General features: G+C 41.2%; 48 protein-coding genes and 1 tRNA gene (1 of these 49 cut by a window edge). 25 read left to right on the forward strand and 24 right to left on the reverse strand.

Annotated features, from left to right (window positions below):
• Both K1X66_08970 and K1X66_08975 read right to left on the reverse strand, forming a co-directional pair.
• Nucleotides 1-156: the beginning of a 4-hydroxythreonine-4-phosphate dehydrogenase PdxA gene (locus tag K1X66_08970; protein ID MBX7158501.1), read on the reverse strand. It extends 717 nt beyond the left edge of the window; only the first 156 of its 873 coding nucleotides appear in the window; its start codon is at nt 154-156; its stop codon lies off the left edge, out of view.
• Complete coding sequence (locus K1X66_08975; protein MBX7158502.1) at nt 153-1,148, reverse strand: peptidyl-prolyl cis-trans isomerase; 996 nt, start codon at nt 1,146-1,148, stop codon at nt 153-155. The genes K1X66_08970 and K1X66_08975 overlap by 4 nt, the downstream gene beginning before the upstream one ends.
• Before the next feature lie 164 nt (nt 1,149-1,312).
• On the opposite strand from K1X66_08975, the gene K1X66_08980 reads away from it, so the two are divergent.
• From K1X66_08980 to K1X66_09005, 6 genes are all read left to right on the forward strand, one after another.
• The gene (locus K1X66_08980) at nt 1,313-1,564 is read left to right on the forward strand and encodes a DNA-directed RNA polymerase subunit omega (protein MBX7158503.1); all 252 of its coding nucleotides are present in this window, start codon (nt 1,313-1,315) and stop codon (nt 1,562-1,564) included.
• Between the two features lie 27 nt (nt 1,565-1,591).
• Nucleotides 1,592-2,062 (forward strand): SsrA-binding protein SmpB, encoded by a 471-nt coding sequence (smpB, locus tag K1X66_08985; protein ID MBX7158504.1) that lies wholly within the window; start codon nt 1,592-1,594, stop codon nt 2,060-2,062.
• A 76-nt stretch (nt 2,063-2,138) separates the two neighbouring features.
• The gene (locus tag K1X66_08990) at nt 2,139-3,035 is read left to right on the forward strand and encodes an AraC family transcriptional regulator (protein ID MBX7158505.1); all 897 of its coding nucleotides are present in this window, start codon (nt 2,139-2,141) and stop codon (nt 3,033-3,035) included.
• 21 nt (nt 3,036-3,056) lie between these two features.
• On the forward strand, nt 3,057-3,665 hold the full coding sequence (locus tag K1X66_08995) for a GyrI-like domain-containing protein (protein ID MBX7158506.1): 609 nt from the start codon (nt 3,057-3,059) through the stop codon (nt 3,663-3,665).
• 75 nt (nt 3,666-3,740) lie between these two features.
• Nucleotides 3,741-4,652 (forward strand): cupin domain-containing protein, encoded by a 912-nt coding sequence (locus K1X66_09000; protein MBX7158507.1) that lies wholly within the window; start codon nt 3,741-3,743, stop codon nt 4,650-4,652.
• A 12-nt stretch (nt 4,653-4,664) separates the two neighbouring features.
• Nucleotides 4,665-5,696, forward strand: a complete 1,032-nt coding sequence (locus tag K1X66_09005; protein ID MBX7158508.1) for a hypothetical protein — start codon at nt 4,665-4,667, stop codon at nt 5,694-5,696.
• On the opposite strand, the gene K1X66_09010 is transcribed toward K1X66_09005, so the two are convergent.
• The 6 genes from K1X66_09010 to mpl all read right to left on the reverse strand — a co-directional run bounded on the left by K1X66_09010 (nt 5,697) and on the right by mpl (nt 13,519).
• Nucleotides 5,697-7,298, reverse strand: coding sequence for a hypothetical protein (locus K1X66_09010; GenBank protein MBX7158509.1), 1,602 nt, complete (start codon nt 7,296-7,298; stop codon nt 5,697-5,699).
• A gap of 9 nt (nt 7,299-7,307) precedes the next feature.
• A complete protein-coding gene (locus K1X66_09015; protein MBX7158510.1) occupies nt 7,308-8,891 on the reverse strand; it encodes a hypothetical protein in 1,584 nt (527 codons plus the stop codon).
• 1 nt (nt 8,892) lies between these two features.
• Complete coding sequence (locus K1X66_09020) at nt 8,893-9,765, reverse strand: glycosyltransferase family 2 protein (protein ID MBX7158511.1); 873 nt, start codon at nt 9,763-9,765, stop codon at nt 8,893-8,895.
• 18 nt (nt 9,766-9,783) lie between these two features.
• On the reverse strand, nt 9,784-10,791 hold the full coding sequence (gene recF / locus K1X66_09025) for a DNA replication and repair protein RecF (GenBank protein MBX7158512.1): 1,008 nt from the start codon (nt 10,789-10,791) through the stop codon (nt 9,784-9,786).
• 3 nt (nt 10,792-10,794) lie between these two features.
• The gene (gene dnaN / locus K1X66_09030) at nt 10,795-11,892 is read right to left on the reverse strand and encodes a DNA polymerase III subunit beta (protein MBX7158513.1); all 1,098 of its coding nucleotides are present in this window, start codon (nt 11,890-11,892) and stop codon (nt 10,795-10,797) included.
• Nucleotides 11,893-12,118: 226 nt separating this feature from the next.
• The gene (mpl, locus tag K1X66_09035; protein ID MBX7158514.1) at nt 12,119-13,519 is read right to left on the reverse strand and encodes a UDP-N-acetylmuramate:L-alanyl-gamma-D-glutamyl-meso-diaminopimelate ligase; all 1,401 of its coding nucleotides are present in this window, start codon (nt 13,517-13,519) and stop codon (nt 12,119-12,121) included.
• A 132-nt stretch (nt 13,520-13,651) separates the two neighbouring features.
• On the opposite strand from mpl, the gene K1X66_09040 reads away from it, so the two are divergent.
• Complete coding sequence (locus tag K1X66_09040; GenBank protein MBX7158515.1) at nt 13,652-14,287, forward strand: L,D-transpeptidase; 636 nt, start codon at nt 13,652-13,654, stop codon at nt 14,285-14,287.
• Here K1X66_09040 and K1X66_09045 read toward each other — a convergent pair.
• Both K1X66_09045 and dnaK read right to left on the reverse strand, forming a co-directional pair.
• Nucleotides 14,284-16,158 carry an ABC transporter ATP-binding protein/permease gene (locus K1X66_09045; protein ID MBX7158516.1) on the reverse strand — a complete coding sequence of 625 codons (1,875 nt, stop codon included), beginning with the start codon at nt 16,156-16,158 and terminating at the stop codon, nt 14,284-14,286. The two genes, K1X66_09040 and K1X66_09045, sit on opposite strands and share 4 nt — an antisense overlap.
• Nucleotides 16,159-16,196: 38 nt before the next feature.
• Nucleotides 16,197-18,002 carry a molecular chaperone DnaK gene (gene dnaK, locus K1X66_09050; protein MBX7158517.1) on the reverse strand — a complete coding sequence of 602 codons (1,806 nt, stop codon included), beginning with the start codon at nt 18,000-18,002 and terminating at the stop codon, nt 16,197-16,199.
• 145 nt (nt 18,003-18,147) lie between these two features.
• On the opposite strand from dnaK, the gene K1X66_09055 reads away from it, so the two are divergent.
• A complete protein-coding gene (locus K1X66_09055; protein ID MBX7158518.1) occupies nt 18,148-20,427 on the forward strand; it encodes a S8 family serine peptidase in 2,280 nt (759 codons plus the stop codon).
• 28 nt (nt 20,428-20,455) lie between these two features.
• On the opposite strand, the gene K1X66_09060 is transcribed toward K1X66_09055, so the two are convergent.
• Together K1X66_09060 and K1X66_09065 are read right to left on the reverse strand one after the other, a co-directional pair.
• Nucleotides 20,456-21,058 (reverse strand): DnaJ domain-containing protein, encoded by a 603-nt coding sequence (locus K1X66_09060; protein MBX7158519.1) that lies wholly within the window; start codon nt 21,056-21,058, stop codon nt 20,456-20,458.
• Between the two features lie 3 nt (nt 21,059-21,061).
• On the reverse strand, nt 21,062-21,853 hold the full coding sequence (locus K1X66_09065) for a BtpA/SgcQ family protein (GenBank protein MBX7158520.1): 792 nt from the start codon (nt 21,851-21,853) through the stop codon (nt 21,062-21,064).
• Between the two features lie 56 nt (nt 21,854-21,909).
• On the opposite strand from K1X66_09065, the gene K1X66_09070 reads away from it, so the two are divergent.
• The 3 genes from K1X66_09070 to K1X66_09080 are packed head-to-tail and all read left to right on the forward strand — an operon-like array spanning nt 21,910 to nt 24,678.
• Nucleotides 21,910-22,770, forward strand: a complete 861-nt coding sequence (locus tag K1X66_09070) for a sulfurtransferase (GenBank protein ID MBX7158521.1) — start codon at nt 21,910-21,912, stop codon at nt 22,768-22,770.
• Between the two features lie 19 nt (nt 22,771-22,789).
• Nucleotides 22,790-23,287 carry a SufE family protein gene (locus tag K1X66_09075; GenBank protein MBX7158522.1) on the forward strand — a complete coding sequence of 166 codons (498 nt, stop codon included), beginning with the start codon at nt 22,790-22,792 and terminating at the stop codon, nt 23,285-23,287.
• A 56-nt stretch (nt 23,288-23,343) separates the two neighbouring features.
• Nucleotides 23,344-24,678 (forward strand): aminotransferase class III-fold pyridoxal phosphate-dependent enzyme, encoded by a 1,335-nt coding sequence (locus K1X66_09080; GenBank protein ID MBX7158523.1) that lies wholly within the window; start codon nt 23,344-23,346, stop codon nt 24,676-24,678.
• A 4-nt stretch (nt 24,679-24,682) separates the two neighbouring features.
• Here K1X66_09080 and K1X66_09085 read toward each other — a convergent pair whose 3' ends face one another.
• On the reverse strand, nt 24,683-25,960 hold the full coding sequence (locus tag K1X66_09085; GenBank protein MBX7158524.1) for a glycosyltransferase: 1,278 nt from the start codon (nt 25,958-25,960) through the stop codon (nt 24,683-24,685).
• A gap of 56 nt (nt 25,961-26,016) precedes the next feature.
• On the opposite strand from K1X66_09085, the gene K1X66_09090 reads away from it, so the two are divergent.
• The gene (locus K1X66_09090; protein ID MBX7158525.1) at nt 26,017-26,874 is read left to right on the forward strand and encodes a DUF72 domain-containing protein; all 858 of its coding nucleotides are present in this window, start codon (nt 26,017-26,019) and stop codon (nt 26,872-26,874) included.
• A 10-nt stretch (nt 26,875-26,884) separates the two neighbouring features.
• On the opposite strand, the gene K1X66_09095 is transcribed toward K1X66_09090, so the two are convergent.
• Nucleotides 26,885-27,847, reverse strand: a complete 963-nt coding sequence (locus K1X66_09095; GenBank protein MBX7158526.1) for a type II secretion system F family protein — start codon at nt 27,845-27,847, stop codon at nt 26,885-26,887.
• Between the two features lie 63 nt (nt 27,848-27,910).
• On the opposite strand from K1X66_09095, the gene K1X66_09100 reads away from it, so the two are divergent.
• Both K1X66_09100 and K1X66_09105 read left to right on the forward strand, forming a co-directional pair.
• Nucleotides 27,911-28,351, forward strand: a complete 441-nt coding sequence (locus K1X66_09100) for a DoxX family protein (protein ID MBX7158527.1) — start codon at nt 27,911-27,913, stop codon at nt 28,349-28,351.
• A 5-nt stretch (nt 28,352-28,356) separates the two neighbouring features.
• Nucleotides 28,357-30,099 (forward strand): DHH family phosphoesterase, encoded by a 1,743-nt coding sequence (locus K1X66_09105; GenBank protein ID MBX7158528.1) that lies wholly within the window; start codon nt 28,357-28,359, stop codon nt 30,097-30,099.
• A 34-nt stretch (nt 30,100-30,133) separates the two neighbouring features.
• Here K1X66_09105 and K1X66_09110 read toward each other — a convergent pair whose 3' ends face one another.
• The 6 genes from K1X66_09110 to K1X66_09135 form a co-directional block, all read right to left on the reverse strand.
• Entirely contained in the window at nt 30,134-30,550 is a 417-nt protein-coding gene (locus K1X66_09110) for a hypothetical protein (protein ID MBX7158529.1), read from the reverse strand.
• The gene (locus tag K1X66_09115) at nt 30,547-30,795 is read right to left on the reverse strand and encodes an AbrB/MazE/SpoVT family DNA-binding domain-containing protein (GenBank protein ID MBX7158530.1); all 249 of its coding nucleotides are present in this window, start codon (nt 30,793-30,795) and stop codon (nt 30,547-30,549) included. Before K1X66_09115 ends, K1X66_09110 begins: the two co-directional genes overlap by 4 nt.
• Before the next feature lie 79 nt (nt 30,796-30,874).
• Nucleotides 30,875-32,035, reverse strand: a complete 1,161-nt coding sequence (gene lpxK / locus K1X66_09120) for a tetraacyldisaccharide 4'-kinase (protein MBX7158531.1) — start codon at nt 32,033-32,035, stop codon at nt 30,875-30,877.
• Nucleotides 32,036-32,039: 4 nt separating this feature from the next.
• Nucleotides 32,040-33,590, reverse strand: a complete 1,551-nt coding sequence (gene murJ / locus K1X66_09125; protein ID MBX7158532.1) for a murein biosynthesis integral membrane protein MurJ — start codon at nt 33,588-33,590, stop codon at nt 32,040-32,042.
• Between the two features lie 3 nt (nt 33,591-33,593).
• The gene (locus K1X66_09130) at nt 33,594-34,364 is read right to left on the reverse strand and encodes a glycosyltransferase family 2 protein (protein ID MBX7158533.1); all 771 of its coding nucleotides are present in this window, start codon (nt 34,362-34,364) and stop codon (nt 33,594-33,596) included.
• Nucleotides 34,365-34,369: 5 nt separating this feature from the next.
• Entirely contained in the window at nt 34,370-35,074 is a 705-nt protein-coding gene (locus tag K1X66_09135) for a fumarylacetoacetate hydrolase family protein (protein ID MBX7158534.1), read from the reverse strand.
• Between the two features lie 151 nt (nt 35,075-35,225).
• On the opposite strand from K1X66_09135, the gene mnmG reads away from it, so the two are divergent.
• Entirely contained in the window at nt 35,226-37,094 is a 1,869-nt protein-coding gene (gene mnmG / locus K1X66_09140; GenBank protein ID MBX7158535.1) for a tRNA uridine-5-carboxymethylaminomethyl(34) synthesis enzyme MnmG, read from the forward strand.
• Between the two features lie 272 nt (nt 37,095-37,366).
• Here the strand turns inward: mnmG and K1X66_09145 are convergent, their stop codons facing one another.
• Both K1X66_09145 and K1X66_09150 read right to left on the reverse strand, forming a co-directional pair.
• Nucleotides 37,367-39,001 (reverse strand): hypothetical protein, encoded by a 1,635-nt coding sequence (locus tag K1X66_09145; GenBank protein ID MBX7158536.1) that lies wholly within the window; start codon nt 38,999-39,001, stop codon nt 37,367-37,369.
• A gap of 65 nt (nt 39,002-39,066) precedes the next feature.
• Nucleotides 39,067-40,137 carry a hypothetical protein gene (locus K1X66_09150; protein MBX7158537.1) on the reverse strand — a complete coding sequence of 357 codons (1,071 nt, stop codon included), beginning with the start codon at nt 40,135-40,137 and terminating at the stop codon, nt 39,067-39,069.
• A gap of 169 nt (nt 40,138-40,306) precedes the next feature.
• Here K1X66_09150 and K1X66_09155 point away from each other — a divergent pair, with 169 nt between their 5' ends.
• From K1X66_09155 to K1X66_09170, 4 genes are read left to right on the forward strand one after another with little or no spacing between them, the layout of a single operon-like run.
• Entirely contained in the window at nt 40,307-41,986 is a 1,680-nt protein-coding gene (locus K1X66_09155) for a 4-alpha-glucanotransferase (protein MBX7158538.1), read from the forward strand.
• Between the two features lie 51 nt (nt 41,987-42,037).
• A complete protein-coding gene (locus tag K1X66_09160) occupies nt 42,038-42,247 on the forward strand; it encodes a type II toxin-antitoxin system VapB family antitoxin (protein ID MBX7158539.1) in 210 nt (69 codons plus the stop codon).
• On the forward strand, nt 42,244-42,600 hold the full coding sequence (locus K1X66_09165) for a PIN domain-containing protein (GenBank protein MBX7158540.1): 357 nt from the start codon (nt 42,244-42,246) through the stop codon (nt 42,598-42,600). The genes K1X66_09160 and K1X66_09165 overlap by 4 nt, the downstream gene beginning before the upstream one ends.
• A gap of 4 nt (nt 42,601-42,604) precedes the next feature.
• On the forward strand, nt 42,605-44,119 hold the full coding sequence (locus K1X66_09170) for a fused MFS/spermidine synthase (GenBank protein ID MBX7158541.1): 1,515 nt from the start codon (nt 42,605-42,607) through the stop codon (nt 44,117-44,119).
• 469 nt (nt 44,120-44,588) lie between these two features.
• Here the strand turns inward: K1X66_09170 and K1X66_09175 are convergent.
• Together K1X66_09175 and uvrA are read right to left on the reverse strand one after the other, a co-directional pair.
• Nucleotides 44,589-44,660: transfer RNA gene (locus K1X66_09175), tRNA-Asn, on the reverse strand.
• Between the two features lie 70 nt (nt 44,661-44,730).
• Nucleotides 44,731-50,247, reverse strand: coding sequence for an excinuclease ABC subunit UvrA (gene uvrA / locus K1X66_09180; GenBank protein ID MBX7158542.1), 5,517 nt, complete (start codon nt 50,245-50,247; stop codon nt 44,731-44,733).
• A gap of 100 nt (nt 50,248-50,347) precedes the next feature.
• On the opposite strand from uvrA, the gene K1X66_09185 reads away from it, so the two are divergent.
• From K1X66_09185 to K1X66_09210, 6 genes are all read left to right on the forward strand, one after another.
• A complete protein-coding gene (locus tag K1X66_09185) occupies nt 50,348-53,203 on the forward strand; it encodes a hypothetical protein (protein ID MBX7158543.1) in 2,856 nt (951 codons plus the stop codon).
• A gap of 42 nt (nt 53,204-53,245) precedes the next feature.
• A complete protein-coding gene (locus K1X66_09190) occupies nt 53,246-53,479 on the forward strand; it encodes a type II toxin-antitoxin system Phd/YefM family antitoxin (protein ID MBX7158544.1) in 234 nt (77 codons plus the stop codon).
• Nucleotides 53,479-53,862, forward strand: a complete 384-nt coding sequence (locus K1X66_09195) for a type II toxin-antitoxin system VapC family toxin (GenBank protein ID MBX7158545.1) — start codon at nt 53,479-53,481, stop codon at nt 53,860-53,862. Before K1X66_09190 ends, K1X66_09195 begins: the two co-directional genes overlap by 1 nt.
• 51 nt (nt 53,863-53,913) lie before the next feature.
• Complete coding sequence (locus K1X66_09200) at nt 53,914-54,714, forward strand: ABC-2 family transporter protein (GenBank protein MBX7158546.1); 801 nt, start codon at nt 53,914-53,916, stop codon at nt 54,712-54,714.
• Between the two features lies 1 nt (nt 54,715).
• Complete coding sequence (locus K1X66_09205; GenBank protein MBX7158547.1) at nt 54,716-55,510, forward strand: ABC-2 family transporter protein; 795 nt, start codon at nt 54,716-54,718, stop codon at nt 55,508-55,510.
• Nucleotides 55,511-55,564: 54 nt separating this feature from the next.
• Nucleotides 55,565-56,297, forward strand: a 733-nt coding sequence (locus tag K1X66_09210) for a hypothetical protein (protein MBX7158548.1), incomplete at its 3' end; no start/stop codon positions are given.

The raw sequence follows: 56,297 nt of genomic DNA on the forward strand, positions 1-56,297 counted from the left end.
TGCTCCACGGCTGGTTTTTACTCCAAGCTTAGAAATTTTTCCAAGAACTTTATAATCACAAAATTGTGGCAATTTTCCGGATTGAAGCGCTTTTGCAACCACTTCAGGCCCCACGCCACCGGGATCTCCCAGGGTAATGGCAATAACCGGCTTCAAAACATTTTAATGTAAGCTTTGCTACGCAGTCGATTTAACCATTGCTCCTGCGTCTTGCGTCGTTCTTCCACCAAAAGTTGATTTTCAATTTCGCTTCGTGCGTCTTCGATCGGTTTAATACCCGCGCGTTTTCGTTCTTCAACTTTTAAAATATAATAGCCATCATCGGTTTCGATAACTTGACTGTTTTGTTCGGGATTAAGTTTAAAGGCAACATCGGCCAATTCCTTGCGCAACGTGTCTCGCGAAACCCAACCCAAGTCTCCTCCATCCGCGCTTGCTGGCCCTTCGGAATAAGTGCTCGCTAAATCGGCAAAGTTTTCGCCCGCTTCTAATTTCAACAATGTTTCCAATGCCAAATCATATTGTGGATCGGAAGGTTTTGAAATATCGCTCGCATTCGTGTCTGAATCTTCAGGCGGAGAAGTTCTTTTGAAAAAAATCATGCTGAGACGAACCTGGTCGGGCGTTGCGAATTTCGAAGCATTTTCAAAGTAATATTCTTCAATTTTAAAAGGCGACACGATTACTTCTTCCGATACAAATTTCTGTCGCATAATACGAACCACAAGACTATCGCGTTGATCCTGTTTGAATTGATCGAGCGTTTTCCCCATCGCTTTTAACGTTTTGATAAAAGCCACACGATCCCCATCAAATTTAGTGCGGACAATATCGTAAACCTGATCTTCAACTACATTATCTGGTAAAAAATATCCCTTGCTATTAAACTCCTGGATAATCAGTTCACGCTCGATTAGCGCTTTCAACGCTTCCAAACGAATTTCCTTCACCCGATCCATCAGATCCCCGCCTTGCAACCCGGAATCGCTTAATGCCTGTTCCGCGTCCTGCACCTGTCGTTTCACTTCAGAAAAAGTGATAACCTTACCATTTACTACTGCTGCAATCCCATCGGTGTTCTGCGCCAAAAGTTGTCCTGCCCAAACAAGGCATACCAACAAAATCCAGCATTTTTTAAACAACATCATGGCGGTATTATTAATGGGTGTCCTATAAGATGACAAGCCGTAACTCAATTTGACTGACTATGGGAGGGCGAAGCTCCTGTTGAGTCACCTAAAACAGCAGCTAAAATAACACTTGCCATGTTGCAAAACTTCTTCAGTATGTAGCGCTTTCGAAAAAAATGATTATGAAAGCTGAATTTCTACAAACGGCCTTGGGTAATGTGCCCAATTCCCAAATTTTGATCAATATGGTTTCACGACGCGTGAAACAGTTAGGCCAAGGATTTCGCCCCCTGGTGGCCGTTGATCCCCGCTGGTCCTTTATGGAAGTGGCTTTAAAAGAGATTGCCGATAGCAAATTGACTTTCGAACAACTTGCTCCACAAGAAGTTGCTACGACTAAAACGAGAAAAAATACCAAGAAAAAACGCAGTTAATCGTGTTTTTTCAAAGCCACCCTTATCATGGCTGAAAGTTCCTCAGCCCAATCCATCGCGACTAATCGTAAAGCACGACACGATTTTCACATTAAAGAAACCATTGAAGCCGGGCTGGTTTTAACTGGCACGGAAATTAAATCCATTCGCGCTGGCAAAGTTAACATTGCTGATTCTTTCGCTCGCATCGAAAAAGGCGAAGCTTACCTTTATCAAATGGATATTGCGCTCTACGACAAAGGAAATATTCACAATCATGATCCGCGACGCGCTCGCAAATTACTCCTTCACAAATCCGAAATTCAACGCCTTTTTCAACTCAGCGCTGTGAAGGGAAACACTTTAGTCGGCCTAGAACTCTATTGGAAACGCGGCCATGTCAAAATATTACTCGGTCTTGCCCAAGGTAAAACGCATGGCGACCGACGACAAACCATCAAGCAAACTGAAGCCAAACGCGAAATGGATCGCGCGATTAAGAATCGGTTAAAACGTTAAACCGCATCGCATTTCAGCAAAAACGATCAAGTATTTTTTAAAAAACGTCCTACTCTGCTTGAAGAAAGACGTTTCAATGAAATCGGCCACCTTAAAATTTTATAAAGAAAGATTGTTGCGAGTATTGATTTATATTCAGCAACAACTTGATGAGCCATTAACCCTTAAAATTTTAGCCGCCCAGGCTCATTTATCGCCTTACCATTTTCATCGTATTTTTACCGGCATGATCGGTGAATCGCTTCATCTTCATATCCGACGCTTACGATTGGAACGCTCTGCGATGCGACTTAAATACAGTCAAAAACCCGTGATTCAGATCGCTTTGGAAGCAGGTTATGAAACGCATGAAGCATTTAGTCGCACCTTTCGAAACGTGTTTCACTCATCTCCTTCACAATTTCGAAAACAAAATAGATCCATTCAAATCTATTCTCGGTCCGGCATCCATTACCATCCCAATCACCTCTTGAAAAATTTTAAAACTCAACCCAAACGAAAAGGAATCCAAATGAAAGTAAATCTGAAAACCATTCAACCTCTACTCGTCGCCTTTATACGCCACACGGGGCCTTACTCCGAGTGCGGCAAAGCCTGGGATCGCCTTCTTACACTACTCGGTAAAGAGGGACTGATTGACAGCAAAACTCAATTTATTGGTCTATGTCATGACGATCCCGAAATCACACCTCCCGATAAAATACGTTACGATGCATGCGTTACAGTGGACAAACATTTCAAACCTGAGGGAGAAATTGGCGTTCAAACTATTTCTGGTGGAAACTATGCTGTCTTAACCCATTTTGGTTCCTATTCAAAACTAAATGAAAGCTATAAAAAATTGATCGGCACATGGATTCCGCGTAGTGGGCGTGAATTACGATCTGCACCTTGCTTCGAAATTTATCTCAATTCTCCTGAAAACACAGAACCTGAAGATTTAATCACCGACATTTACGCTCCTTTGACATAACCATTCAATAACGATCATTTTATGGAAAAAATAGATTTATACAAAATTCACAAATTAGAATACATCACTCCTAAAAAACCCAGATTATTGCAGATCAAGCCTGCTCATTATCTCGCCATCAGCGGCCAAGGGAAACCTGGTGGTGAGAAATTCACAACCAAAATTGGTGCACTATATAGTGTCGCTTTCACGTTAAAAATGACGCGTAAATTTAAAGGACATCAAGATTATACCATAGGCAAATTAGAATGCCAATGGTTCGTTGATAGCAAAAAGGTTGCTGATCAAACATCGCAAGATCAATGGCGCTGGAAATTACTAATTCGAACCCCTGATTTTGTTACTCAATCTGAGTTAGATCATACTATTGCCGCTCTTTTAAAAAAAGGAAAAGAGCCCATAATTCGTGAGGTTAACCTAGAACTTTTAGATGAGAATCAATGTGTGCAAATGCTTCATATCGGCCCTTATGACCAAGAATCAAAAACCGTTGCAATCATGAAATCCTTTGTCGAAGCCAATGGATTAACTTTAAAAGGGCCTCATCACGAAATCTATCTTTCAGATCCTCGCAGAGTCCCCTCTGAACGATTAAAAACTATTCTTCGTGAACCCGTAGCAATTCAATAAATAAGAGCATAGGTTGAATCCCATTTATGGCTCATCGGAATTGACGAAACGTAAAATCTGATGCATGTTATTGGCATGGAGGAGAAAAACGTTAAGAACGTTAGCCGCTGCTTTGATTGCAGGGTTCGATTAACTGGTTTTTTACTAGGCGCTCTTGCTTTGCTCTTTTTAGAAAATTCGGCGCTAGCGATTAATGCTTTAAATCGCGCGCGGTTTACTGAAGTAGTCAATCAAGTAGAAGTAATTCCTGCCAATAATTCGCCTAAAAAACAGGCCCAAGTAGGTTCTCTCTTTCAAGTGCCAGAAATTTTGCAAACGGGCAGCCGATCTCGCGCAGAACTGGTTGCAGAAGATAAAACCGTAACGCGTGTAGGAGCCAACACCATTTTTTCCTTTCAATCTCAGGATCGCACCATTCAATTGAAACGAGGCAGCCTGCTTTTTCATGCTCCGAAAGGGCGTGGTGGCGGAACGATTCAAACCGCTGCCGCCACCGCCGCGGTGTTGGGAACAACGATTATTGTTACGACCACTGATGACGGTGGCTTCAAATGCCTCGTATTGGAAGGCCAAGGAGAAGTGCGTTTGCCCAATGGATTTCATCAAAAGGTCAACGCCGGTGAGTTAGTTTTCATTCGACCTGGCTCCAAAAAAATTTCTAAACCCTTACCTTACGATCTTTCCCAACAGGTAGAAAATTCCTTGCTCGTTCAAGGTTTTTCACGACCACTGCTTTCTTTAAATAAAATCAGTCATGCGATTGATGTGCAACGACAAAATTTTCCTTATCTCGCTTACGATTCTCCAGCTTCATTCGTTGCTAATCTTCAGCATCAAAAAGATTATGCTTTGGTGGACCCCAATTCACGAGTTCATCTGAACCCGACCTTACCACAAACTGAATCTCCAAAACCTGAACCGCCTACAACTTTACCTCCTTCCACGCGCAAAAATCCTCCTCGACTTCCACCCCCTATTCCAGGTTAATATTGGTTTTCTATGCGATTTCCTTTTCGCTGCTGCCTGATAGGAATTTTTGGAAGTTGTTTTATTCTATCAATTCAGGGCCAAACCGCAGCGCAACAAATTGAACAAGTCGAGCAAGTCAATCGACTCCGTGATTTAAGACGCTCGCTCCTTGATGTGCCCGAAACAATGAACAAAGCACCCTTAATTTCCGAAGAAGAACTGGAAGATGTCGGCCCCCAATATTTGCTCCGTTTCAAACCTAAACGAGAATGGTTCGAAGCCTTGTTCGATGTTCAATATTACTACACTTCGAACTTTAATTTAAATGAAGAAAAAAGTGAAAGAAATCCCATAGGTGAAATTGACACGGGCGTGCTCGTGAGCACAGCTCAATTTGCGTTTGCCCCTAGTCCCTTTCGTGTCTGGGATGGTTGGTTAAGTCCGCGAGTGGGTTACCGTCATCAATGGTATAATTACGGTTTGGATAACACCGATAACCAACTCAACAATTTCGATTTTGATGTGCAAACAGTTTTTGGTGAAGTGAGCTATCAATTTTTAGAAAATTGGAATGCTCGCATTGGATTAAGTTGGTCGCGACTTCTCAATCATGAAGATGTCGGCAATCGGGAAGATTACAGCGAATTTTACAAGGAGTTTGTTCCCGAATGGGAAATTCAACGCTATATCAAAATCAATCCCAATTCTCTCTTCGTAATCGGTTATGAAGGCAATTATCACCACACCGAAGTCGATCCTTTCCCCAACGCTTATATTAACGATCGCATGGATCACATTTTAACATTAACCTATCTGCATCAACTCACTTCCCACATCATTCTCCAACCTTATTATCGTTTCACCTATACTGACTTTTGGGAAAATGGAGATCGCAACGATTTTCTTCACTCACTTGGTTTGGTAGCCAGTTATCATTTCAATAAATGGTCCAGCATTCGCCTCTTTTGCAATTATGATAAAAGAGAATCAGACGATCCTTTCATTCCCGATTATGAAAAAATCGATGCAGGTGGCGGCGCAACTTTAGTTTTTCGGTTTTAACTAAAACATTCTTTCAATTAATAAGGACTCTTCCGATTTTAAATTTTTAACTTTGGCCGTCAAATCTTCCCAGGGTTGTAATTGATTTTTTTGAAAAGTTCGACTCATCACCACATAAATCGAGGTTTGGTCTCCACCGATGCCTGCATGAATAACATTTGACCAGGTTTTGGCTCTGATTTGATCAGTCACAGAAAGTTTATCATCTTGCCACTCCAAAATACGCTCAAAAGCAAAGGGAGCCGGCTGCGGGTTAGTAATTAAAATCTTTTGTAAAATGCGACGGATTAAATCAGGAAAAAATCGGCCTCCTGTTAACATAATAACCCTTAGCACGATAAGTCGAAAAGGAGTCATTAATTTTTGTTTGGCCCAACCCAAACTTCCTTCGATCACGACACGATTCGTTTCGATACGAGTTTGATAGCTTCCAACTAAATGCGCTACCGCATTTTTTATTTTCTTACCTTCTCTTACTAAAAAAGAAGGTTGTGTGTCGGAAACTATCAGTTTTTCACCTCGAAAAAATTTGAAAACCCCTCCTTTATTCAAAGCTAAATAAAGTTCGGCATCCTTCCGACGTTCAATCAAGATTTTAGCCCCTGCTAGCCATGTTCGACCCTGTTTGCGATCAGACATTTGAGGACGTTCTTTCACAAAATCTTGCCACGCCAAAAAATAATTCCATGCGTGATGTCCAATAATGTGATCATCAGCATAACAGGGAGCCATTCCACGTTCGGCGCCTTTTAAAAAAGCATCATTTATCGCAAGTGCTTCAGGCATCCATTTTCCGACCAATTCAAAACCATGCGGAAAAAAATTATAAGTATTGCGACTCGTATATTCTCCTCCAAACGAGCCGTCCGGATGCACAAAAAGAGCTGCTAATTTAACTGCTTTTTCCAATGCTTCTTTCAGCGCAGGGGCAGAATTTTTTTCATACAAACGCGCTAAACAAAAAATAGTTAAGGTATGATAACCTGGATCACATCCCTCATATTCCGGAAACCAACCTTCTTCATGTTGCCAAGACAAAATTTTTTCCAATCGTTTTTGCTGCGCGTTTTTCCAAACATTTGTTTTCAGCAACTCGCCGGTCGCTTGCAATCCCAACGCTATCAAAGCCTGATGATTGGTTAACCTCCCGCTTTCCTCATGTTCTGCTAACCAATTAGCCCGTTTGCGAAAAAAATGAAGTGCTTCATCATTTTCCAAATTTAAAAGACGATAGCTTTCTACACAGGCTAAAAGTGAAAAGGCTGCAGCGCCAGCCGCTTTTTCATAAGGAAAATAATCGTCGCATGAACCATCAGCATGAGCGCTTCGTGCAGCATATAAAATCGCCGCTTCCACCCATTGCCTAAGCGCCGCTTGTTGATAAAAAAAATTGTTCGACAAGTTAGCCTGATAAGCCAAAGCAAGCGGCCAACAAAATTCCTGAGCCATACCACTTGGAAAATCGATGATTTTATATTGCCAAAAATTTCGATCAAAACAGCCATAAGTTGGGCTATGAACATTGCGATCGAGCAAGGTCAATAACTTTGGAATTTGCGCCAGCGCTTCTCTACCAAACCATTCGCCATTATTCGTTGTCATACTTTTTTATCACTCGCGCGATAATAGATCCATCTTCTCTAAAAGTTCAGTTTTCGAAAGAAATTTTTTCTTTTTTCCTTCTCCGGTATTTTCTTTTTCTAAAACGCGTTTAAGCAAGGGTTCAGGAGAGCCAATCAAACGTTCATGATAGAGCGTTTGCCAGGGTTCTGATAGCTTAGTTTTGGGCAGCCATGCTTCATGTTCCAATAAAATATGCGTTACGCCATATTTTTCTAAAAATTGTTGAACCACTTCCTTTTTGGTTGTTGTCCATGCTACAAAACTGTCATTCAACCGTTCTTTCGCCTCTCGGTAAAAAGCTTGATGATAAGGCAAAGACAATTCGATCGAAGCGATAATTGGCGCTTGAACTAAAAGTGGTAAAGCGTCGCCTAGTTGACTTGCTGGAAATGTTGCAACAATCGGGTTGGAAGCAGAAATTAGCTTTTCTCGAACTAAATCGGCATCTGACTCCTTGTGATAATTTTGGTTACTCAAATGATAATTCATTAAAAAAAGTAATATCGAAACCAAACCACATCCTAAAAATAAACGTCGATTCCAAACAGAAGCGACCAACAACCCCGAAATAATGGGAACATTATAATAAATATAACGATTGGGATGAAACAAACGAAACCAAAACGTGTGAGCAAGAAAAAATAAAAAGAAGCCGCTTGCTAATAAAATAATTAGCCACATCCATTTCCGCCGTCGAAACTCTTCACTCGAAAAAAATCGTGTTTTGAGGCCATATAAAATTCCCAATCCCAAAAATAGCCAAGCCGCTTGAACATCGCGCGTCATAAAACCACTACGTGTTCCGGTAAACCAAAACACCCAAGGATTCGAAAAAAAATAAGCGGCACGACCGCCTTTGTGAAATTCTGGCAACGTGAGCGCTTGCGATCGAGTGATGGTAGGACCAAACTCAGCTAAGCGATGAGATTGATAATAAGCGACAAAGAGTAAAACTCCAAAACTTATCCCCATCACCAAACTTATTATCCAGAATCGCATTTTTTTTTGAAAGAGATTTTCTATTCCCAAAACCGCAAGTAATACAAATCCTAGAATTGCTAAGGGCGCGTAAAAAAGCGCCGTAAAAATAATGACACAAGCTAGTCGAATGAGATGATTGGCTAAGATGGCCTCCAACATCATTAAAACACACAAACTAGCCCAAGCTCTAGGCGTGCTACTGATTAAATCATCACCACTCCACAAAAAAGCTTGAAGAAACGCGACGAATAAAAATGTTTTAGCAAAAAGAGTGTCTTCTTTTTTAAAAAAATGTTTTCCTAAACGAATTGAAAAAATGGTGGTTAAAATTGCAATTAAAATCGGTTGTCCCCAACGCGCCCATTGTAAGGGAGAACAAAAAAAAGAAGTCAGCGCATTTAAAAAATTGATTCCCAAAGGAACAGTAAGTTCAAAATAATGACCAAAAAAATTGTCAGTAGGCTGTAACCCGAGAACATGTTGCCTCATGTCGTCTTGAAATGTATTTTGAACATCCTTGTTCAAATGCAAAAAAATATGGATCGTATAACCCAGTAAAACCGGAATATAGAATATCCATTTTTTTTTCATCTTACAGCTTCATGCGACGATCGATCAAATCGGCCAGTAATCCGATAAAGATCATTTGAATACCCGTCAATGCCATCGTTATAGAAAGTAATCCTAAATGACCTTGTCCAGTATAATCGATGTAACCTTTGATTAATCCTAAAAAAATAAGCAACAAAGCTGGAGGCATAAAAACATTCAACGGCTTGAAATAAGCACAAATGCGAATAATCAAAATAGTGAAATTAATAAAATCGCGAATCGGATGAATCGAAGAGTTGCCCACTCGCTTATGATAATTGATGGGAACAAATTTTACGGGATAATGATTGGTAAGCAAAGCTAGTGTGATAGTAGTAGTAAAGGAAAAGCCGTCTGGAAAAAGAGTAAAAAATCGCATGGCGATTTCTTTTTGAAAAACGCGAAAGCCGGAGTTTAAATCCGGAATTTTTCGGCCACTCAAATATTCCGCCAGTCGCGTGATCAACCATTTTCCCGGACGGCGCAATAAAGGAACCTGCACCACTTTTCCTGTGCGCGCGCCCACTACCATCGCGTATTTTTCTTTGTCTTCCAAAAGTTTTGGAATGTCTTCCAAAGGATAAGTGCTATCAGCGTCAGCAATCAAAATCCAATCATAACGCGCTTGTAACAATCCCTTTTTTAGCGAAGCGCCATAACCTTGATTGCTTTCATTTTCCAAAACGATAACGGGAAAATTTTTAGCAATTTCTCTTGTTTTATCTTGGGAACCATCATTGATAACAATAATTTCGGTGCGAGAATCCATTTGCGATAAAAGGGATTGAATCGTTTTAGCGATGCTTTGTTCTTCGTTGTAAGCAGGAATGAGAATGCTTAAACCGGGTTCGGTGGGGCTTGAGTTATGATTCATACCAACACTATTTCTCAACTAAAGTTCTAATTTTTGGAAGTTTTTTAATTTAGATTTTAGCCAATCTAGGTTTGTTGAGGTAATAAAAATTTGAAAATCAGGATGTAATAAGTTTAGTAGAGCTGTGCAACGATCATCATCCAATTCACCAAAAATATCGTCAACTAAAATGATGGGATTTTTTTTGAAACGATGGCGTAGCAGATAAATTTCAGCTAATTTCAAGGCAACAGCAGCTGTGCGATGTTGACCTTCGCTACCATAAGCCGCCATAGGTTTTTGATTGAGACGCAAAACAATTTGATCCCGATGAAAACCAATGAGTGTCCGTTTGTATTGTTTTTCCTCTTCAAAAGAAACATTCCATGAAGTAGGAGTATATTGCCAATCCAACGTCTCAGAATTTTTTGAAAGATGTTTATAAAAAATAGTGGCTATTTTTCCTATTCTTCGAGCCAGCTGTTGATGTGCTTGCTGAAGCGGTTTGCCCAATTTTTCCAATTGATGAGTCAATGATTCAAACAAAATTTTATCGAAATTAATTTGTCGAAGCAAAGCATTACGATGTTTTAAAACTTTTTGATAGTTGAGAAAGAAAATAAGATTTTGCTGATCGAGTTGAATTAAAATTGAACTAATAAATTTCCGACGTTCCGATGAACCTCCTCCACATAGTTCCTTATCCTGCGAAGTCAACGCCACACATATAAAATGATGCAAAAAATCTATGGGTTTTACGGGATTATCGTTTAAAAAAATTTTCTTTTCTTCAGGTGACCAGTCGATAGCTAATTTATCCGTTTCAGTAAAAAGTCGGATCGCAAACTGTTTTTTACTGTGTTCAATCAATTCCCGTGTTGTGGCTGTGCGAAAAGAACGAAGTCGACTGACATAATAAATTGCTTCTAATAAAGCTGTTTTTCCTCGGCCATTATTGCCCACGATCAGATTAAGATGGGAAGAAAAACGAGCAGAAAACTGGTGATGACAACGGAATTGACTTAAACGCAGTTCTTGAATGAGCATGCTTTAAGCCACTCGCATCGGCATAATAACGTAAAGGAAAGTGGCTGTGTCGATGCGCATCACGCCTGGACTTAATTCATCAACAAAATCCATGTGAATTTCGTCGGAAGAAAGATTTTTCAAGGCGTCCATAACGTATTCTGGATTGAATGCGATAGTTAACTCTTTGCCGCGATATTTAATCGGCAGAGTCTCACGCGCTTCTCCGATCTCCGGCGTGTTGGAGCTAAGGGTTAAAGTGTCTTTATTAAAATTAAGTTTTACTGAGCTAGACTTCTCACTCGTTAATAAAGAAACGCGTCGCAACGTATTAAAAAAGGTTTCTCTTTCCAACGTAATTCTCTCTTTCGTTTCGTTAGGAATGACTTGGCGATAGTTCGGGTAGTTGCCTTCGATTAATTTAGAAACCAGTACAGTCCCGTTTAATTCCAATCGAATTTTGTTTTCGGTTAAAGCAAGCGTGATATCGCCCTCGTCTTTGAGTAAACGTTGTATTTCATTAAGCGTCTTGGTCGGAATAATAATGTCAATTTCTTGGCTTTTAGCGAATTCCAAATCTGACTCGGTCAACGCCAAGCGTCTACCATCCGTAGCAACCATGGTTAATTTTTTCTCTTTAAAACTCATCAGCACTCCGTTGAGAACATAACGTGTTTCATCATGAGAAATGGCGTAAGAAGTCTTTTTAAACATGTCTTTCAATAGCGCTTGTTCAATAGTAATCTGGCGCGCATTTTCTAGCTTAGGAAAAGGAGGAAATTCCTCTTGGGAAAGACCGTTGATTTTAAAAAACGATTGCCCGGATCTGATGGAGGCTATGTCTTTGCTATCCACTTCTAAATCAATTTCGTGGCTTGGCAATTCTCGAAAAATACTCAAAAGCCGGCGCGCGGGTAAAGTCGTACCTCCTTCTTCAGAAACTTGTGCTTCAATTTGGCAAGTCACACCAACGTCCAAGTCTGTGGTTGAAAGTTCCAATTTACCTTTTTTCGCTTGTAAAAGAACGTTTTGAAGAATAGGTAAAGTGGTACGTGTAGAAATGACACTTTGAACCTGTTGCAAGCCCTCAAGCATTTTATCTTTGGCAACGCGAATTTTCATAATTTTTAAAAGTTATTGGACTCTCTATTTATAAAAGAAAAGATCAAACAAACAACTCTTCTTAGTAATGACGTGAATAAGAGTTCTGAGCGTTCTTGTCAAGTGAACCCCAAAGACTTAGCTAATTTTTTGTTTGGGAATAATTTTGGAATAACTTTGCAGTTTTTCCTAAAGATAATTTTAAAAATAAAAACTTCAAAGAATTCATGATTTTTCGGTGAGTTATTCACAAAGCGCTGTTTTTTAAAGTTTTTTCTATGAGATTGTGAATTCCGCCAAAACCACCATTAGAGAACACAATAATAACATCCTTTTCTTTCAATTGCGGAACGAGTTTTTCGACAATAGCTTGTGCATCGACCTCATAAAAGGCGGGTACCCCTTTAGCTTCGATGGACGCGACAACTTTTTCGGGATTCAATCGCTCATTTTCCGGTAATTGATCCAACCGCGCGACTTGGGAAACAAAAACACCATCTGCTAGGGCCAAAGCTTCGGGTAAGGAATCTTGAAAAACTGCGCGACGCGTGGTGTTACTGCGCGGTTCGAATAAAGCCCATAATCGTCGACCCTCATAACGTTGTCTTAACCCTTTTAACGTTTCTTTCATAGCTGTGGGATGATGTCCAAAATCATCGACAATCGTAATATCACCCACCGTTGCTCGTTCTTCTTGACGACGTTTGACACCTTTAAATTGTTTGAGCGCTTCGGCAATCACGTCGAGATCGATTTGATAAAAATGCGCAGCAGCAATGGCCATCGTTGCATTGCGAACATTAAATTCACCGTGCATAGGTAAATCGAATTTTTTTCCTAAAATTTCAAACTGTACTCCTGAGCTCGAAGATTGAAAATTTTTAATAGCAATCGCCGCATTGTTCGAGAAACCAACTTCTGTCACAGGCGCTAAAGCGTTTTTAACCACAGCCATGGAATTGGGATCATCTGCGTTGACCAGAATCATTCCTTGTGTGGGCACAAGATTAACCAAGCGACGAAACGAAAGCTGAATCGCCGCGAGATTTTCGTAAATGTCCGCGTGATCAAATTCGACATTATTAATAATCACCAACTCAGGAAGGTAATGCAAAAATTTAGAACGTTTATCAAAAAAAGCAGTGTCGTATTCGTCTCCTTCCAAAATCCAAAAATTACTTTTACCTTTTTTGCAACCGCGATCAAAATTACCAGGCAAACCACCAATTAAAAAACTGGGATCTTTCCCGGCAAATTCGAAAATCCATGCCAACAATGAACTCGTTGTTGTTTTGCCATGCGTGCCGGTCACAACTAAGTTATGAGCGCCTTTCAAAAAAAACTCTTTTAAAATTTCGGGTAAAGATAAATAAGCCAACTTTTTGTTCAGAATTGTTTCCATTTCGGGATTGCCACGACTAATTGCATTACCAATCACACATAAATCCGGAGCACTATCTAAATGACTCGCTTCGTAACCCGATTTTAATTCCACGCCACAATTTTCTAAAAATGTCGACATCGGAGGATAAACATTTTGATCCGATCCTGAAATGTGATAACCGCAAGCTTGCATCATCGCCGCCACATTGCCCATCGCTGTACCACAAATGCCAACAAAATGAATTCGCTTTTTATTTTTTGTCATGAGAAAGAAAAGTTATCTGAATTTTAAAAATTAGAAAATTGATTATTTTTGCGTGTAAAATATTAATTTCTTGCTATAATAATCGCTTATTGCATGAATTTTCGATTCTCCTGGTTATTACCGGTTATAGCAATGGGATGGTTGGTGGGTTGCGCAAGTTTAGATGAAGCCGACGATTCCGACGATGCTCCATCTCGAGAAAAATCGAAACCAAAACCGAGACCCACAACGGTGGCTTATATTAGCATCGCACAACAAATGATGGAAGTGGTCAAAGACGGCGTTCGCATCGCGCGTTATCCCGTTTCCACTTCTAAATATGGTTTGGGTGACGATCCAAATAGTTACAAAACGCCACTTGGAATTTTTGAAATCGCCAAGAAAATTGGCGAAGGCGTGCCGCGCGGTGGCAAATTTTACAAACGTAAATTTACCGGAGTCGTTTTTGATTTAGATCATTACGATCCTATTCTTCATCCCGCGGAATACGATAGCATTCTCACCCGCATTCTTTGGCTAAACGGATTGGAGTGGCGAAATCGTCGTGCTTACAATCGCGGCATATATATTCATGGTACCAACCAAGAACATCTCGTGGGTCGACCAGTGAGTTACGGTTGTATTCGTATGAAAAATAATGATGTTCTAAAACTTTTTAATTTATTAGATGAAGGCGCTTATGTTGTCATTCGCCAAGCGCCTTTGCCTAATGGCCCTTCTTATCAAGATTTGATTGCTCTTACCCAACGAGCCAACACTTCAGGCTAAGCAGATTCCGCAATCAACGCATTACCGCCAAACTGCAATTCATTTAATCGTCGATAAAGCGCGGATTCGTTCAATAAAAATTCATGAGTGCCTCGCGCCACGACTTGACCTTTGTCCAACACAATAATTTCATCAGCTCTTTCAATGGTGCTCAAACGATGCGCAATCGCAATCACCGTACGGCCAGCGGAAAATTTATCAATCGCATCTTGCACTTTTGCCGCGCTTTCCGCATCCAAAGCGCTCGTCGCTTCGTCCAACAAAAGAATCGGTGCATTTTTCAAAAAAGCACGAGCTAAACTTAAACGTTGCTGTTGGCCACCTGAAAAACGACACCCTTTATCGCCCACAATGGTGTCATATTTTTTGGGAAGTTGCTCAATAAACTCATCAGCATGGGCCAAAGCAGCGGCTCGCTCTATAGATTCCTGACTAGCTTTAGGTCGTCCATAAAGAATATTTTCTCGAATACTGGCGTGAAAAAGAAAAGTTTCTTGCGAAACCAAACCAATCTGACGACGGAGCGATTCCATCTCAATGTCGCGAATATCTTTTCCATCGATTAACACTCGGCCTTGTTGCGGTTCATAAAAACGCATAATCAAATTAAAAATAGAACTTTTTCCTGCACCACTGGGGCCAACGAGCGCATAAAATTTGCCGGGTTCAAAGACTAGAGAGACGTTCTTTAAAGCTCGGCGTTGTTCCAAAATACGCCCTTCTTGCGGTCCTCCCTCTTCATTAAAACGTCGAACGACATATTTGAATTTAATATTTTCCAACTCCACTCGACCCTGTGATGAATCAATAACCAAAGCATTGGACACATTTTCTACACTCGGTTTTGTATCTAAAATACTAAATAAGCCTTGCAACATCGTAGACACGCGTTGAGCGGTCACATAAATGCGACTTAAACTTTTGAACGGGCCATACATTAAAAAAATTCCCGTAGCGACAATGATCAAATCTTTTGCTGCCATGTGAGTATAAATGCCATAAATGATTGCTGCGCCAAAACCAATCGAAGCCAGCACTTCCACACTTGGGCCTACTAATTCCAATAATTTACGATTTCGCATCGACGCATTATATTCGTCCAAACCCGCTTTTTTGAAACGACGGATTTCATCAGCGCTTTGGGCATAAGATTTCACCACACGCATGCCCAATAGATTTTCTTGCAAAATAGTAACTGTTTCAGCTCCTGAACTTTCTTCCGCGCGTCCTTTTCGACGAACTCGATAACCGATAATCAAGGCAGGAATTAAACTCGCTGGGATAAAAAACAAAACCATAAAGGTAAATTTAGGATTATGATGGATCATATAAGCAATAACTCCGATCAAAGCCATCGGTTGCTTAATAACATCGGACACTAATTGGGTTAATACCATTTGAGTGTTTTTTGTTCGTTGCACGACTTGAAAAATTAATTTTCCTGATTTTTGGTTCGCAAAATAATCCAGAGACAATCGTTGCAAGGCAGAAAAAATTTCTGTTTTCAAATCAAATAAAATACGCAATCCCACCCACATCGTGCAATAAACGCTGAGATAACCCAAAACCGCTCTTACAATAAAATAAAAAGGCACTAAACTACCAGCTAAGACAATTTCCCATAGAGAAAGTTGAACCTTCGATTTTTCTAAAGATTCCAAACTCCACTTTAAAAAAGGCAATAGAGCACCTTCCCAACTTCCTGCAATTCCTCCCAAAGCCAAACCGGCAATCCAACGAAATCGATAAGGTTTTACGTATTTTCCCAACCGTTTAAAATATGGCCAAATTTCCAAAAAATCTTTCGCGGAATGTTGTAAAAACCGTTTTAAACGGTTTTGGGAAATTTCCCGAGTATCATTTTTTTCCATAAATCATCTAATTATATCACATCTTCAAAAAAGAATCCCTATTGCTTTTGTTGTAATAACGATTCTGTAGCAAAATCCAACATTTTCTCAGCTAAGATTTGCGTGCCTTCGTCTAAAGCTTGATTTGCTTTTTTTAACTGTTCCAATTCCTGGCTTTGAAGCGCGTCACTTACTTTTTTGGCGAGTTGTTTGACAGCATCGACTTCTTTTGGCAGTAGACGATTTTGTAATAGTGACAACGCTTTATGTGTCGCTTCTAACATTTCTTTGGCTTTTAACTCAGCTTCCACCCAACGTCTTTGTGAGACATCTTCAAACGCGTGTGATAAAGAATCCGCAAGCATCTCTTCCACTTTTTGATCGGAAACTTCAATTGCTGATTTTAATTCCATTACTTCTTCCTGACTGGTCTTAATATCGCGTGCTAACACTTTCAAAATGCCGTCAGCGTCGATCTCAAACTGCACACCTACCCGTGGCACGCCGCGTGGTGCGGCTTCAAATTCTAATTCCAACTGACCCAAGGGCCAATTATCTTTAGCAAGTTCGCGTTCGCCTTGAAGAACTTGAATTTTCATCGCGCGTTGGTAATCCACAGCCGTTGTAAACATTTCACCTGCTTTAATCGGAATGGTTGAATTACGCGGAATAATCACATTCATTAACCCGCCAAAAGTTTCGATTCCTAAAGAAAGCGGCGTGACATCTAGTAGTACCACATGAGAAACATTTCCTTCCAAAATGCCTGCTTGCAATGTTGCGCCCAAAGCCACTGCTTCATCGGGATTCATCGAAATATTGGGTTCTTTACCAAAAATTTCTTTGACTAGGCTGCGAACCAACGGCATTCGTGTCTGGCCTCCTACCAAAATCACTTCATCCAAAAATTCCGGTTTGATTTTGGCATCCAACATGGCTTGAAGACAGTGTTGACGCGTTTTTTCAATGATAGGTTTGGCCAAGCGATTTAACTCGTCACGGGTTAAAACATAAGAAAAATTAAAATTTTCCTCAAGAAAAGGAAGATGAATTTCGATTGATTCTTCCTTGGATAAAACGATTTTTGCTCTTTCGGCCTCTTCACGCAAGCGTGTGTTAAGCATAACATTGGATTTTCCTGAAAACCCTTTTTCTAACATCTTTCCCCATAAAAATTCGCTGACTTTTTGATCAATATCATCACCTCCCAAACAGGTATTGCCATGCGTCGATCGCACTTCAAAGACACCAAGATTGAGTTCCAAAATAGAAAGATCAAATGTTCCTCCACCCAGATCGTAAACAGCAATCAAACCACGTTGCTTTTTATCTAATCCATAAGCCAAAGCGGCAGCGGTGGGTTCATTAAGAATGCGTTCTACTGTCAAACCTGCTAGCTCGCTGGCGCGTTTGGTGGCGTTGCGCTGGGCATCATTAAAATAAGCTGGCACGGTAATGACCGCGCGACTGATTGGTTCACCGCATTCATGTTCCGCATCTGCTTTTAACTTTTTTAAAATTTCTGATGCAATTTCTTCAGGCAAATAACTTTTTCCTTTTAGCGGAATGCTAACTCTTCCTAAAGAATCAGCCTGGACAGGGTAATTAACTTTTTTTTCCTCATTGCTTAGCTCAGAAAAGCGGCGTCCCATGAATCGTTTGACTGAATAAACCGTTTTTTCAGGGTCCAATGCCTGTTTCCGTTTTGCCGGATGACCTACTAAAATTTTTTCTGAAGAAAAATTGGCCACAGAAGGCGTGATTCGTTGCCGTTCCGTATCAGCAATCAGAATTGGAAATCCTGAATCCATTGTGCCCACTAAGGAATTTGTAGTTCCAAGATCAATCCCAATAATTTTAGACATAGCTTTAATTAGCAGCATCTTTTGTGAGTTGAAGCGTTAAAACGCGATTTTAATTGAGAAGGGAAATTAAATTTTTTAGCTAAAATTTTTATAAAGCATTTGACTTAATATCTTAAATGAACGAAATTTTTCTAAATTAAAAATTATGATTAAAACAACCTATATTAAAAAAGTATTCTATCATATTTTAACCCTTTTTACGTCTACTTTTTTAGCGTTGCCTATTCATGCCAAAAGTGTCGCAGAAAGTTTCGAAGAATTATTTCGTAGTTGTCCAATTATATCTGAAGAAGTTTCGCAGCCTGATGCTCGCGGCACTTATACACGCGTGAGATTAGTAAAAACTGAAGAAATTGGAGCTGAATTGGTTAGATTGGAAGCAACGATTCAAAAAGATTTTCAAACTGGGCGTGAGCATTTCCTTTCTTATCGGGCGGATGTGGCTGACGAAGTGATGGTAGAATTAAAACGGGGTTATGAAAAATCGGCGCTAGAAGCGTTGTTGCAAAATTTAGGCATTGCAAAGTTTCGAATTACGGAAGAAACGCTTTTACCTGGTTACGTTATTAAGATTTTAAATCCTAAACTAAATAGTGTTCCTGAGTTAGTGGAATATTTAAATCGACAACCTCAAGTTGATTTTGCGGAGAGTGATGGGCTTGGATTGTCAGCAGCAGAGGATCCCCCAACGAAAAAGCCTAATGACCCTAAGTATCAAGATAATGAGCAGGACAATTTATATCTCATCGATGCTCCAGAAGCTTGGCATGTTACAACCGGAAGTAAAGACGTTGTCGTTGCTGTGATTGATACGGGAGTGGATTGGAATCATGAAGATTTAAAAGGAAATATATGGGTTAATAGTGGTGAAATTCCTAACAATGGAAAAGATGATGACAAAAACGGATTCGTGGATGACATTCGTGGATGGGATTTTTTTCTAAAGGATAGTAATTCGCCTATGGATAATGATGGTCATGGAACATCGGTTGCAGGGATTATTGGAGCGGTAGGAAATAATAATAAAGGAATAGTTGGCGTTAATTGGAAAGTTAGTATTATGTCATTAAAATCAGGCAACCATACACATTCGAAAAAAAACATCATTAAATCCATTTACTACGCTTGTAAAATGGGAGCTGATGTTATTAATATTAGTATTTATGGACCACACTCCGTAAAAGAACTTAATGCTGTTAAATATGCTCAAAAACAGGGAGTTTTGATTGTAGCTTGTGCAGGAAATGATGGAGAAGAAAACAAAGGTTATGCTAATAGCTACGAGTTTCCTGCCTCATACAACGGATTGGACAATGTCATTAGCGTGGCAGCTGCTCATCATACTTATAATAACAAATTTGAAAGCTATTCCAATTATAGCAAAAAATATGTCGATTTAGCAGCTCCCGTTGCTGAAACGACCCTTAATATTGGTAACAGCTACAGATATTTTAATGGAACATCAGCAGCGACTCCCCATGTAGTTGGTGTCGCGGCATTAATTAAATCTGTCCAACCCACATGGAAAGCTAAGGAAATAAAAAATCTTATTTTAGCAACGGTGGATAAAGTTCCTGAATTTGAAGATAAAGTTAAAACCGGTGGACGTTTGAATGCTTACAAGTCCATTCTCAATGCTAATCCTGGCAAGATTCGTATGCTGACGGAATCACCCATAAAAGTTAAAGAGCAGCCAGGTGGTAAACTGGTTCCCATTGAAATGGAACGGGTCGACGGCAATTACGGAAAAGTGACAGTGAATCTAAGTAAAGTCGATGGGAGCGCAACGCAAGGTTTAGATTACAAGCCAGAAATTATTGATGCTGTATGGGGGCCAGGGGAAATGGGTAAAAAGTATTTAACCTTTCGTATTCTTGATGATAATGAGGATGAGTATAATGAATGGATTTTTGCGCACCTGAAAATTCAAGGAGATGCAGTTTGGGAACATAAAGGGGGTAATAAGAATACTATTAAAGATGTAATTTGGGAACATAACGGAGGTAATAAGGATATTGTTAGCATTCAAATCCTTGATAATGAGCCTAAAGGAATTGTGAGATTTAAGAAGAGCTTATACAAGGTCGAGGAATCGGTCGGTACAGTCCAGGTTGAAGTTGAGCGTGTAGGTGGAGCCAGCGGGTCTGCTACAGTTAATTATAAACTTTATTCTCTAATAGTTAAAAAAGGCAGTCAGGGTCCGGTAGGAGATTTTATTCCTCCATTCGAAGGTAAAGTAAGCTGGGCCAATGGTGAAAGTGGAGTTAAAACTTTTCCCATTCATGTTCGCCAAGATAATGTTAAAGAAGATGAAGAAGACATGTTTCGGCTGAAGTTGACCCCTGTGAATGGAACTGCGGTGCAAAATGGATTAATCCCATTCATTATCAAAGCCAGCGATTACGATAATAAAAAAGCGCCTTAGTTGAAATTAAGAAACAAATTGGCTTTGTCTAATTCGTCATCAAGACAATCAGTCTTACATTCAATTGTTGCGCTGCACGTTCGGTAAAGGCAATAGTGTGATAAACCTCTTTAATTTTTTGTTCATTTGCTTTGTTGGGTGCCCAAGACTCACTGAGTAGCTTACATTGATTTTCCAAATTCTCTAGACTGTTTTCTATCTCCATTTTCAGAGTTTGAAATCGTTGGAGCAAATTATTTTTTTCTGCTGACAAAAGTGCTTTGGATAAAGCATTGGTTAATGTTTTCTCTTTGTTTTTCAAAGTATCAATTTCCTGGCATAACTCTCCTATTTTCCAACTCAATTCCATGGTATTTTTTTTGTCTTTAAAAATCGCTTTCACTTCATTGATTTCGTTTTGTGAAATTCCAAATTCCAGTTCCAATAAATGAGCCAGGCGCAATTTGGGTTGCGACAAAATCCGATAAGCCTCATGCATTTGCGAAAATTTTTCTTCCGCTGCCCGATGTTTGTCAGAATCGCGAAATTTGTCGGGATGACTTTTTTCAGTAAATGCTAAAAATTTTTCTTTTAGTTTTTCACGATCTAAAAAAGGCGATCGCTTTTCTTCAAATAAAGCAAAGGCGTCCATCGACTATAAAGTGCGAAATTTTTTCACAAATTTTTTTAATCGGTTAGGTTCTAATTTTCCTAGAAAATCGCCATTTTCGCGAAAGGTTGAGCCAATGATAAATCCGTCAGCTAAAGGAAAATAAGTTCTGATATTTTCGGGAGTCATTCCAGAACCTAAAAAAATCGGGAGTCGAGTTGTTTTGCGAACACGTTTTAGCTCTTTAACATCGGGCGCCTCACCGGTTCGTGGGCCGGTAATTATTACCCCATCGGCTAAAAAAAATTCGGCTTGCTTGGCTTCATCGGTAATGTCCAAATCGCTTGTTAACGCATGAGAACAATGCTTCTTTTTGATGTCGGCAAAAACTCGAATAGTTTCGCAACCCATTTTTTTGCGTTTTCTTAATAATTTTCCAGCGCAGCCTTCGATAAGACCTGCGCCGCCAACATGCGCATACACATAACTTTCGACACGAATAAAATTCAGTTTTGCTTCGGCGGCAATTTCTAATGCGGTTTCATTAGCAGCTTCGAGAAGTTGTAATCCAATTGGACCAGGGAAACGGCGACGCACCTCGCGCGCGATTTGTGTCATGAGACCAACAGCTTCCTGAGGCAATGGCGGTTTGATATAAGGCAGATCATAGCTGTTCTCTAAAACGATGGCGTCGACTTTGGCTGACTGGTAAATAGCTAAATCACTGAGCACTTGGCTTAGGATAAGTTTGGAATTATCTTGATAAAGAGGCGATCCCGGTAAAGGTGGCACGGCGATCATGGCTGCGAGGCATTTGGGAGGAAGGCTTGATTTCATGACTGTTAGCTTGAATTATATCGGCAATTGCTAAATTATTGAAGTCTATAAAAATTATGAATTATGTTCACCCTGAAGTTTTAGTGGATGCAGCTTGGATTGAAGCGCATCAAAACGATCCCAAAGTTCGAATTATTGAAAGCAATGAAGATATTTTGCTTTATGACACGGGCCATATTCCTGGTGCGGTCCATATTGATTGGCGGCGCGATCTTCAAGATCCGGTGATGCGCGATTATATTTCGCCAGGCGCCTTTGCAGAGTTGTGTCGCAAAAATGGTATTGCTCCGGACACAACGTGCGTTTTTTACGGGGATAAATCGAATTGGTGGGCTTGCTATGCTTTGTGGGCGTTTCGATTGTTTGGTCATGATAAGGTGAAAATTTTAAATGGCGGTCGCGATAAATGGATTGCAGAAAAGCGACCATTAACGCGTGAAAAACCGTCTTATCCTCCAACCCATTATCCGGCGCCTACTGAACGTAAAGATCATGAAATTCGCGCTTTTGCAAATGAGGCATTGGCACAAAGTCAGCAAAGAAAACCGCTCATTGACGTCAGATCGCCGGGAGAATTTATCGGAGAAATCACCCACATGCCGGAATATCCGCAAGAGGGTGTTTTACGTGGGGGACATATCCCGCATGCCTGCAGCGTGCCTTGGAAAACGGCAGTTAATGACGATGGCACGTTTAAATCGGCTGATGCGCTGCAAAAAATTTATACGGAAGGTTGTCAGATCAAACCGGATGAAGATATCATTGTTTATTGTCGAATTGGCGAACGTTCCAGCCACACTTGGTTTGTTCTGACCTATTTATTAGGTTACGAAAATGTTCGCAACTATGATGGTTCCTGGACGGAATGGGGAAATCAGGTGCGAGCGCCGATCGAACGCGGAGCGCGAACACCTTAAAACTGTTGAGCCGACTTTCATGAGATGTTCTGATATCCCTACCAACCCTGTTCCTTCGCATTATCCTTCAAAACTTCAACAGATTGTTGATTTCTTTGAAGGATTATCGGAAGAGGACAAACGCGAAAATCTCATTGTTTACAGCGATAGCGCGCGTCGTTGTGAACCGAAAGCGGATGAAACGTTCGATTTGGAAGACATTCGCAAAGACGAAGAGTGTACTGACACAGTAGGCGTTTTTTTGCGAGTTGATCCTGAAGGCAAAGCTCATTTTCGGCTTACTTTAGGTCCGCAGGTGCAAACGCTTACCAAAGCCATGACCGCTATTTTGTGTAAAGGTTTAGAAGACACCACACCGCAAGAGGTTTTGGCAGTTCCTAGCGATTTTGTGCCTCGTATCGTAGGTGGTGAGCTGGTTCGCGTGCGTAGCCAAACCACTTATTATATTTTGAGTCGAATGAAAGGCATTTGTAAGGTTTGGCTGGATCGACAGCGGCTAAAATCGGTCGATCAATAAAAAAAGATTGAAAGTATCAATCTTTTTCCTATGCATGTCCTGTAACAAAAAAATTTATGAAATCACTACCTCCTTTTTCACACCAACCAAAACCTTATCAAGGCCCTTCTGCTGAAGAAGTGCTGCGACTTCGCAAGGCGAATCTTTCTCCTTCGCTGATTACTTATTACAAAAATCCTCTCATGTTGGTGGAAGGGTCGATGCAATATTTGTTTGATGAAAAAGGAAAACGTTATCTGGATGCTTTGGGCGGAATTGTAACGGTGAGCGTAGGACATTGTCACCCCCATGTGTTGAAAGCGATTAATGAACAAAATGCCATACTTCAACATCTCACCACGATTTATTTGCATCCGAACAATGCGCTTTACGCTAAAGAACTTACGGATCGCATGCCGGGCAGTTTGAAAGTTTGCTATTTTGTGAACTCAGGTTCGGAAGCAAACGACTTGGCTTTGTTAATGGCGCGTATTTACACCGGTAATTATGACGTGATTGCTTTAAGAAATTCTTATCATGGTGGCGTGGCTTCCACTATGGCCATTACTTCTCACAGCACATGGAAATATAATTATCCGCACACGTTCGGTGTTCAATTTGCTCAAACACCCGACACTTATCGTGGTCCTTATGGTAAAGATGATGCAGATGCCGGAAAAAAATATGCGGCGGATGTGCAACAGTTGATTCAATTTGGAACTTCAGGTCGTGTGGCTGCGTTTATTGCAGAATCAATTCAAGGTGTGGGCGGTTTTGTTGTATTTCCTGACGGTTATTTAAAGGAAGCCTATCAACATATTCGCGCTGCGGGTGGGGTTTGTATTGCAGATGAAGTCCAAGCTGGTTTTGGTCGCACAGGCACTAAGTTTTGGGGCTTTGAAAATCAGGGGGTCATTCCTGATATTGTAACGATGGCTAAAGGCATTGGAAACGGTAGCGCTTTAGCAGCGGTGGTAACTACACCTGAAATTGCGCAAAAACTTACTGAACGCGTTCATTTTAATACCTTCGGCGGCAATCCTGTGGTTATGGCTGCAGGTCGCGCTGTACTGGAGGTGATTGATAAGGAGAAATTACAGGCAAACAGTTTGGAAATAGGCAATTATCTCATCAAAGGCTTGCAAGAGTTGCAAAAGAAACAAAATCTCATCGGAGATGTGCGTGGTAAGGGATTGATGTTGGCTTTAGATTTGGTGAAAGATCAAAAAGCTAAAACACCTGCTAAAGAAGAGGCCGCTCATGTCATGGAAAAATGTAAAGAGCTCGGCTTGCTTGTTGGTAAAGGAGGATTGAACGGCAACATTATTCGTATGGCACCACCGATGTGCATTACCAAAGATGACGCTGATTTCCTTATCGATGCGGTTGGAACTGCTATTGCGAGCGCTTAATTTTTTAAAGCTCATCAGGAAACACAGGAATTTTTGCGCGGGATTTTTTACCGCGCTTAATCCAGGAATCTTTTTCCCATGCTGTTTTAACTATATCACGATTTTGTAATGCTTCTTCGTGAGTAAGTTGTTTCCAAACCATTTTAGCGCGTCCAAGCGATCTTCCCCAAGCTAACCAGCGTGAAGCAATAATTTTTTGTAAAAATTTTCGAAAACTTCTTTCCTCATCAAGTTTTTCTCTAAGTTGAAAGAGTTCCGCGCGAGCGCGTTCTGATTTGTAAGCTTGATACACGTCGATTTCTTCACCTTTTTCATCTTGCGATTCGATGAGAAAGCGATTAGGCGGCTCAGAAAATTCTTTAAATTCTTCTGCTTTCATTTCATTGAGAAAATAAACAACATTTTCTGAAGAAACATCACGAAGGACGTGAGCCAGTAGACAGTAATAGAGTTCGGCTCGAAAATCAGAAAAATTGTAGCAAGCCGCTCGGAAATACTGTCCAAAAGCGTGACGCATCTCGGCGTTTCGACTCAAAACTGGGCTTAATTCTCGAAGCAAATCGATATTCATTTGCAACACTTCTTTCATGAGCTGTTCCGAAGAGGATTTAATGGTGTTTGAACTATGGGTGCGATAAGAAAGCAAAGGCTCGAATAAAACACCTAACTTATTTTCCAATACTGCAATAATAGCAAAAAAATAATCATGAACGAAACGGTAAGGGCGGAAAAAATGAGATTTAAAATAGTCCGATCGAGCCACGAGATTGCTAGTAGTTTTGACGAAATTGGCAACTCCAATCCATTCCGCATTTTCTAAATGATCTTCTTTAGGTAATTCCCAAATTTTTTGGATGCGTCGCACTCGGCTATCATTGTCAGAAACAGGATTGCCGCGTTCATCAACCAGTGTTACTTGGGTGCAAACCGCATCGTAAGAACGATTTTGTTCTAAAAAATCGACGCAACGCTCCAAGCGTTGCGGATGATAAAAATCGTCGGAATTCAAAATAGTGATGTAGTCAAAGCCCTTTATCAAAGCGAGGCCGCGATTTAAGGTGTTGTGAGCTCCGGCATTGTGTTGCGTGATCAATTCGATGCGAGGATCGGTTATTTTCTTTACCGCTTGGACGGAGTTATCCGTAGACCCATCATCAATAATGAGAATTTTTTCTGGGAGCAAAGTTTGTTTGAGTAAGGAATCAACGGCTTGTTCAATATAATCCTCATGATTATAAAGTGGAATAATAGCCGCAACGCGTTTCGTTTTAGGAGTTGCCATAAATGTTTATTTTATTAATTGACAAAATCGTAAAGGTAAAGATTTTTAACTATATTATGAGCTTTTCGGGACAGTTTTTAGGCACGAGCGCCTGGACGTATGAGGATTGGAAGGATGTTTTTTATCCCAAAAATTTAGCCCATCCCCACTGGCTTACTTTTTATTCTCGTTATTTTAATGCTGTCGAAATCGACTCTACTTTTTATCATGTGCCAACAGAAAATGTCGTACTCAATTGGCGCCAAAAAACGCCAGAAAATTTTCTTTTTTGCGCGAAAGCGCCGCGTCGTATTACCCATGAATTGCATTTAAAACAGGCGGAAGCAGAAATTGATTTTTTTCTACATGCTTTAGTGCCTTTAGGAAATAAATTAGGCATGATTTTATTTCAATTTCCCAGCTCTTTTAATAGCACTTCGAGCCGAGTATTTTTTGAGTTTATGAAAAATTTGCCCAAAGCATTTTCTTATGCTGTGGAATTTCGACATTTTTCTTGGAATGCACCCCGATTTGATGAGTGGCTGCGCGAACATGCCATCACACGTGTTTGGAATGATGTGGAAAAGCCAGGTGGTGCTGGCGCTTTTTTACATCGCGAACAAACGGCACCTGATATTTATGTTCGGTTGCTAGGCGATATTGCCAATAAATATGATGCTGCGGGTAAAGTAAAATATACTTACAATCATCTACAATGGTCTCGCGACACAGATTTGAATGCGTGGGTGGCTCGCTTACAATCGATAGAAAAAGCCAATCGCATTTTCATTTTTTCTGCTAACCATTATGAAGGTTTTGCTCCGGGAACCGTAAGTCGCTTGGCTGAAAAATTGGGTTATTCTCTTTCCCCGTTACCATCCATTTCACGGTTGGTTGATAAGAATAACACCCTTGTGCAAGAAGAATTTTGGTGAGAATTTAGTTTTATTCTAAGTTGTTAAGGGTATTATAATATCGACCGTAAAAAGCGATGATTTGCATGGCTACGTACATGACTACGATGAAATAAATGAGTCGTGGCAACCATCGGCTTAGACGTTTAACATTTCCTCGCCATTGTTGAGATAAATAATTTTCTACATAGTTTAAAGTTTCTAAAATTTTTCCTGAGGTTTCACCCGTAGCAAAAAAGGATTTTAAATAAGGTGAAAAAGTGAAAAGTGGTTGAAACGCTTCGGTGAGAGATTTTCCTTGCTTCACTTGTTCTATGACTGGTTCTGCCAATGCTTTTAAACTGGGATGATCCCCGGCTTGAAAGGCCAGAGAAATGGCGTCTCGCAATGGAATGGCAGCTTGAAGTTGTAAACGCAAAGTAAAAACAAAACGGTAAAGTGCGCCTGTAAAAGCTAAATTTCGCAAGCCTGGAACTTTAATGAAAAACGTTTGCAAAAGAGTTTTGCAATAACGAAAGAGAAGAAATAACAAAAAAATTAAGGCATAAAAAATGCCTAAACTGCCGATTAACTGATCAAAGAAACCCAAGGCGCCTTGCTCGGAATAACGAAGAGTAGCACTAACCAAAAAAGCAAAATGAATAAGAAAAAGAGGATAGATGTTGGCAACAAAAAAATCGTGCTCAGCTTCGGCGTACGCTAACCAAAAGTCGCTCAGTTGACGGCAAATTTCACTGAGTTGCCCCGCTTTTTCACCAGCTTCAAAGATAGCGATTTCGAAAGGATCAAACCAATTGGCTTGCTGCGCTAGTGCAAGATAAAATGCCTGGCCTTGTTCGAGATGCAACAAACATTCATTAGCAATTTTTCTTAATCGAGCTTTGGGCAAATGTTCTGCGAGCGATTCCAGCGCTATACGTAATCCGACCCCGCCAGCTAATAAATTACCCAGTTGATGATAAAACGAAGCCTTGTCGGATGCTCGTGACTTCATTTTATTACTATACTCTAAGGAAAAAACATTGGCCAACGCTAAAAATTTGCTTCAATGCTATTTATGAAAGAAACCACTTGTGAATGTCATAAAACGGTAGCGTTTATGTTGCTGCGATTATTTTTAGCAATGTTATTTATCGTTGCTTTTCTTGGGAAACTGAAAGGTGAAGGAAATGATTATGCTCTGGCAAATTTAGTTGGTTTTAGCAAGGGGTTAGTCGAGCAATTTGCACAAGCCACTTTTTTACCGCGCATTCTTTTAATTCCTTTTTGTTGGGCTTTGCCATGGTTAGAGGTTATTTTTGGCGTTGCATTGCTTTTAGGCATTAAAACGCGTTGTATGCTAATGTGTTTGGGATTTCTTATGCTTGCGTTGTGTTTTGGAATGATGCTTATGAAGCAACATGACACAGTAGCTAAGAATGCGTTTTATTTGTTTTTAATTGTTACAGCTCTTTACCTTTTGCCACATAATCGTTGTTGTCTTGTAAAAGATAAATAGGAGCCATGAAATTGGTTCACTTAGAGGTTAACGGTTCAAAACCTCGAGATTTATTAGAAGCGGTGTGTCGAGCGCGGGGCTGTGAAACGCTGGAAGAAATTGAGCAGTTTCTTCACGATTTACCTCTATTTTCCAATTCTATCGCTCAACTTTCCGATTATTCAAAAGCAGAAGAGCGACTTTTACGCGCTTTAAAAAATCAAGAACGCACAGTGATATTTGGCGATTATGATGCGGACGGAATAACGGCTTTGGTGCAGATGCATGATTTATTGAGGACTGCAAATCATGAGGCATTCGATTGGTTTATTCCCGATCGTATGGAAGATGATTATGGTTTAACCCAAGGCGCGGTGGAAAAGTGTTTGGCTGCTTTTAAGCCCCAGCTCATTATTACTGTGGATTGCGGCTCATCGTCACAAGCCGCCATTCGTTTTTTGCATGAGCACGGTGTGGATTGTATTGTGATTGATCATCATTTGGTTGAGTTCACTTTGGAAAAGCATCCTGCTTATGCACATCTTAATCCCAAGGCTTACGCATTGGAAAATTCAGCCATCGCTTTAACAGAATTAAGTGCAGCAGGATTGGTCTTTCTTTTTTGTGAAAAATTTGTTCAGAGCACGGGAATTCAAAACTGGAATCGTGATCGGGCTTTAATTTTAGCTGGCTTGGGAACAATTGTTGATGTTATGCCCTTGCGACGCATCAATCGAGCGCTGGCAAAACATTCACTCCAACGCGCTAATCAATCCGAAATTTTAGAAAAAATTCCTGGTTTGCTTGCTTTAAAACAAGTGGCCAATACGGATCGAGTTACCGTCCAAACTTATTCTTTTCAATGGGGACCTCGCTTGAATGCCACAGGCCGTTTAGAGGAGGCAAGTTGTTCGGTGCAACTTTTATTGGCAAAAAATATTAAGGAAGCGATGTCTTTGGCACAAAAATGTGATGATTACAATCGCGAGCGTCAAGCGATGCAAAGGAAAATGGAGTCGAGTGCATTTCAGCAAGCTCAAAGCCTCTTGGAAAAAAATCCCAATGACATTGTTTTATTATTAGCGGATAAAGAATGGCATCCCGGCGTAGTGGGTATTGTAGCATCACGCGTGAAAGAGCGTTGGGGGCGGCCCGCCATTTTATGTGGTTGGCATGAAAGTGCTGGCTATTGGAAAGGATCTGGGAGAAGTTTGGAGCCTTACGATTTGGGCGCAGGAATTAAACAAGCCGTGGAAGCGGGTTTGTTGCTAAAGGGTGGAGGTCATCGTGCCGCGGCTGGACTAACTTTAAAGGCGGAGCAGTTGGAAATTTTTCGTCGTTGGTTAAATGATAATTGCTTGCACGCTTTAAAAGATTTTCAGCTAGAGCATGAGATTTTAGCGAAAGTTGAGGGCTCTCTAACACCTAATGCTTTAGAGTTGGCACGGAAGTGGCACGCCCTTTTATCGCGCTTAGAGCCTTTTGGGATGGGTAACCCCCTTCCCCATCTTTTACTTTCTAGCGCTGAATTGCGATGGGGACCCGAACCCAAGCTTGCTCGCGAAACAAGAAAAGTCTGGGCTTATCGTGCCGGTTTTTCCTGGTCTGGTCAGGGGCTTTTATTTGTCGATTGGCCCGATCCAGAACGTGCCGCCAACGAATGGAAAAAGGGCGACTCTTATAATCTCGTGGTGCACGTTAACACTTATCAGAGCATGAATGAATTAGTTTATGGTTGGCGTGTGAAGGACTGTAGTAAAGCTGGATAAAATTTGTTTACCTGATCAGCTTGCAACTCGCGACTTAGATTTTTTCCTGTTGACGTTGTCGCAAAAGAAATTCTGCGGGTGTTAACAAGTGCATGTGATAGAGAGATTTTCCAAGGAGAGTCTGAAAGTCAGTCCGATCAAGTGTAAGAAAAAAATCTGCTTCAGCTGCTAGGGCAGAAAAAAGTGGGGGCTTGTCTTTACTTATCGGAAAAACAAGCGGTTTATCTAGTGTAAAAACATCATCAACAATCTCAAGGAAAGGTAAAATTTTTTCCTCCCAGGGAGAAATGTTTTTTAGCTTATTTAAGTTGCGTAAAACTTCTGCAAAACAATAATGCGAAGTAAGCAACTTCCATCCTTTTATTATGTGAACCTTAAATAGGAGATGAGAGCCTCCGCGCTCTGAACCCACCGCAGCAATAAGCACGCTTGTGTCCAGAAAAAGTTTCACGAGTCAGAAATAAGATCCGTTAAACCAAACTCTTTGACCTGAGCTTCGTCCTCCTTGATCCATTTTGCTAAAGTGGATTGTGGAAAATTCCTTACTGGAATCGCTGAGCAAGGCTTTAAAAAGAGTCCTCCTTCTTTTTGCTCAACAATAAATAAAGCGTTTGGCAAACGATCCAAACCCAGTTTACGACGAAATTCTGGTGGAATGGTAAGCGTGCCACGTTTAGAAAGAGGTATTACTGTCATACTGTAATGTAACATTGCCGCAGAATGCAATCAAGTTTATAAAGTTCAAAATTTATTGATCGGATGCTAACAAATTGGCCTATCCAATAATCCTATCCACCCACTTTTGAAAATTTTCTTGGCCGCCAATGACTCCGATTTCTACGCGCAAAAAATAAATGGGCACGTCAATCTCTTCTTCCAATAAAACAGGTAAGCGCACGGCATCTTTTTCTGTAGTGATGATGGCTTTGGCACGAAAGGAGCGACTGCGACGCATGACCGCTAGCACTTCCTGATGCGAAAAACGGTGATGATCGGCAAACTGCTTGCTGTAAATCAAATTCGCTCCCAACTGTTTCAAGAAACCTTCAAAACTTTGAGGCGCAGCAATGCCCGACATGGCTGTGATGCGCAGATCCTTAATAAATTCCAATGGTTTTCTTTCGCCCGTATGAATATTTTGATAATAGCGCGGTTCATGACGACACTCCACAATTGCCGCGTGACGATTGAAACGACGGATTTTTTCTTTTAGCTCTATATTTTCAGAAGATTCGCATTTAGTAATCAAAATCAAATCCGCTCGCCGCAAATGATCCGGAGGTTCTCTTAATGTGCCGCGGGGTAAAAGAAATTGATTTCCAAACGGCGCTTGACGATCAACTAGCACCACATCCCAACGCTGATTTTGCAAGGGGAAATATTGAAATCCATCATCTAAAATCAACGTGTCTACACCCCATCGCTTAATCGCATAACAAGCCCCCTTGACGCGATCTCGATCTACCACCACAGGCACTTCTTTTAAATTCGTTCCTAACATAAAAGGTTCATCACCTGCTCGGTTGGAATCCAATAAGAGCGAACGCCCATCGCTCACCACGCGGGGCGGCGCACTTTCTTTGGAAAAAAATTGCAACAATCGTCGTCCCACAGGAATAGGTTTCGATTTATAGCCACGACTTAACACCGCTACACGTCGCCCTTTTTCTTGCAGCATGCGCGCCAATTTTTCCACCACCGGCGTTTTGCCTGTGCCTCCCACCGTCAAATTTCCCACACTAATTACCAAACATCCTACAGGTTGACTTTTTAAAACTCGATCTTGATATAACTGCCAGCGCCAGCGCACCACTTGCTCATAAACCCGCGACAGACCCAATAAAACCCCACGCAAAATGGACGCGCGCTTTCCGTAGCGCCGTTCCAAAATCACATCAATCGCAAACTGCTCTAATCGATCTAAGACTTGTCGCATGAGATTATTTTTTCCAACGCTGTTTTAAGCCTGAGTAGATTTCTTCGATTTCTTCAATATGTAAGAGTTTAGCGAAAAAAATAAAACTAATCACTCCAAAACCGACTCCTCCTGCCACTCTGATAAAACTTCCCCAGTCATAAAAAAACTTTTGCGTTGCCCACACAATTGTGCCCATTCCCAATGAGGCAGCTATCGTCTTTAATAAAGTTGTCGCAAGTAATTTTCCTTCCAACCGTTTTAAGCGAGTGCGCATCGCGTAAGCTAGTTGCAAAAAATTAAGTAGCGCGACACTGGAGGTGGCTAAAGCCAAACCTGCATGACCCCAATGTAAAATTTTTACCGTTAAAAAATTAAGTCCCAAATTTAAAAAAATTCCAAAACCGCTTACTCTCACTGGAACTTTTGCATCGCCCAAAGCGTAAAACGCCGGAACAATGACTTTGATTGCGGCATAGCCCGCCAAACCTATTGTATAAGCTTGCAGCGCTAATGCCGTTTGTTGCGTGTCGTGAAAATGAAATTTTCCTCGTTGATAAAGTAAAGTAATTAACGATTCTGCAACAATTGCTAAGCCGACAGCTGCTGGAATGGTTAAAGCGAAAGTTAATCGCAACGATTTTGCTAGATTTTTTCGAAAACTGCTTTGATCGTTTGAAGCAGCATTTCTAGCCACTTGCGGCAAAGTGACGGTGGCGATCGCAACACCCAATAAGCCGATAGGAAATTGCATCAAGCGAAACGCGTATTCTAACCAGGAAATTGCACCTTCGCCGACTTCTGCTGCAAACCGCGTGTTAACTAGCACATTGATTTGCACCGCTGAAGCTCCAATCACTGCAGGACCTAGCAACCGCATCACCTCTAAAAAACGATTATCACGAAAATCCCATAACCAATGAAAACGAAACCCCATGCGCCATGCGGCTGGTACTTGCACTCCAAATTGTAATGCGCCGCCAATTAAAACTCCAAGCGCCATGCCTAAAATCGAGCGTGGACCAAACATGGGATCAATCGCATAAGCCAAACCCACACCTGCAACAATCGAACCTAAATTAAAAAAAATCGAAGCCGATGCTGGCAACCCGAAACGACCCTTGGCATTAAGTAGACCCATCATAACTGCCGCTGCAGAAACCAACATAATAAAAGGAAACATGATTCGCGTGAGACTGGTGGCGAGATGTTTTGTGTCAGAAGGCAAAGGACCGCCGATGAGCTCCACAATGGCCGGCGCGCAAGCAATTCCGATTAAGACGATCAAAAATAAAAAAACAAATTGTGCTGTGAATACTAAATTTGCTAGACGCCACCCTTTCTTGTCCCCTTCCTGCTCCAAAGTTTTCGTGAACGTTGCCACAAATGCGGTGGAAAGCGCCCCTTCAGCAAATAAATCTCGTAGTAAATTAGGAATTTTAAACGCGGCGCGAAATGCATCACTCGCCATGCCCGCGCCAAAAAAATGAGCAAACACCGATTCTCTTACCAAACCCAGTAAGCGCGATCCGAAAACCGCTACACTAATTTTTCCTGCTTTCAGAGCGGTAGACATGAATTATTTTTCTTTATGACGAAGCTCTTCCAAAAACAAATATTTTAATCGCACCATGCGAGCATTATGCCAAGCAATCACCCACCCCGCCCGACCATCCAAAAAACCGCCACGCAAAAGATAACCTCGCACCCAACGCCAAACGGCTCGCGCCCAACCCATCCCTTGCCCGCCTCGTTTTCCTGAGTGATAAGCTTCTTTTGCCCATGTGCGCGCATAGCTATCACTTTTCTTAAAAAACACACTGACATCCGGGTAAGGAAAATGTTTCAACGTATTTTGGCAATAATAAACCTTAAGTCCTTTGCCGGTTAAATAGGGATGAGGTTCTCGCCCTTGCCATTCTGTTTTACCGCGTGGTGCCAGACGCGCCACCCAGTCTCTTTTCCAATCCCCATGACGGATTTTTCTGCCTAAAAATTCGCTTTGTCTTTGCATGTGATAAAGTCGTTGCTCAGCTTGAGGCCGTTGTAATAAATCTGAAATTTCGCCATGAAGTGCTTCGCTTACTCGTTCATCTGCATCCAAAAAAAAGACAAACGGTTTGCTTGCTAGCAACTCAGCCTCCCTTCTTTGCTGTGCGAATCCTTTCCAAGGTTTAACTGTCCACTTCGCTCCAAAACTTTCCGCAATGGCCTGTGTGCCATCTGTGCTGCCTGAATCGACAACTATCATTTCTCCACATCCTTTGACACTTGCTAAACAGTCTGAAAGATTTTTTTCTTCGTTCAAAGTAATCACGCACAGGCTAATTTGTGACCAGGAATCCTGCATAAGTTTTAAGCTGATCCTCTCATGCCGACATTGGTAGCTAAATTGCGCAGCGAATGGATGATGACTTCCACATGATCGCCAGGTTTTAGTGTCGGTGCATTTTCAGACAAAGTTAAGGCCAAGATATCACCAGGCCACAAAGTCATAGCATCGGAAACTTCTGCCAGCCAATCGGGCACAATTTTTAAAAGTGCGGCAAGTTCTGTTTGTTGTTTGAGTTCGCCATTGTGCCATAATTCCATTTTTCCCTCTTGAGCGATTTCGGTTTTAATCGTAGGGCCGATTGGCATGAATGTGTCGTAGGAGTGTGCTTGAGTTGGTGGAAAATGATTATCACTGACACTTTGTAATGCTGTGTAACCCAAGATGTAATTTGAACTGTCTGTTGCTTTTATTCGTCGCGCCATTTTTCCTATTACGATTCCCAGGCCGGCTTCACAATGATTAGGATGATCAGGAAAAGGAATAGAAATCATATTGCGATGAGGCAGTAAAGCGCTGGGCGCTCGCAAAAAACCTTCTTTATTTTTTCTGACAAGAATTTTGCTCGGTTCGCAGGGTGACAGAATAACAAGTTCGTTCCAGGATTCGGTCAATGATGTTGTCTTAAAATTTTCCCAAGGTGAATTTTGCAACTCACTAACCTGTTCTTTTTCTACTAGGCCATAAAACTTTTTTTGACCTAATTTGAATCGACCCAATTCTTGCATGATTCCAATTTGCTTTTTCTAAAAAAATTGAGAAGCTTTATTTGTTACCGCGGAGGACGCGGAGATCGCAGAGTTAAAAGTAAGATGGATTATAAAAGATCCTCATTTTCCCTCCGCGCCCTCGGCGACCTCTGTGGTTTAATAGAAGATTATGTTTACTTATCCAAAAGAGTTTGATGTGGCTGTAGTGGGCGCGGGTCATGCGGGTATTGAAGCCGCATTGGCTTCGGCACGCATGGGGGCGAGCACTTTGCTTTTGACGATGAATTTGGATTCGATTGGGCAAATGTCGTGCAATCCGGCGATTGGTGGTTTGGGTAAGGGTCACATGGTAAGAGAGATTGATGCTTTAGGAGGAGCGATGGGTTTAAACACTGATGCGACGGGTATACAGTTTCGCATGCTAAATACGAAAAAAGGTCCATCGGTTCAAGCACCTCGTGCTCAATGTGATAAGAAGGCTTATCAATTCCGAATGAAATTCATTTGCGAAAATCAAGTCAATTTAGACTTGCAGCAAGGCACAATTTCAGAAATTTTAGTTTTTAACGATAAAGTTATCGGATTAGAGACTAATTTAGGAGTTAAATATTTAGCTAAAAAGATTATTGTTACAACTGGGACATTTCTTAAGGGTTTAATGCATGTGGGAATGAAGAAGCAGGATGGTGGTAGAATGGGGGAAGGTTCAAGTAGTTTATCTATATCGTTAAAGAAATTGGGTTTTGACATTAAACGTTTTAAAACTGGGACACCACCTAGATTAAATGCCAGATCCATCGATTTTAAAAGACTTGAGATTCAACATGGTGATGAGCCGCCACCCTGCTTTAGTTTTATTTCGGACACGTTAGAAGAGAAAAAAAGCGAATTATTTACATTGAATGGTCATCGGGAAGGTTTGTTCCACGTGGAACAAATCCCTTGTTGGATTACTTATTCCAATGATAAGACGGCCGATATTATTCGAGCCAATCTCGATAAATCACCCATGTTCGTTGGTAAAATCGAAGGGGTTGGTCCGCGTTATTGTCCTTCATTTGAGGATAAAATTTTTCGATTTGCTGATAAGGAGCGTCATCAAATTTTTTTGGAGCCAGAGGGACGCCACACGCATGAGGTTTATGTGAATGGGTGTTCGACTAGTTTGCCTTATGAAGTGCAAATGGCGTTTATTCGAACGATTCTCGGGCTTGAGAAGGCTGAAATTATTCGTCCCGGTTATGCGGTGGAGTATGATTTTTGTCCGCCAACGCAGCTAAATCCGACTTTGGAGACGAAACGAGTCGAAGGTCTTTATTTTGCCGGTCAGCTTAATGGCACATCGGGCTATGAGGAGGCGGCTGCTCAAGGTCTCGTAGCTGGTGTTAATGCCGCGGCAAGTTTGGCTGGTAAAGAGCCATTTGTTTTAAGTCGTGATCAAGCTTATATCGGGGTGATGATTGATGATTTGATTACGAAGGAGATTAGCGAGCCTTATCGCATGTTTACGTCACGTGCCGAGTTTCGATTGTTGTTGCGTCAGGATAATGCGTCGCAGAGGTTGACGGCAAAAGCGCGGGATTATGGGTTGGTGGATAATTTGCGGTGGGATCGGTTTCAGTGGGATGAGCAAAAGCGTCAGAAGTTAACGGAGACGCTACAGGTAAATCGTAAAGAGGGAAAATCTTTAGCAGATTGGTTGCGACGAACGGATTTTAGTTATGAAGATCTTCCCGAGGCCCTAAAGAGTGGTTATTCTAAATTGCTTCTTTGGCAAACCGAGATTGAAATTAAGTATGAGGGTTATATTCAAAGGCAAAATGCTGAGGTGGAACGGTTGCAGCGTGCGGAGGGAGCAAAGTTGCCGGAGGGTTTGGATTACTCGCAAATTCCAGGATTGAAAACCGAGGCAAGAATGAAGTTGGATGCGATTCGGCCTCAAACTTTGGGACAAGCTTCACGCATTGCGGGTATTAACCCGAGTGATGTGGCTATTTTATCGGTTTGGTTGAAAAAAGCCGCATACGAAAAAAATTAATTTGGCCTGATCTGAGGTTAATTGAAAATTTGCTATAAACCATAAAAAACTTAGAAATCCAATTTAAAAAAGCAGCCCCAGTTTTTGATAGGAGTAAAATAGATGATAAAAATTCTTATCCAATTAGTAATTAAATAGATATGAAATTTTTGTAACCTCACAAAAGATGAATTCAATCTAATTCGAGATGTGTTAAAAAATCAGAAGTATATTTTCTCTAGAGATCAAGTCAAATGACCAAGGCGGTATTTAATCCGACAATGGATCGCTTACTAAGGTGTTAAGGCAGGAGTTGTTTTTTGAGACTGAGTTTCTGCCGGCGGGGTTGTCATGAGCGAGGATTTTTTGGCGGTGTTGGCGAGTTCTGGGGTCAGGCCGTGTATGGTCAATTCGTCAGTATTGGTTTTTTTAAATTGGGGTTCAACTAGAATTCGCATTGTTGATTCCAAAGTTTCTCTAGGATTATCCAGAGTCATTTTCCCATTTTCGTTGTCAATGAAAAAAGTATTAGTAGCGACAGGGAGTTTAGGTGGATAGGGCTTCTCATTATAGTAGGTTCTATGATTTTCTGCTCCTACAATCATTCTGAGGTGAGTAGGGCGCCCCAAAGTATCTTTGGGCGAAGGGTGTTGATTGTCAGCTATTGCTGCTGTCATTTCCGAATCCACAAAAGTCTGGCTTCCTCCTTCATAAACCAAAGATTTGTTAACCAAAAACGGTCCGTTAATTTTGACTTGTACTTCAGCTAATGCCATTTCTTTTTTTAAATAGTGGGCATTAAAGAGGGCTTGTCTTTCTTTTAGAGTATTTTCTTGAGACGCGTTATTGTTGTTGATGTCGTCATCAACAACAACAAAGACATCCAGTTCAAGCACTTTTTCCACAGGCACTTTACCTAAGGGTGCTGTGATGGTTTTTGATTCAGAAATGGTTACGCCATTTTCCACTCGAGTTGATGGAATATGACTGGTGTAAGTGACACTTATTTCACTGCCAGGCTCTGCCGCTAATTGTCTGCCGTTAGCATGATTATAGTTAGTTAAGAGCAACAAATCGGAACGATAAGTTCCTGGCGGTACGTTGGGATTGTTTTCTTCAAGATGAAGAGTGATCTGATGTTTTTCTGTGGCGCCTGTTTCGGGATGAGTAATATTGAGATCAACTGTGATGGCTTTGGCTTGAGAGCCTGGGTTATAAAGAGAGGGATCGGTTATTTGGACGTAAAAAGCGCGATTTGAGGTGTCGATTTTCAATTCAGTTTTAGTTGGGTCTGCGGTAACATTTTCCGGACCGGGAGTGCGTGAAAATTTATCGATATTTTCTTGTTTTTGAGGGTATAATGCTATGGCTTGATGATTATTAAGCTGGCGAAGCCGCACACCTTCTTCGGTGTAAATTTTATCTGGATTTCTGACATCAATAAAAAAGGAGTCTTTTTTTTCGTATATTACACCATTAATTTCAAAAAATTGATTATTTGCAGTTTTCTTTTTCGAAAAATCCAATTTCGATTTACTGGAATCGGGATAATATAGATTGTTATGGAAGCGGATGATTTGGCTTTGCTCCACTAATCGGTAATTATTTTTATCGTAACTATTGCCATTGCTAGGATCCACATACATTTTCCCATCGTAGTGTCGTTCAGCTAAAGGAATTCTGTCACGAGGTTGCATTTGGCTGGCATCGTAGTCGATGTAGTAAAGTTTATGGCCAAAAATATAAACCGCATCATGTCGTTGTGAGCCATCAAAGGAAAATTTTCCTCCAATTTGAAGTTTGTCAACGTGATTGTATTCTCTATCGAGTAAAGTGAATTTTGGATCTCTTCCTTTTGCCAAAACTTGTTTTAAATAATTTTCTACAACAAGGTCAGGCTGTTCCGCATCGTGTTTTTTCTTCAACATACCTTTAGCAATTAAAAAGGACTAAGACAGGTTGTCAACTTTGAAGTATAAAATATGATTGAAATTTAGGGTTTCTGAGTGGCACTAAACTGGTAATGGATTTGATCCGGGTCGCGTCCGATTTTCCCAGCGAGCTTGCCTTCTTCGATGCCCAGCCAAAAACTGTAACCGTGCACCACATAAAAACTAAAAGATTCTTTGCGATCGCGATAAGAGCCATGTGAAGGATCGGTTCGAAGGACCAAAGGGTAAGTGACGTAAAGTTTTCGCTCCGGATCATTTTCTGGTGTCACCATATCATTGACATAATGTGAACTGATGCTGCCGCGCAAAGAAACCCATTCTTTATCATCTTCTGGATTCGATGCGGTGGCCGTCACTAAAGAGCCATCCTCTCGAACCTCATTAAAAGTGATGCGAATTTTTTGAGGCGATTTCGAACTATTGCTTGGGTAGATCGTGCCTTCATAAATAGTCCCTGTTTTTACGTATGGCATAGTAGATTTTAAGTGAGTTTGTAACCTTTTTTCTTTGTCATGAGCGATATTTGCGAGTCGTTCAAACGCTGCTTTTGCTTCGGGTGTGCCTTCGATGACATAATCTTTTCGAGGAAAAGTGGAAAGTGGTACGCCCACGATTTTGTTACTATCTTCGAAACCTTCACATTCAACCAACCAACGATCCACATATTTTTCGGCATGGCATCTTCCGAAAACCTCCTTTTCCTGGCCTTGCGATGCCATGGGCGACAAAAATCTTAGGGGTGTGCCATCAACCGATTTAAGGGATGCACCGTAACCGGGAATTTTATATTTTTCATATTCTGCTCGAAGATCTCCTAACACATAAAGATCTTCTTTCGCAATTAAACGGCCTTTAAAATTGATTTGATAGGAATTATTGCCGCGGGAAGTAATGTCAAACTGGTCCAATTTAAATTCATAAAATTCAAATATTTTAGCTTGAACCGCTTTTTGAACTTCAACATCAGAAGGTTTTTCTGATGAGTGAGAAATTGAAGAGATTGCTTCCGTAGCGCCATTTTTTCTTGAAAAATCTTTACCGAAATAAGAACCTAAAATAAAGCCAACAGCGAGACCAAGCAAAGTTAGTAAAACTGTAGTTGTAAGTTTCATAAAAATAACAATTAAACCCATTCCTATAAAAATTAAACTTAAAAATTGTAAAATTAATGTAAAACGTTTAACTTTAACGTTAAAATTAATTAAATCTGAAATATTTTTTGTTTTTTTTCTTAACCTTTGACTCTTTGCTAATCCTGTATAATAAGAATTACATTCATTTATGGATTTTTCTTTTTCACAACGACGTGCCGGCATTTTAGTTCCTTCTTTTGCTATTGCTCATGAAAAAGATCTGGGCATTGGAGACACCGAAGGAGTGCACCAAATGATCGATTGGTGTACTAAAAATAAAATTTCTGTTCTGCAGCTTTTGCCCATCAACGAAACCGGCGAAGATAATAGCCCCTATAATACGATTAGTTCTCGAGCGCTTTGTCCCACTACCTTATTTTTTTCGCCAACGAAAGTTCCCGGTTTATCGCGCGCTATTTATAGCCAAATCGTTACTTCCGATATCTTAAACTCGATTCGTTCCGGTCCAGTCAATTATCCCAAAGTGAAAGCGTTAAAACGTCATCTACTTTGGGAAGCGTTTCAAAAATTTCGAAAAAAATCGTTGTTAGATGAATTTACTGAGGAAAATAAAAGTTGGTTGGAAAATTATTGTCTCTTTCGGTTGGCAATGGAACTCAACGGGAATTCGATTGTGTGGGAGAAATGGCCCGCTCCTTTTTCCACACCCGAATGCATGAAAGAAAAAATAGCAACTAGCGCTGAGAAAAAAGAGTGGGAGAAAAAAATGCAGTTTTATGCCTACGTGCAATGGGTTGCCGATTTGCAATGGAAAGAAGTCAAGGCTCATGCGGAAGAACAAAAAGTTTATCTCATGGGCGACATGCCCTTTGGAGTCAGCCGTTACAGTGCAGATGTGTGGGGTAGTCGCGAAATTTTTAATTTGGATTGGTCCGGTGGCGCTCCAGCAGAAGTTTCTTTTCAACCCGATTCTTTCACGGCTCGCTGGGGGCAAAACTGGGGTATTCCCATTTATCGTTGGGATATTCTCAAAGAACAAGGTTATCGTTGGTGGCATGATCGTGTGAAAGGCATTGGCCAACATTTTCACCTGTGTCGCCTTGATCATGTTCTGGGATTTTATCGCATCTATGCTTTCCCATGGTTACCCGAGAAAAATGATGAATTTCTTCACCTTTCCGAACACGAAGTTTGGGAAAAAATAGGTAATCTCCCGCATTTTATTCCTGGACCGGATTCTGATCCGCATTGGCACTACTGGAATCGCGTCAATGGAGAAACTATTCTTAAGGAATTGCAACACGCCGCAGGAAACATGGGCTTGGTGGCTGAAGATTTGGGCACCGTTCCCGATTACGTGCCGCAATCCTTGGAAAGTTTAGGTATTCCCGGTATGAAATTGCCTTATTTCCATCGCAAACCGGATAACACTTACTTGGATGGAAGCGATTACCCTTTTCTTTCGGTGGCAACACTTGGTACGCATGACAATTATCCCATCGCAGCCCAATGGGATGTCTGGACTGAACATCGCCAACAAGGCTTAGACGCTGCACGTTGGGAGCAAACCTGTTTGTTAAAATGGGTGGGTCTGCCCGAAACACCGATCCCGGATGAACTCACTCCTGACTTGCACGCAGCGATTTGTCGGACGCTCTTTCGTTCCAACTCTTGGCTTGCTTGCTTACAAATTTCCGATTGGTTTGCCACCAAACAACGCTTCAACGTTCCCGGTTTGGCATTAGCGGGTAACTGGTCCGAACGCCTGCCCCTTACTGTCAAACGTCTCAGCACCAACGCTCATTACGCGGCTCTCACCGAACGTCTTCGCGTCCACCTGACTGCTTCGAATCGAGGAGGGGAGTAAATTTAAAACAAATAAATTGATGATGCATATAAAACATGCATATTTATATGCATGAGGACGACTTTAAATTTGGATAATGCTTTAATCGAAGAAGCGCAAAGCCTTACGGGTATAAAGGAAAAAACCGCTTTAATTCATCAAGGGCTTAATAGTTTAATTCAACAGGAATCGGCCCGTAGACTTGCAATGATGGGCGGAACCGATCGCAAAGCAAAAGCGGGCAGACGTAGACGATATCATTTCGTTAAACGTGGCGCATGAAACGCATGCTTGTCGACACCAGCATCTGGATTGACCATTTGCATCGTAAAAATGATCAACTCGTGGAATGGTTAGAAGCCGATTTGGTTGTAACCCATGAGCATGTCATAGGTGAATTAGCCTGTGGCCGTTTTAAACAACGCAAAACATTTTTAGAAAACCTTTCCCGCCTTTCCCGTTTATCCAGTGCGCGCTGGCCAGAGCTCATTGCCTTTATCGAAAATCATCAACTTTATGGTCTTGGATTATCTTGGACTGATATTCATCTGTTGGCAGCGGCTTTATTGGCCGACGCCGAATTATGGACGAAGGATAAGGTTTTGATGAGGGCGGCTCATAAACTTAGAAAATAAATATATGGAAAATAATTTGGTGGTTTCAAATAGGAAATTTGTGCTCGAGATAGTTGTATTCGTCTGCGGAGCAGTCGTGATGATTTTTGAATTGATTGGGTCGCGTGTTATTGCTCCTTATGTGGGTACTTCCATTTATGCCTGGACTAGTTTGATTGGGATAATCCTTTTAAGTTTGAGTGTTGGGTGCTATGCTGGTGGCCGATTGGCAGATAAGAGACCGAGCACTAGGCCGATGGCTTTGATTATTATTTTTTCTGCTCAAGCAATAGCTTTTTCGGCTTTTACTAAAGATGTTTTTTCAGGAATTATTTCGACTTTCCCGATTATTCTAGAGATTAAATGTATTATAATTTCATTAGTACTCTTTGCACCAGCCAGTTTTCTTTTGGGCATGATTTCTCCCTATGCGGTAAGGCTTAAAATGAGCGACATTACCAGATCTGGAAGAACAGCTGGTAATCTTTACGCTATATCTACAGCTGGCAGTATTTTCGGCACCTTTTTAGCCGGTTTTTATATTATTCCTAATTTCGGTTCAACCAATTCATTGATTATTCTTTCTTTTGTTCTTTTGTCTATGACCGTTTTTTTACTTTTGGGCACCGAAATAGTGAAATCGATTAAAGTAGAGGTTTTTATTTTAATTGTTTTGTGGGGATTAACTTGGATGTTCCCTTTCTTAAAACAAAAAATAATCGTAGCTGATGTTGATACAGCCTATAATCGTATTTTAGTTTTACGCAAAACTGATCCTGCAACAAAAAGACCAATATTAGCTCTTGTAACTGACCCCTATGGTACGCAAGCGGCTATGTTTACTGACGGTACTGATGATTTGGTTTTTGGTTACACCAAACTTTATAGACTATTTGCACATTTCGTGCCTAACCCCGCTCATGTTCTAATGATTGGCGGTTGCGCCTATACGTACCCCCGTGATTTTATTAAAAACTATCCAGACGCAAAAATGGACGTGGTTGAAATTGATCCTGGCATGACTGATATTGCCCGAAAGTATTTCGGTTTGAATGACGAAAAGAATCTCACTATTTATCATGAAGATGCGCGTATTTATTTGAACGAAACCCAAAAGAAATACGATGTCATTTTTTGCGATGCATTTAATTCTGCATCGGCAATTCCTTTTCAGTTAACGACAAAAGAAGCCGTGGCCAAAAAATACAATGCGCTTAATGACGGTGGAATAATTATGGTTAATATTATTTCAGTTATCGAGGGCGAGAAAGGGAAATTTGCTAGAGCGGAATATGCCACGTATAAAGAAATTTTTCCGCAAGTTTTTTTATTTACAGTTCCAAATATGAAGAAAGTCAATAAAACTCAAAATATTATGCTCGTAGCCTTGAAGTCAGAAAAGGTTTTTAAATGGGAAAGCCCCGATAAGGAAATCGAAAATTTTTTGTCTCATGTATGGAAGAAGCAGATAATCGATGATATGCCTGTATTGACGGACGATTTTGCTCCGGTTGAATACTATAAGCGTGTTTCGTTATAGAGTTTTAGATAAGACTTCTGATTTGTTCGCTTCCTCCTCAGACTCTTCCTACTATGCTTCAGAAAAATAATAGAAGGGTTGAGTAAGTTATCTTTAAAAATACATTCGTATCTAATTTAATAGCTTCGGAGATAAGGTTCTAACTTTACTGCAGTTAAATGAATTTTTGTGAAATGAATTGAGAATTAAAAAGAGGGAATTTTCATTTATCAGAATAAGCTTTGCGAATGATGCGAAAACACGGGATCCAACCGAGATGCATCAGAATTCGAAAAAAATTTGTGCCTTCCGGAGCATAGCCGGTTATTGATAAAATTTCAGCAATTGTCGTGATAACAGCATACCACAATGCGGCGAATAAGTGACAGTGCGTTACCCATTTATTAGTAAAATCTTCTTTCTGAATAAAAATACAAATGCTGGCCGGAATGATAAACAAAAAAACTGCAAAAACTTAAAAAGAAAAATGCTCCGGAGGTAGGGCTCGAACCTACGACCAATCGGTTAACAGCCGACCGCTCTACCACTGAGCTACTCCGGAATAGTAGAATGATTTCTTTTAAGCGAACTTTGAGGGAATTTCAAACGATTTATCAAAATAACTAGCTTTTCTAAGGTATATAAGGTTTTAAAAATGGGGCTGTTATAGAATGTTTATGTTTTAAAATTTGTTCTGGAGAACCTTGAGCTACAATTCTTCCACCTCGCTCACCTCCTTCAGGGCCGACTTCAATCACATAATCGGCTTCAGCAATAACATCTAAGTTGTGTTCTATGATAACGACGGTGTGACCACTTTCGATCAGCCGATGCACCACTTCGAGCAACCGTTTTACATCGGCCAAATGTAAGCCAATCGTGGGCTCTTCCAAAAGATAAAGACAATGCCCAGAATTATCTCGCGCAAGTTCAGTGACAAGTTTCAAGCGTTGTGCTTCGCCGCCGGATAAAGTCGGACTGCTTTGTCCGAGGGTGAGATAACCAAGACCTGTTTCCTCTAATAATTTTAAAGCGCGGTGAATTTTAGGATGAGCTTGAAAAAAAATAACCGCCTCTTCAACGGTCATTGCCAAACAATCAGCGATAGATTTGTCTTTGAATTTAATTTCCAGGGTTTCGCGATTGTAACGTTTCCCCTGGCAAACTTCGCACGGCACATGAAGCGTAGGTAAAAAATTCATTTCTATTTTGCAAGCGCCTTGGCCTTGGCACGCATCGCATCGGCCACCTTTGCTGTTAAATGAAAACCGACTGCTCGTGTAACCTCGCACACGCGATTCCGGAAGTTGCGCAAAAAGTTCACGGATTAAATCGAAAATGCCCACATAAGTCGCTGGCGTGGAGCGCGAGGTTTTGCCAATGGGCGATTGATCCACTTCAATGACTTTGGTGATGAGTTCGGCGCCTTCTAGTTTATCCCAAAGTTTTGATGTAATTTTTTTCTTTTTCTTTCGATTTTGCACAGTGTCTTGAACTGTGGGCAAAAGAATTTCACGCATGAGTGTGCTTTTGCCAGAACCGCTAACCCCGCAAAGGACAGTTAAACAATTTAAAGGAATTTTGAGATCGACCGATTTTAAATTGTTCGCACGAGCACCAGTAATTTGAAGCCAAAACGCGTTGTTATAATCACACCGTTTGCCATAAAGTGGATGGGGCAATGGCTCGCCCAATAATGTGCCTGTTACCGATCGCGTGTTTTTTGCAATTTCTTGCCATGAACCTTGAGCCATAATTTCGCCGCCGCGTGTTCCGGCGCCGGGACCGAGATCAATCAAATGATCTGCTTGACGCATGGTTTCTTCGTCATGTTCCACGATAAGCAGCGAATTTCCTTTTGCTTTGAGTTGCTTAAGAATTTTTAGAAGATCAGCGTTATCGCGCGGATGCAAGCCGATCGTGGGTTCATCCAACACATATAGCACACCTTCCAAATTCGAACCCAGTTGCGCAGCAAGTCGAATGCGTTGAGATTCTCCGCCAGATAATGTTTTAGCCGAACGCGCTAGTTGTAAATAATTCAGTCCTACTTGTTCCAAAAAATGGAGTCGCTGCAGAATTTCGGGAACAATATCACGCGCAATTTCTTTAGTGCGACCTTTTAAAGAAAGCGAATCAAAAAAGCGTTTGGCTTCTAAAACTGATAAATGGGAAATTTCGCCAATAGTTTTTCCAGAAAAACGAACTGCGCGTGAAATGGAGTTGAGTCGCTCTCCGTGACATGTGGGACAAATTTTTTGTTCTGAATCCTCGCTCATTTCATATTTGGTTTCACGCTGCACTTCTCGCTCCAAAGCGCTTTCTGCATCGACCGAACTTTCGAAAATGATTCCAAATCCTTCGCAGGTAGGACACCAACCGTGAGGCGAGTTGTAGGAAAATTGGCGAGGATCTAATTCCTCAAACGAGCGCCCACTTTTTGGACAAAAGAGGTGAGTGCTAAGTAAAATTTCCTCTCCTTGAGGTGTCATAACTGAAAATGAGCCGCGCCCATATTTCAAAGAATCATGAATGAGTTGAACGGTTTCGCCGGATTTTTGTTTGCGTAAAAGTGTGCCAGTGAGAACGTCGATGGTGTGCTCGCGATAACGATCGAGCGCTTTAAATTTAGCTGGCTCAATCCATTTTTTATCCACACGCAATAATCGAAAACCTTTCTTTTCGGCCCACCGTGCAATTTCTGTGTGAAAGCCTTTTCGGGCTTTTATGAGTGGAGCCACCACATCCAATGTTTTATATTTTTTTAAAAGGGCATCGATTTGTTTTTGGATTCCGGCAACAGTCTGCCGTACTGCCTTCTCTCCCGTTTCTGGATCGTGTTGCACGCCGAGTTTGGAAAAAAGTAGGCGGATGAAGTGATGAATTTCAGTAACCGTTCCGACCGTGCTTTTGCCACCACCACGTGTGATATTTTGTTCAATGGCAACGGTGGGAGGGATGCCCGTAATGAGATCGACTTCTGGTTTTTCAAATTGTTGAACAAATTGTCGAGCGTAGGTGTTGAGACTATCCAGGTAGCGGCGTTGACCTTCAGCAAACACAATATCAAAAGCCAGAGTGCTTTTGCCGGAACCGCTTAAGCCGGTGATAACAGTCATGTTATCTAACGGAATCTTAAGAGAAATATTTTTGAGGTTGTGATGACGTGCGCCGCGAATCTGAATGGTATTTTCTGTTGGCGATTCAAAACGAGTAGGTGAAGGAGAAAGCCCTTTCTCCTTCAAAATTTTAGAGGAGAAAATGGATTTTAAAAATTTTCCTGTGTGAGAATTTTTTGTTTCGATAACTTGTTCCGGCGTGCCTTCGAAAATAATTTTGCCTCCTTGCTCACCCCCTTCAGGGCCCATGTCGATGATCCAATCAGCGCTTTTGATCACTTCTAAATTATGTTCAATGACCAGAAGAGAATGGCCGGCATCGACTAAACGTTGTAGAACCGTCAGCAAAATTCGGACATCATCGAAGTGCAATCCTGTGGTGGGTTCATCTAAAATCAGTAAATTGCCTTTGCTCTTTTTTTTCTTTTTCGAAGTGGTGGCAGAAAGGTGGCTGACAAGTTTAATGCGTTGTGCTTCGCCGCCAGAAAGTTGATTGAGAGGTTGACCGAGTGTCAAGTAACCTAAGCCGACATCGCAGAGAAGTTGTAGACCCTCAACGATTGTGTGGGCATTGGCTTTTCCACGTGTCGTCATTTCATCCGTTTTTCGAATTTTGAAAAATTCAATCGCCTCATCCAAAGTCATCGCAAGAATTTCAGCAACTGATTTGTCGTGATAGCGCACGCGAAGCACGTGCGGTTGAAAACGTTGACCGTGACATTCGGAACAAGGAAGATAGATGTCGCTAAGAAATTGCATTTCAATTTTTTCATAGCCCATGCCCTGACAACGATCACATCGACCTGTGCCTGTGTTAAAAGAAAAAGCAGAGGCATTAAGACCTTGGCTTTGAGCGGATTCGGTGGCGGCGAAAAGTTCGCGAATGGCATCGTAAATTCCCACATAAAGCGCGGGGTTAGATCGCGGCGTTTTGCTGAGGGGTGATTGATCGACAAGAACGACTTCATTGATCAAGTCCTGGCCGATTATTTTTTTTATTTCGCCTGATTCAGAAACGGCTTCATTGCGTGTTTTTAAAATATTTTTGTAAAGAATGTCGAAGGCTAACGTGCTTTTTCCAGAACCGCTTACGCCAGTGAGGCAAACGAGAGCATTTAAGGGCAATGTGAAGTCGACGTTTTTTAAATTGTGTGACGTTGCGCCGAAAATGGAGATTATATTTTCTTGAGAAATTTTTCTTCGTTTTTGTGGAAGAGGAATGCGTGTGCGATAGGAAAGATAATTGGCGGTTAGAGAATTTTTTTGTGATAAAATTTTTTCTGCTATGCCGGAAAAGACCAAATTGCCGCCTTGTTGACCGCGGCCTGGACCCAGATCGACTAGATAATCAGCTGAGCGAATGATGCTTTCTTCATGTTCAACGACAACAACTGTGTTGCCGAGATCGCGTAGATGATAAAGGATGCGGGTGAGTCGATCCGTGTCGCGCGGATGGAGTCCAATCGAGGGTTCGTCTAAAATAAAAAGGGTGTTTACGAGAGAAGTGCCTAAACACGTGGTGAGATTGACGCGTTGGATTTCGCCGCCGGAAAGTGTGCGTGTTGCGCGATTGAGCGTGAGATAGCCGAGGCCCACTTCATTGAGATAAGTTAAGCGTGTTGTGATTTCTTTAATCAATAAAGTGTTAGCGTCATCTAGTTTGGGAAACAGCGAAAGTTGTTTAAAAAAGTCGAGTGCATCATGGGTTGATAGAGCATTGATTTGTGCAAGAGATAAAGCATGGTGTGGGGTGATTAATTTCCAGTTCAATGTTTCCGGTTGAAAGCGGCCGCCATGGCAGACAGGACAAGTTTGGTAAGCGCGATAACGCGAAAGTAGAACGCGCACATGCATTTTGTAAGTTTTTGTTTCGAGCCAATCGAAATAACCTTTTACGCCATACCAACCGCCTTTTTGCCAAATTTCTAAACGTGAAAGGGTTGAAGGCTCTCCTTCAAGAATGAATTTTTTTTGTTCCGGCGTGAGCTGTTGATAAGGAATGTCGGTCGAAATTTTATGTTTTTTGCAAGCGCGTAGGAGGTCGGCTTGGCATTCTTGGGAATGGCCAGTTCGAAACGGTTTAATCGCGCCTTGTGCAAGAGCTTTTGTTTTGTCGGGAATCACGAGATCGTAATCGATTTCGATGGTGCGACCAAAACCGTGACATGTGGGACAAGCGCCAAGCGGATTATTAAAGGTAAAGAGAGCGGGAGTGGGTGCGCGAAAATCTAAATGGTCGTAAGGACAGTGCCAGCGATTGCTATAAAGGAGGGGCTGATCTTCGACCTGCTGATTATTCAATCGATAAATCGTGATTAGACCTTTGCCGAAAGTAAGCGCATGTTCGAGGGCTTCGATTAGGCGGGTGTTGGATGAGCTTTGATCTAGCTTGATGCGGTCTTGGATCAAAATTAACTGGTTCGATTTTAAAAGGCCGTTTTGTTTTTGGGCTTCTTCCAGTCGTAAGATTTGATTTTGCCAAAGAAGTCGTCGAAATCCTTGGGTTTGAACGAAATTGAGTGCTTCGAAAAGTGGAGTGTTTTCTGGAAAGGATAAGGTGAAAGTGATGAGGATTTCCCGATTTTTTAGTGCGGGATTGGAGAGTAAGTTTTGCGCGATTGTTTGGGCGTTACTGGGCTGAATTTCACGTTGGCATTGTGGGCAGTAAAGGTGAGCTAAGTTGGGGAAAAGCTGTTTTAAATAATCGGCAATTTCAGTCATTGTACCCACGGTGCTGCGGGTAGTGCGAATGGGATTGCTTTGTTCGATGGCAATGGCCGGTGGAATGCCTTCGATGGATTCGACTTGTGGTTTGTCCATCCTTTCCAAAAATTGTCGTGTGTAAGGCGAGAAGGTTTCGACGTAGCGTCGCTGACCTTCGGCATAAAGCGTTTCAAATGCTAAAGAGGATTTTCCCGAACCACTGGGGCCGGTAATGACTGTTAAAGTGTGATGAGGAATTTCCAGATCAAAATTTTTCAGATTGTTCTGGCGAAGACCTTTTAAACGAATGTAAGAGTTGTGATTTATTTTTTTCACGTTTTTCAACAGAATCTAAAACGTAGACAAGTTAGAAGATCTGTAAAATAAAAGCGGTAATTTGTGAAAACTTTGTTAAGTTATGAGAGTTATGAAAAAGTTGTTTTTTTTGATGGGAATTATTTCATTTTTTGCCATCACAGTTTTACCTTTGCGAGCGCTTGTTAATCAAAAATTAAATCACCCATTGTTGCCGGGTCAAAAGGTGGCGAATAGTCCTCTATTTACTTCAGCCGACAGGATTGTTTATGGTGTTAATGAAAATGTGATTAATGAGTATGTAGGACTTTTTAGCGTAGATTTTCGTTTGGGTCCGAGTTCGGTGACTAATTTAAATGGACTTATGATTCCTGGGGGAAGCATTGTAGATTTTTTGATGAGTTCCAACGGAAACCAAGTAGTATTTAAGGCGTTTAAAGATAGTTTGAATTCATTTGAGCTTTACAGTGTTCCAACAGTTGGCGGTCCAACGATTAAATTAAATGGGCCTTTTGCGCCAAGCCAAGATGTGTTGGATTTTTTAATCAGCCCAGATAGTTCGCGTGTGGTTTATCGTGCTGATCAAGATGTGAATAGTTTGTTTGAGCTCTATAGCGTTCCGATAACGGGCGGTCCCGCGACTAAGTTAAATGGTCCTATGATGGGTGATGCGCAAGCAGAATTTAGGGTGAGTCCAAATAGCAGTAGAATAGTTTATCTCGCGGATCAGGATGTGAGTGGGCTCTATGAACTTTATAGTGTTCCTTTGACGGGTGGGAATGTCATCAAGCTAAACGCCCCTTTGGTTTTTAATGGGGATGTTTTAGGTGATGATGCTTCTGGCCCGGGATTTGCAATCAGTCCTGATAGTTCGAGTGTTATTTATCGAGCGGATCAAGAAATTAATACCTTTTACGAATTGTATGTTGTGCCAATTACTGGTGGATTAGTAACTAAGCTAAATGATGCTACAGTAACAAATGTGGCTAATTTTCAAATTAGTCCAAATAGTAGTAGAGTTGTTTATCGCTCTGTCATTTCAACCAATCTTTTCGGATCGGGAAATCTTTATAGTGTTCCAATGATGGGTGGTGCATCAATAAAAATTGGAACAGCGGTGCTGCCTTTTGTGATCAGTCCCGATGGTAATCGAGTTCTTTATAATGGGGATACTAACAATAATAGCACTTTTGAACTTTATAGTGTGCCCATGCTGGGAGGATCTGCGGTGAAATTGAATGGGCCTATTTTGCCCAGCCCACTTTTTCTTCCTTGTGTCATTAGTTTAGATAGTAGTCGAGTTATTTTTAACACTGACCAAACCACAGATGATGTATTTGAGCTTTATAGTATTCCTATCGCAGGAGGGCCTACTACGAAGCTAAATGGACCTTTAGTTTCGAGTGGGGATGTATTAACCGGATTTAAAATTAGCCCCGATGGACAGCGAGTTATTTATCGTGCGGATCAAGATACTAATAATGTGATTGAACTTTACAGCGTTCCAATTTTGGGTGGAAACATCACTAAATTAAATGGGCCTTTGGTTGCTGGAGGTTTGGTTTATCCTATTTCGCCTATCCCATATGTTCATCCTGCTGGTGGACCGATTATTTATGTGGCAGAACAAGACACCGATAACGTAAGAGAACTTTATGTGACATTTAATCCGCCAATAATTACTAGTCCGACCAATGCCGTGACATGGGTAGGAAGCAATTTTAACTATACCATTACAGCCGACAACGGACCGATTTTGGGGTGGGGAGTAAGCAATTTGCCGGTTTGGGCTAGTTTTAATAGCAATGTTATTAGCGGAGTGCCTGATATGGTGAGCACTAACTTTATCACCTTAAGCGCAACTAATGTGGATGGTGTGGGTAGTGCTATATTAAGATTAATAGTTAACCCGACCAATGGTGGCACTAATAATATGTTGCCACCTGTGATTACGAGCGCTTTAAATGTAACCAGTGTGGTGGGTGACAATTTTCAGTACACTATTACAGCTGATAATGGACCGATTACTAGTTTCGGAGCGGCTAATTTACCAAACTGGGCAAGTTTGAATAATGATATAATCAGCGGAGTGCCTAGCGCAGCGGGTATGTTTGCTATCAATTTATTTGCCACTAATGCGGCAGGATTTGATAGTAAAATGTTAAACCTAACCATCAATCCAGTCATTACCAACCCACCACCACAAACCAATAATATTCCCAACAGCATTGTTGAATTTACTGGAGATTTTGATGGCGATGGAACATTGGATTTGTTGGCACAGAAAAAGAAGAAAGTGACCTTAATTACTTTTCCCGCGAGCGGAGTCGATACGACAAAGAATTTAATCCTGGGCAAGAAAGATAAAGTGGCAGCGGCTAATGTGATTAACTCTAACAACGCCTTAATTGTGAAAAACAAAACAGTAGTAAAAGCAGTTTTAGTGGATAGCAATTTTGCAGTGATTAAAACGATGACCCTTGGTAACTTGACCAGTCCAAAGATTAAAGTCAAAGCCAGCGGAGATGTGAATGGCGATGGGTTAACGGATATTATTACCCAACAAAGAAAAGTCATAGGGGCGTTACTGTCACCCAACTATAATGCTGTAACTTTGGTTAACACAAAGAGTGCAGCGCCAAAAGTGGTGGGAGTGCTAGCGAGGATTGGTGATAATGGTGATGCAGTAAGTTCTTTGTTATTGGCTAAGGGCAAGAAATTATTCTTTTACGATATTCCGACCAATGTTCCGTTTATTGTTGGAGAGGAAAATGAACCTCAAGTGAGGCCAGTCTTTGATAAGAAATATAAGGTAAGAGGAGTTGTGGCGGGAACGAATGTGGCAACGGCTAAGCTGATTATTAGTAAAGGTAAGAAGATAGGCATTATAAATTATGGAACAACCACATTGGGCGTGCCAGTGTTTAAGACGACTAGAAAATTGGGCAAAATTGTGGGGCCGAAGTAGCTTTGACTTGAATTAACCAACTAGTTGAATAAACTAGTTTGTATGAAGATAAACGAAGTGGGTGCATTTGAGGCAAAGACGCATTTATCAGCTTTATTGGAGCAGGTCCAGCGTGGGAAACGTTTTTATATTACCAAACGCGGCAAGTGCGTGGCGGAATTGGGGCCTCCGCATCATGAAAAAAAATTGCCACGTAAAGCAGGTTGGTTGAAAGGTAAAATCTGGACGTCGCCTGATTTTGATGATCCGATTCCGGCTATGGAGGAGTGTTATTGATGGACATTCTTATCGACACACATGTTTTGATTTGGTTTGCGGAAAAGCATTCGAATTTAACGCCAAAGGTCCAAAGGTGGTTAGAGAACGCGGATAACAAAGTTTTTTTAAGCGTGGCGAGTTTATGGGAGATGGCGATAAAGGTGAATATAAGTAGGTTAAAACTTTTAGTTCCATTTGAAACTATGGTAGAACAGTTGCCACAAATGGGGTTTGAATTAATGCCTATTGAATTGAAGCATGTGACGCGTTTTTCTTCGTTGCCCTTGCATCATAGCGATTCGTTTGATCGAATGTTGGTGGCGCAGGCAATGGAAGAGAAATTGAATTTGGTTTCGTCGGATCGTTCGTTGTCGCGTTATGGCATTAAAGTTATGTGGTAGGATCATTTAGATATTTAGTAAGCGGAGCGCTTGCTCTACAAAAATTGATTTATGATAGCGCGTTATTGGCATGTTTTTTTAATTGGATTTCAGAATGCGCTGGTTTATCGCTGGAATTTTCTGTTGCGTTGCTGTTTTTCATTGGTGCCTTTGTTGGGAACGATTTTCTTTTGGGGCGCGATTTATCAAGGCAAAGGCAATGTGGGCGGTTATTCTTATGAGGGAATGATCAGTTATTTTGTGGCGTTGCTGGTGTTGGATGCTTTGACGTCGCCGACAGAGGATGATTTTCAGATTGCTGCGGATATTCGTGAAGGGATGATGAATCAGGTTTTGTTGAAACCGGTGAATTATGGGGCATATCGGCTGGCGCTTTATTTTTCGGGTCGGATGGTTTATGCTATGAGCACTATTATTCCTGTAGGGATGGCCGTGTTTTGGTTGAGAAGTCGTTTGAATTGGCCGAAAGAGATCGATGTTTGGTTATTGACGGTTTTAGCGGTTGTGGGTTCGGGTTTTTTACAGTTTGCGATTACGTTTTGCACGGGGCTTTTGGCGTTTTGGTTATTGGATGTGGGCGGGGTGATTTTTATTTTGTTTGGTTTAGAATATGTTGCGGGAGGCCATGTTTTTCCATTAAATTTATTGCCTCAACCGTTTTATCAAGTGGCGTTGCATTTGCCTTTTGCTTATGAATATTATTTTCCGATTGCGGTTTTTGGCGGGCAGTTGTCGGAAGGTGAATTGTGGCGAGGGTTTTTGTTGCAATGGATTTGGATTGGGTTGGTGAGTGTATTGGGATGGGTCACATGGAGGCAAGGACTGAAAAAATATACGGCTGTGGGAGGATGATATGGGATGGAATCGTTATCTAAAGATTTGGTTGGCGCAGATTCGTTATTCCATGGTACGCGAAATGATGTTTAAAGCGAATTTTTTGCTTTGGTTGGGCACGGAGACGATGTGGTTTTCGTTGCAGTTGATTTTTGTAGAGGTGGTTTATGGGCATGTGGAGGAAGTGGCGGGATGGAGTCGTTATGAAATGATTTTGTTAGTGGGGGTAAATCATTGGATTCAACAGCTTTTTCAGGCGTTTTTTATGGTGAATTTTTTCAATTTGCCTGAGTTAATTCGGACGGGAAAACTGGATTTTTATTTGGCGCAGCCGGTGTCACCGCAATTTCTGGTTAGTACGCGATTGTTCGAGCCAGGAGCGCTCATTAATGGGGCTTTGGGCTTGGGCGTTTGTGGTTACGCAATTTTACATTTAGGATTATCGATTACACCTTTGGGTGTGGGTTTGTTTATTTTATTAACCGGTTTTGGAGTGATAATCCATTATAGTTTACTGTTGGCACTGGTGACGTTTTCTTTTTGGATTGTTCGCTCGCAGGGGTTGATTTATGGGTATTATAATTTGTTTCAAATTTCGCGTTTGCCACGACAAGCTTTTAAGGGGATGGTGCGTATTATTTTTACATTTGCTTTGCCGATGTTATTGGTGGCAAATGTGCCGAGTGAAGCTTTATTAGGTCGAGTCAATTGGAATTTGCTAGGGGTTATGGCAGGTTTGGCTATTTTATTTTTTTTAGGAACCCATCTACTTTTTAATCGGGGTTTGCGAGCTTACGGGAGTGCGAGTTCTTAATTTATCGTGGATCTCTTATTGACATGCTAATAGCTTCATCTCATTATCATAAACATGAAAAAAATAATCGTTTTAGGGCTTTTAGCCTCTTTTTGGACATGGGAAGCAAAGGCAGTTATTAAATTGAATCAAACTTTTTCGGCGAATGGTTTTGCTGGTACTCCTCAATTTGCTAATAGTGATAATAAGAGGGTCGCTTTTTTTGCTGATCCAGGCGCTGTAGCATTTGTTGAACTTTTTGGCGTGGATTACACTCTTGGTCCGAGTTCGGTGACCAATTTAAGCGCTCCCTTGGTTATGAATGGGAATGTGGTGGATTTTCTAGTTTCTCCCGATGGTAACCGAGCGGTCTTTCGCAGTGATAAAGATACCGATGATGTTTTTGAACTTTATAGTGTTTCTATGACGGGGGGGGCCATTACAAAGCTTAATAGCGCTTTAGTTGCCAATGGCGATATACTTGCAAATTATCAAATTAGTCCAGATAGCGCACGAGTGGTTTATCGAGCTGATCAAGATACAGATGGCATTTTTGAGTTATATAGCGCACAGATAGCGGCCACAGGCAGTACAAAATTAAATAATGCATTAGTAGCTGGTGGAAACGTATTTAGTTTTCAAATCAGTTCTGATAGCGCCCGAGTGGTATATTTAGCGGATCAAGATACTGATACCGTGAATGAACTTTACAGTGCGCAGATTGCAGCGACAGGCAGTACAAAATTAAATAGCGCTTTAGTGGCCAATGGGGATGTAGCGGGAGGTTTTCAAATTAGCGCGGATAGCG

It is taken from the genome of Verrucomicrobiia bacterium (assembly GCA_019694135.1).
Taxonomy (GTDB): domain Bacteria; phylum Verrucomicrobiota; class Verrucomicrobiia; order JADLBR01; family JAIBCM01; genus JAIBCM01.

What these genes read in the sequence shown, in the direction of transcription:
- K1X66_09195 (MBX7158545.1), top strand. Translation starts at nt 53,479, where the DNA reads ATGGACATTCTTATCGACACACATGTTTTGATTTGGTTTGCGGAAAAG.
- smpB (MBX7158504.1), top strand. Translation starts at nt 1,592, where the DNA reads ATGGCTGAAAGTTCCTCAGCCCAATCCATCGCGACTAATCGTAAAGCA.
- dnaN (MBX7158513.1), bottom strand. Translation starts at nt 11,892, where the DNA reads ATGAAAATTCGCGTTGCCAAAGATAAAATGCTTGAGGGCTTGCAACAG.
- K1X66_09135 (MBX7158534.1), bottom strand. Translation starts at nt 35,074, where the DNA reads ATGCAAGAATTGGGTCGATTCAAATTAGGTCAAAAAAAGTTTTATGGC.
- K1X66_09165 (MBX7158540.1), top strand. Translation starts at nt 42,244, where the DNA reads ATGAAACGCATGCTTGTCGACACCAGCATCTGGATTGACCATTTGCAT.
- K1X66_09060 (MBX7158519.1), bottom strand. Translation starts at nt 21,058, where the DNA reads ATGGACGCCTTTGCTTTATTTGAAGAAAAGCGATCGCCTTTTTTAGAT.
- K1X66_09205 (MBX7158547.1), top strand. Translation starts at nt 54,716, where the DNA reads ATGGGATGGAATCGTTATCTAAAGATTTGGTTGGCGCAGATTCGTTAT.
- K1X66_09070 (MBX7158521.1), top strand. Translation starts at nt 21,910, where the DNA reads ATGAATTATGTTCACCCTGAAGTTTTAGTGGATGCAGCTTGGATTGAA.
- K1X66_09040 (MBX7158515.1), top strand. Translation starts at nt 13,652, where the DNA reads ATGGGATGGTTGGTGGGTTGCGCAAGTTTAGATGAAGCCGACGATTCC.
- K1X66_09020 (MBX7158511.1), bottom strand. Translation starts at nt 9,765, where the DNA reads ATGAATCATAACTCAAGCCCCACCGAACCCGGTTTAAGCATTCTCATT.
- K1X66_09160 (MBX7158539.1), top strand. Translation starts at nt 42,038, where the DNA reads ATGAGGACGACTTTAAATTTGGATAATGCTTTAATCGAAGAAGCGCAA.
- K1X66_09145 (MBX7158536.1), bottom strand. Translation starts at nt 39,001, where the DNA reads ATGTTGAAGAAAAAACACGATGCGGAACAGCCTGACCTTGTTGTAGAA.
- K1X66_09190 (MBX7158544.1), top strand. Translation starts at nt 53,246, where the DNA reads ATGAAGATAAACGAAGTGGGTGCATTTGAGGCAAAGACGCATTTATCA.
- K1X66_09005 (MBX7158508.1), top strand. Translation starts at nt 4,665, where the DNA reads ATGCGATTTCCTTTTCGCTGCTGCCTGATAGGAATTTTTGGAAGTTGT.
- K1X66_09095 (MBX7158526.1), bottom strand. Translation starts at nt 27,847, where the DNA reads ATGAAGTCACGAGCATCCGACAAGGCTTCGTTTTATCATCAACTGGGT.
- lpxK (MBX7158531.1), bottom strand. Translation starts at nt 32,035, where the DNA reads ATGCGACAAGTCTTAGATCGATTAGAGCAGTTTGCGATTGATGTGATT.
- K1X66_09105 (MBX7158528.1), top strand. Translation starts at nt 28,357, where the DNA reads ATGAAATTGGTTCACTTAGAGGTTAACGGTTCAAAACCTCGAGATTTA.
- K1X66_09170 (MBX7158541.1), top strand. Translation starts at nt 42,605, where the DNA reads ATGGAAAATAATTTGGTGGTTTCAAATAGGAAATTTGTGCTCGAGATA.
- K1X66_09075 (MBX7158522.1), top strand. Translation starts at nt 22,790, where the DNA reads ATGAGATGTTCTGATATCCCTACCAACCCTGTTCCTTCGCATTATCCT.
- K1X66_09085 (MBX7158524.1), bottom strand. Translation starts at nt 25,960, where the DNA reads ATGGCAACTCCTAAAACGAAACGCGTTGCGGCTATTATTCCACTTTAT.
- K1X66_09045 (MBX7158516.1), bottom strand. Translation starts at nt 16,158, where the DNA reads ATGGAAAAAAATGATACTCGGGAAATTTCCCAAAACCGTTTAAAACGG.
- dnaK (MBX7158517.1), bottom strand. Translation starts at nt 18,002, where the DNA reads ATGTCTAAAATTATTGGGATTGATCTTGGAACTACAAATTCCTTAGTG.
- K1X66_09015 (MBX7158510.1), bottom strand. Translation starts at nt 8,891, where the DNA reads ATGAAAAAAAAATGGATATTCTATATTCCGGTTTTACTGGGTTATACG.
- K1X66_09150 (MBX7158537.1), bottom strand. Translation starts at nt 40,137, where the DNA reads ATGAAACTTACAACTACAGTTTTACTAACTTTGCTTGGTCTCGCTGTT.
- mpl (MBX7158514.1), bottom strand. Translation starts at nt 13,519, where the DNA reads ATGACAAAAAATAAAAAGCGAATTCATTTTGTTGGCATTTGTGGTACA.
- K1X66_09080 (MBX7158523.1), top strand. Translation starts at nt 23,344, where the DNA reads ATGAAATCACTACCTCCTTTTTCACACCAACCAAAACCTTATCAAGGC.
- K1X66_09055 (MBX7158518.1), top strand. Translation starts at nt 18,148, where the DNA reads ATGATTAAAACAACCTATATTAAAAAAGTATTCTATCATATTTTAACC.
- murJ (MBX7158532.1), bottom strand. Translation starts at nt 33,590, where the DNA reads ATGTCTACCGCTCTGAAAGCAGGAAAAATTAGTGTAGCGGTTTTCGGA.
- K1X66_09065 (MBX7158520.1), bottom strand. Translation starts at nt 21,853, where the DNA reads ATGAAATCAAGCCTTCCTCCCAAATGCCTCGCAGCCATGATCGCCGTG.
- K1X66_09000 (MBX7158507.1), top strand. Translation starts at nt 3,741, where the DNA reads ATGGAGGAGAAAAACGTTAAGAACGTTAGCCGCTGCTTTGATTGCAGG.
- K1X66_09200 (MBX7158546.1), top strand. Translation starts at nt 53,914, where the DNA reads ATGATAGCGCGTTATTGGCATGTTTTTTTAATTGGATTTCAGAATGCG.
- K1X66_09130 (MBX7158533.1), bottom strand. Translation starts at nt 34,364, where the DNA reads ATGCAGGATTCCTGGTCACAAATTAGCCTGTGCGTGATTACTTTGAAC.
- K1X66_08975 (MBX7158502.1), bottom strand. Translation starts at nt 1,148, where the DNA reads ATGATGTTGTTTAAAAAATGCTGGATTTTGTTGGTATGCCTTGTTTGG.
- K1X66_08995 (MBX7158506.1), top strand. Translation starts at nt 3,057, where the DNA reads ATGGAAAAAATAGATTTATACAAAATTCACAAATTAGAATACATCACT.
- K1X66_09185 (MBX7158543.1), top strand. Translation starts at nt 50,348, where the DNA reads ATGAAAAAGTTGTTTTTTTTGATGGGAATTATTTCATTTTTTGCCATC.
- mnmG (MBX7158535.1), top strand. Translation starts at nt 35,226, where the DNA reads ATGTTTACTTATCCAAAAGAGTTTGATGTGGCTGTAGTGGGCGCGGGT.
- K1X66_08980 (MBX7158503.1), top strand. Translation starts at nt 1,313, where the DNA reads ATGAAAGCTGAATTTCTACAAACGGCCTTGGGTAATGTGCCCAATTCC.
- K1X66_08990 (MBX7158505.1), top strand. Translation starts at nt 2,139, where the DNA reads ATGAAATCGGCCACCTTAAAATTTTATAAAGAAAGATTGTTGCGAGTA.
- K1X66_09090 (MBX7158525.1), top strand. Translation starts at nt 26,017, where the DNA reads ATGAGCTTTTCGGGACAGTTTTTAGGCACGAGCGCCTGGACGTATGAG.
- K1X66_09115 (MBX7158530.1), bottom strand. Translation starts at nt 30,795, where the DNA reads ATGACAGTAATACCTCTTTCTAAACGTGGCACGCTTACCATTCCACCA.
- K1X66_09010 (MBX7158509.1), bottom strand. Translation starts at nt 7,298, where the DNA reads ATGACAACGAATAATGGCGAATGGTTTGGTAGAGAAGCGCTGGCGCAA.
- K1X66_09100 (MBX7158527.1), top strand. Translation starts at nt 27,911, where the DNA reads ATGAAAGAAACCACTTGTGAATGTCATAAAACGGTAGCGTTTATGTTG.
- K1X66_09155 (MBX7158538.1), top strand. Translation starts at nt 40,307, where the DNA reads ATGGATTTTTCTTTTTCACAACGACGTGCCGGCATTTTAGTTCCTTCT.
- recF (MBX7158512.1), bottom strand. Translation starts at nt 10,791, where the DNA reads ATGCTCATTCAAGAACTGCGTTTAAGTCAATTCCGTTGTCATCACCAG.